The organism is Salibacterium halotolerans (assembly GCF_900115625.1).
Classification (GTDB): Bacteria; Bacillota; Bacilli; order Bacillales; family Marinococcaceae; genus Salibacterium; species Salibacterium halotolerans.
Genome location: NZ_FOXD01000027.1, coordinates 1 through 44306 on the forward strand (window position 1 = coordinate 1; position 44306 = coordinate 44306).

Sequence of the window (44306 nt, forward strand, 5' to 3'; positions counted from 1 at the left end):
CAGCTGTATAAGCTGGCTTTAAAAATACGTAAAAAACCATGGTCACCATCTGAAGATGGCGTCCATGGCTTTTTAGTTAAGGGCTTTTGATACAGCCCCGGATGTTTTTTAATTGAATGTAAGTGTATAGGACTTATGTAATAATTTTCAATAAACTATCGAGTGGGACTTTGTTTTTTCTTATAATGAATGTGTGCTTGATGAGTTACATATTTTTTGTTTGTTTTGAAACCGCTGACAATAAAGGAGAAAAAGGAGGAAGTGTAAGATGCCGGCTATCGTGTTGGCTGTACTGGGGCTGCTCGTCTTCGCTTTGGGCTATCGTTATTATTCCAAATTCATCGCGGAGCGGATTTACCGTCTGGACCCTGATTTTCAGACTCCGGCTCATCGGTTTAGGGACGGGGTAGACTTTGTACCAACGAATAAATGGGTTGTCTGGGGTCACCACTTCACATCTGTTGCAGGAGCCGCTCCGATTGTAGGTCCTGCGGTGGCTGTATACTGGGGATGGCTTCCTGCGTTTTTGTGGGTGGTGCTTGGTACTGTATTCGCAGCTGGTGTGCATGATTTCGGGACGCTTGTATTGTCCGTCCGTAATAAGGGAAAATCCATAGGAACACTGGCTGAAAATATTATAGGACGCCGGGCGAAACTATTATTTCTGTTCATTATTTTAATTCTATTATTAATGGTGAATGCTGTCTTTGCCTGGGTGATTTCCAACTTGTTCATATCGTTTCCGGCAAGTGTGCCGGCTGTTTTCATCCAGATTCCACTTGCAATCTGGATTGGGTATACCATTAACAAAAAACGAAAAAAGATGCTCGTTCCGTCATTGATTGCACTAGCGGTGATGTATGTGACCGCAGTTGCGGCAAGCAACGTACCTGCCTTGCAGATTGATCTTGTTTCCTATTTCGGAGGGGAGGGTTCTGATGGACTGTTTGGTTTGGGAGCGGTTTCTACAGCCTTCCTGATCTGGATTGCCATTTTGATGGTGTATGTGTATATCGCATCTATTGTTCCTGTATGGAAACTTCTGCAGCCGCGGGACTATATAAATTCCCATCAATTAGTGGTGGGACTTGCGATTTTGTATCTCGGTCTGTTGTTCAGCTGGCCGCCGGCGGAAGTAACGGCGCCTGCTGTGCGGGAAACAGCGGATGTATCATGGTTCCCTCTGCTGTTTATCACCATTGCCTGCGGAGCTATTTCGGGATTTCACGGTCTTGTGGCTTCCGGCACTTCTTCGAAACAGTTGAACAAAGAGACGGACGCACGATTGGTCGGTTATTTTGGGGCAGTCGGAGAAGGCACCCTTGCTTTAATTACTATTTTGGCAGTGACGACATTCTTCGCGACTCAGGGCGATTTTCTGTCCAATTACGGAAGCTTTGATGCTGCTAACGCGGAAGGATTGAATTTCTTTGTAAGCGGCGCCGGCCAGCTCGGAACCGCTCTCGGTCTGCCGGAAGGAACGGCCCGAACGATTGTGGCAGTAATAGTGGTCAGCTTCGCGGCGACTACCCTGGATACATCGGTACGGCTGATGCGTTATATCATTTCCGAGCTGGGACAGGAGTACAAAGCGCGCCTTTTGACGAAAAAGCACGTCGCAACCAGTGCTGCCGTCGGAGGAAGTGCCCTTTTGGTACTGCTTCCAGGGGACCGGGGTTTTGGTTCCGGCGGTTATCTGCTGTGGCCGTTATTCGGCACAACCAACCAGCTTCTGGCTGCGATTAGTTTAATGCTTGTCTCTATCTGGCTGCGCTGGAAGGGGCGGAATTTCCTTTATACGTTAATTCCTATGATTTTCCTGCTGTTTATGACAATCTGGGCCATGGTCAGCCAGGTCGTATTCGAATGGTCCTGGCTCGGACAGGGTGATGCGCAGCTCGTACTGTTTGGTTTTGGAGCATTGATACTGGGATTTGCTGTCTGGATTCTATGTGAAGCAGTGACACTCTTTCAAAAAGACAGATCCCGCAGTGAATCGGACCAAAAATGATGCAGGAAGGAGTGTGGCGCATTGACAGATAAGAAAAAAGGACTGAAAGAATTGCTGTCGTTTTATGAAGAGGTGCTCAGTCTTCCGCACCGCTCGGAAATAAAGCGGGAAATCCGGGATGAAGATGACCTGTTTCTACTGCTTTGTTTTTCCGAACTGCTCGGCATTCCCAACCCCGTTTCCTATTATACGATGGAACTTTACCCGGAAATGATTGAACGGTTTCATGACTGGCATCTGCGGATGGGAATGGAAAAATCGCCGTTAAATGGAGTCCGCTGCTGTTAAGGAGGTGAAACAGGTGGATAAACTGTACCGGCATCATATTGTATTTTTCGGTGGAAAGGGAGGTGTAGGGAAATCAACGTCTGCCTCCGCTTTCGCCCTGTCAGCCGCGGAACAAGGGAAGAACACCCTGCTCGTATCGACAGATCCCGCTCATAACCTTGGTGATCTTTTTGATACATCCATCGGTGATGAAGCCCTGCGGCTCTCCCCGCGGCTCTGGGGACTGGAAATCAGCTCCGGGCAGGAAGCCAAACGGTATATTAATGAAGTGAAAGACAACCTGAAAGGCCTCGTGAAGTCCCACATGGCCGAAGAAGTGAACCGTCAGATTGACATGGCAGCGTTATCTCCCGGAGCGGAGGAAGCGGCGTTGTTTGACCGAATGGTAAAAATAGTACTGGAAGAAAGCAGAGAGTATGATCTAATTGTTTTTGACACTGCTCCTACCGGCCATACGGTCCGCCTTCTCACTCTTCCCGAACTGATGGAATCCTGGGTGGAGGGAATGCTTGAGCGGCGGCAGGCCGTAAACGAAAACTATTCCCAGTGGCTGCACGACGGCGAACCAGTGGATGATCCGATTTACCGTACATTGATGGAACGAAAAGACCGTTTCTCCCAAGCGAGACATACATTACTCGATCAAAAAAAGACCGGATACGTATATGTGCTGACTCCTGAAAAGCTGCCTATCGCAGAAACAGAAAGGGCGCTTGAACTTCTCGAGCATGCGAAACTGGAAGTCGGCACGCTCATCGTGAATAAATGTATTCCGGAAACAGAAGAAACGGGGTATTTTTTCACCAGTAGACAAAAGCAGGAAGAGGTATACAAAGAACAAATTGAAGAAAAATTTTCGCAAAAACGCCGTATATATCTGCCTCTTCTGGAAGAGGACATATCTTCAAGAAGAGCTTTGGAGGCTTTAAAGGAAAAACTTCAGAGAGCGCTGGGAAGAAATTGAATTTGTATAGAGTCTGTCGTAGTATATTTGGAATAAATTGGTAATTTTAGGCAGGGTGTGGAATTTACCATTTGGCTGGGAGTATTTTGAACGGGCAGGGATTGTCCATGAAGGACGGAAAAGAGATATTCGCATAGTACGAGGAGAGTATAGGTCCATTTATGAAATGAGTATGGAAACAGAATGGGAAGAAAAAAAGAAAGCCTTCTTACGTTGAAGGGCTTTCTTTTTTTGCGGCTTCGATCGATTTAATCTGCCGGCCTATCAGCTTTCTTGGGATAAAGGTCCAATCGCGGTGGGTGACGGTTTCGTCTTTTTGAATATCGGGTTTCACAGAAAGCAGCCATCCTCCAAGGGTGTCGACCGGCTTTTCTTCGATGTCGAGTTCCAGTTTCTTGTTCACTTCCTCAAGAAGCACTTTTCCATCCAGTAAATACCGGGACTTCTGCTCGTTTATCGGCTGAATCAGTGCCTCTTCGTGAATATCCAGTTCGTCCCGCATCTCGCCGACGATTTCCTCCAGAATATCCTCCACCGTAATAATACCGGCGGTTCCCCCGTACTCATCGAGAAGCACGGCCATATGGGTTTCTTCTTTGCGCATCGTAACGAGCAGTTCCGTGAGGGGGGTGGATTGAATGACCTGGACCATTGGACGCACGCAGGCAGAAAGGGTGAGCGGTTCACTCGGGGACGAAGCGCGTGCACCAAGAACTTCTTTGGCATGAATCAAACCGATCACGTCGTCCTTATCTTCCCGGATAACAGGGTAGCGGGTAAAAGGTTTTTCTGACAGCAGCCGGACCGTCTCCTCGATGGAATCCTCCAGAGATACGGTTATCATCTCGGTACGTGGAATCATGATTTCCCCGGCAGAGCGGTTGTCAAAGGCGAAAATCCGGTTGACGAAGTCGTATTCAGCTTTGTTGATTTCACCCTTTTCAAGGCTTTGCGACAGAATGATACGGAGTTCCTCTTCTGTGTGCGCGGTCTGATGTTCAGATGCCGGGCGGATGCCAAAGAGCCGGGTGAGCATGCGGGCGGATCCGTTCAGAAGCCAGATAAACGGGTACATGATTTTGTAAAACCAGATAATCGGTTTGGCAAACGTTAAGGCGAGTGCTTCTGCCTTTTGAATCGCGAAGGTTTTCGGAGCCAGTTCCCCGATAACAACGTGCAGGTAAGTGACAAGGATAAAGGCCAGAACGAAGCTGATAATGGACGCGGCTGCTTCCGGAAGAGGGAGGAAGGCGAGAACTGGATGGAGGATCCGCTCCACGGTCGGTTCCCCGAGCCAGCCAAGTCCCAAAGCGGTGATGGTGATCCCGAGCTGACAGGCGGAAAGGTATTCATCGAGGCCGTCCATCACTTTGATAGCCGCGTCCGCTTTCGTGTTTCCATCATCCTTCAGCTGCTCGATTTTTGAACTGCGTGCTTTGACGATGGCGAATTCGGTTGCGACAAAAAATGCGGTTAAAAGAATGAGAAAAATGAGTAGTATGATATTAACGTAAAGCATGAGCCACCCTCCGTTGTCTATGTTTTTATTCCTGCAGGCACTTACAGGAAAGCTTTTTTATAGTGTGGCTCAATTTCTTGATTTTACCCACAAAAAAGAGAGCCGCTTAAAGATTAAGCAGCTCTCGTACGTCTTCTTCGGATAAAGAGGACAAGTTTGTTTCGCCGGACTGAATGACCTGATCAAACAATGCCTTTTTTCTGTCCTGCAGCTGTTGTATTTTTTCTTCAATGGTACCCTGGGAAATCAACTTGATGACCTGAACGGCCTTCTCCTGCCCGATACGGTGCGCGCGGTCGGCAGCCTGTGTTTCCACCGCCGGGTTCCACCATAGATCAAACAGAATGACGGTGTCTGCGCCGGTAAGATTCAGCCCGGTACCGCCTGCTTTGAGGGAAATAAGAAATGCCTCTTTCCCGCCATTGTTAAACTCATCAGTCATCTGCACCCGCTGTTTCCCAGGTGTGCTGCCATCCAGGTAAAAATAGGAGTAGCCCTTTTCATCAAACGCGCTTTTAATAAAGGTGAGCATCGACGTGAACTGTGAAAATATGAGCACACGGTTTCCGTTTTCCCGCGCGTTCTCCATGACACTCATCAATTCTTCGAGTTTACCGGAGCCGCCGTGGTACTCCTCGAGAAACATGCCGGGATGACAGCAGAGCTGGCGCAGTCTCGTCAGGTTGGCGAGAATATTCATCCGGTTCTGCTGAAAATTCCCCTGCCTCAGCTGGCCGGCTGTTTCTTCCTTGATCCGGTTCAGGTAGGCGACATACGTTTCACGCTGTGTTTTGGTGAGTTCACAGTGCATGGTGGTTTCTATTTTGTCCGGAAGTTCGGTGAGCACATCGGATTTCGTTCGTCTCAGGATGAAAGGAGAAACCCGGTGCCGCACGTTTTCCACTTCCATGTTTTTAAACGACTGAATTTCCGGAAAGAGGCCGGGCATCAGAATCGCGAACAACGACCATAATTCATCGATTTTATTTTCAATCGGCGTGCCGCTCAGTGCAAATGTCTTTTCCGTCCGTAGCTGCCGGACGGATCGGAATGTCTTGGATGTGTTGTTTTTCAGAGCCTGCGCTTCATCGAGAATCAATCCGTGCCACGTCTTTTCTTCATACAGGTCAACGTCACGTCGCAGCAGTGGATAGGACGTAATAAGGATGTCAGCCTGGTCCGCTGTTTCAAGCTGCTTCCGCCGTGCGGTTTTACTCCCTTCCACGAGACGGACGGTCAGCTCCGGCGTGAACGTATCCGCTTCGTTTTTCCAGTTGTAGACAAGAGAAGACGGCGCAGCCACGAGAAACGGCGGCGCATCCGGACGTTCGCGGCGTTCCGACAGAATATAGCTGAGCGTCTGCAGCGTTTTTCCGAGTCCCATATCATCGGCCAGGATACCGCCGAATCCGTAAGTCGATAAGGCTTTCAGCCACTGAAACCCGTTCTCCTGGTACTCGCGGATCTCAGCCGGGATACCTTCCGGAAATGGATATTTAAACTGTTCCGGTGTCTGAATGTCCTGAAGCAGTTTTTCCACACTGCTGCTTTTCTGCCAGTGCATGCCGGTGTTGAAGTGTTTTTCCGCCTGAAAGGCCCGGTAGGCGGGGAGGCGGAGCGTACCTTCTTTCAAATCTTCCGCGGAAGAACCGGTGTCGTCGAGAAACTCCTGCATGCCCTGCAGCATGTCATTGTCCAGCGGCACGAACCGACCGTCGGAGGTTTTATGATACGTGCGTTTTTCTTTCAGACTCTGCATCAGTTCATACAGTTGTTCATCGTTTAGATCGTCGGTCTGAAACGAGATATCGAGCCATCCGAACGATTCATCGAGCTCCGAATCCACCGAAAAACGTTCCGGGGAAATAAGCATGCCCTCGATGTCCCGGCTCATGAAAATAGCTGCTTTTTCTTTAAGAGACGGCAGAAAGCTGGTCAAAAAATGATAAATGGACGTGTCACCGCTGAGGGATAATGTCCGGCCGTTCCAGTGGAATCCCGCGGATTCAATGTCCTGCAGAATCTCTTCTTCTTTTTGGGAATCCCGGATTAAAAGGGATGATTCCGCCGCGGCGTCGCGTTTCTCGGTGACTGCGTGCAGCGAATGCGGACCGTAGCAGAACAACGGATCCGCTTGTATGGCACTGACGTCTCCGTCCAGGTAGATTTTCGCCTCGAGCGGATGGGATTCCACTGTATCTTTGACCTCCGGCTCCACTGTTAACCGGTTCTCTTCCTGAAGCGACGAAGCGACAGCCGCATACACCTGCTCCAGATCATGGTGATCCAATGGAAGCCTTCCATTGGGGGTGTCCATCAGCATGTGAAACAGCAGTTCCGTGTGGCGGTCGTTCTCGTCATTCATTTCATACAGCCGGTCGTTCCAGATATAGTAGGAAGTCTGGCTCACTTTTCCGGGTGGATGGTCGAAGGACGAATACGACAAATAATACTGCCCGTTTTCCTGATGCAGCTGAAAGGTTCCGGGCCACTGCTCTTTCACGGTGAGCGGAACCATAGAACCAATGGACGGGCGGATGAGTACATTACTGCATGCAAGCAGCGCTTGGAGAACATCCGCAGCGGCAACGGGCGGGATGGTGATTTCGGAACGTCCTGAACGTTCGCCGAACATCAAACTCGTCTGACGATCGGTCCATTTCTGGTTATGGATAATCTGTTCCAGTTTTTGAATGACGTGAAAATCAGTTTCTTCAAAATAATGATACGTCGGGTCAAACGTAAACTTTTTCGTAAATGGCAGCAGGGAACGCTCCCGCATAGCGGACAGCAGGGATTCTATATCTTTGACGACGTACAGTTTGTCGGTACCAATCTTCATCTGAACGGAGAAATACTGTTCCTGCGTGTGCATTCTATCTTTATGAAAGGAAAGAGTGAACTCGGTATGCAGCGCTTCGCCGACGGATTCGACCGAATGCATACGCCCTGCAAAATAATCAACAAAAAGTTTTTTCAATGAGGCAGTTGCTTCCTGTTCCGTTTCTTTCGGACGGACATTCGTCCGAGGAGACATTTTCTGCTTTGCCAAAGGACCGGATTCTTCCGGGACGGCTTTAGTGAGAAGCGCCGCGGCTATATGTTTACAGATGTCCATGCCCCCTTCAAATGCCGGACAGCTGCAGGCCGCTTCCTGCACTTCTCCGTCTTCATGAAATAGTATATCCACCGTATAATCCTCGGTGCCGGAAACGACCACTTTCATTTTTGTGAAAGATCCTGCGGTATTTTCGCTGACAGGGGTAACCTGGTTCTTCTTCCAATAGGTCAGCCCTCTGTTATATATGGTTGAACCGGCAAGTTCCCGGATGTATGATTTGGTCAAATGGCGCACCCAGAGCCCTCCTTTTCGTAAAAAAACCGTACCAGTCATTATAACATAATCTCTACATAGACGGGGCAGGGGAAGAAGAAGGAAAATGAATGCTTTACAAGGCGGTGCCATCTGGTGAAAAATAGAAGAAAACAGCGGAGGTGGTGCCATGAATACATCGTGGATACTCGAAGAGGCACAGAAAGAAGCTGCATCCTTTTTTGAACAGGCGGGTCCTTCCCATGATTACTGGCACACAGAGCGTGTAGTGTCCCGGTCGGTGTATCTGGCGGGAGAAGAAAACGCTGATGCTTTTATTTGTGAACTCGCAGCCTGGCTGCATGACGTGGCCGATAAGAAATTGAACGAATCGGAGGAAGAAGGCCGAAGACACGTGCAGGAGTGGCTTCAGAAACATGTGGATGACAGGGAAACAGAGAATCGAGTGATGGATATCATAAGCACAATCTCCTTTCGAAACGGGGGAGATGCTGTGATGCATACGCTGGAAGGACAGGTGGTGCAGGATGCGGACCGTTTGGACGCGGTTGGAGCTATCGGTATTGCAAGAACCTTTGCCTACGCCGGAGAAATCGGGGAAACGCTGCACCGCCCGGATCTTCCGGGTGCGGAAAAACAAAACACCGCCATCGGCCATTTCTACAATAAACTGCTCCGGCTGAAGTCTCTGATGAACACCCGCACCGCAGCGGATATTGCGGCCGAACGGCAGAAATTTATGATCGGCTACCTGGAACAGTTTTACAGTGAATGGGAGAATAAAGCCTGAGTCCCTCTCTTTCATCTTTAAGCGGAACAAACGTTAATGAATTATGCGAAAAAAGAAGTATGAAGGCGGAAATAGAATTTCTGATTGAGAAAACGGCCGATGTCAAACGCTTACATGAAGATTGGTTTCTGTCTTGTTATATGGTAGACTCTGTTCGTTTACAACGGTTGCTTTTGTACGGGACAAAAGCTCAGCAAAGGGTACTGCCCAATATAATAAAAAAGGAGACAGGAACTATTGAATCTAACAAAAATGAAACAGGAGTGGCTCGGGAATGTCCGCGGTGACATTCTTTCCGGTATGGTCGTCGCCCTGGCCCTGATTCCGGAAGCCATCGCATTTTCGCTCGTGGCAGGTCTTGACCCCATGGTCGGGCTGTATGCCTCGTTTTGCATCGCGGTTGTCATTGCAATCGTTGGCGGCCGCCCCGGTATGATTTCCGCTGCAACGGGAGCAATGGCGCTTATTATGGTAGGTCTCGTTGCTGACTATGGATTGGAGTACCTGCTAGCCGCCACGATTCTGACAGGCATCCTCCAGATTATTTTCGGATGGAGCGGACTTTCCCGCCTGATGAAGTTTGTGCCCAGGTCGGTCATGGTCGGATTTGTAAACGCACTGGCCATTCTCATTTTCTTATCCCAGGTCGAACATTTTCAGGGAGCTGGCTGGTTCATGTACGCTATGGTTGCTGTGACGCTCTTTATTATTTATTTATTTCCGAAAGTATCCAAATCAGTGCCATCTCCGCTTATCGCCATCATTGCGGTAACGGTACTGGTTGTATCCATCGGAGCAGACGTGAAGACAGTGGGAGACATGGGGGCACTGCCGGACACCCTGCCGGTATTTCTGATCCCGGATATTCCGTTTACGTTTGAAACCCTCCAGATTATCTTTCCCTATGCGCTTGCACTGTCGGCTGTCGGTCTGCTGGAATCGATGCTGACAGCGTCGATTGTGGATGACATGACTGATACTGAAAGCGATAAGGACAAGGAATCGCGCGGTCAGGGATATGCCAACGTCGTGACCGGATTTTTCGGCGGTATGGCCGGATGTGCCATGATCGGACAGTCCATGATTAACATGAAATCCGGTGGGAGAGGGCGATTATCCTCCTTAACGGCAGGTGTGTTTTTGATGTTTTTGATTTTGGTTCTTGGTGATCTTGTGGTACAGATACCGATTGCCGCGTTGGCAGGAGTGATGATCATGGTCTCTATCAGCACGTTCGACTGGAATTCGCTGAAATTGATTCCCAAAATGCCAAAAAGCGATTCGACCGTTATGGTTGTAACAGTTGCGACTGTCGTCGTTACCCACGATTTATCCAAAGGAGTCCTTGCCGGTGTCGTGTTGAGTGCCATTTTCTTTGCTGCAAAGATTTCGCGGATCAACGTAACTGAAGCGATGGAAAGCTCAGCTTCCTATAAAATTTTTCACGTGGATGGTCAATTATTCTTTGCCTCTGTCACGGATTTTACGAAGAGCTTCCATTATGACGAGCAGGCTGATACGGTGGAAATCGATTTATCCAAGGCACATATATGGGATGATTCCGCGGTCGAAGCCCTCGAGAAGGTGAAAGCGAAATTCCGGCAGAAAGGAACCGAAGTGGTGCTGAGCGGGATAAACCAGGAAAGCTCCAGACTGTTAAAACAGCTCGACGGTCTGTCCTCAGGACATTAAGAAAGGTGCGCTTTTACAGCGCACTTTTTTTCACTTATGGAAAAAGGTATGATAGAAAAAAGACAAAAAAAGGGGAAGATCTGGATGTATCAAACTATTTTGCTGGCTGCGGATGGGTCTGATCATTCACTCCGCGCAGTCCGGCACGCGATCGGTCTTGTCAAAGGGGAAGAAAAGCCGCACATTGATGTTGTCTACGTAGTGGACGGTGAGAAATCAAAGACGGACGTGCTCCATTACGGAAATACAGATGTCATTCAGACGAAGCGCAAAGAACAGCTGATGCCGGTGGAAGACGTGTTAAAGGAAAAAAACATTCCTTATGAGATTCATCTGAAACACGGGGAGCCCGGCCCCTCTATCGTGAAATTTGCCAATGAAGGAACGTATGACTGCGTCGTCCTTGGAAGCAGGGGACTGAACCAGCTGCAGACGATGGTGCTTGGCAGTGTCAGCCATAAAGTCGCAAAACGGGTGGAATGCCCCGTCCTGATTATCAAATAAACAAGAGAGAGCTTCCTCTAACGGGTTGCTCTCTCCTTCGTCACGTTTTATCCTCTTGTTCGGGGTCGATCGGAATCAAATCAAAAATTTCACCGGTTTCGATTTTTTCTACCAATTTATTCAGCCATTTGTAGTACGTTTTGGAGTTCTCCATGATATGATATGCTTCCTGTGCTTCTTCTTTCAGTTCCGGGGAGACGTTATCATCCTGTATAATACTTGAGAGTATATGCTGCGCTTCTTTAATGGAGTGGAGGTTGACTTTCGCCTCTCTTTCCCATTTCTGAGTGAAAAAGTTGGAGAAAAACTGGAAAAAGTCATGCTCCGCAACATAGGTCTGCTTTCTTTTTCCTTTGCGGAATGTTTTCTTAACGACATTGAATTCCTGCAGTTTTTTGACCCCGGTGCTCATACTCGGTTTGCTCATTCCAAGTTTTTCGCGCATCTCATCCAGTGTCATATCACCTTCAAGATACATCGTTCCATACAGTGTTCCGGCACTCCGGGTAACGCCGTACAAATCCATCGTTTCAGCAATGGAATCCACAACGATTTCCTTGGCATGATCGAGGGATTCCCGGGCTTTTTCATCTGATGAGTAACCCAATCCCATCCTCCTTCATCTTCCTGTTTAATTTGTTAAATATATTATTTGCTTTCATATCATAACGCAAAACGAGTGAATATCAAAGAAAAAATCCATTAAAAGATATCCTCCCCTCCGTTTGACAATAAAAATACAGGGTGATAAATTAAATACATTCCAAACGTTAAAAAGTTTCTTAACATATTAAATGTTTCGGTTACAGATGAGGAGGGGACGATTCGATGCTGAAAAAAATGTACATTGACGGTGCCTGGGTAGAGGCGGCGTCGGGAGAAACTAGAACGATTATCAACCCGTACAACCGGGAAAAGGCGGCTGAGGCCGCGGAAGGAAACCGTGAAGACGCAAAAGCGGCCATTCAGGCCGCGCGTAAGGCATTTGACCAGGGAGACTGGCCGGCGCTTCCTGCAGGAGAACGGGGAGATATCGTACAAAAAATCGCGGATTTTATCCGCCGGGACAAAGAAGAGCTGGCAGAACTGGAAACCCTTGATACAGGAAAAACATTGGATGAAAGCCGCGAGGATATGGATGATATTGCCGGCGTATTTCAATATTTCGCAGCTCTTGCAGACAAAGATGGCGGCGAAGTGATTCCTTCACCGATTCCGGATTCCGACAGTAAAGTTGTACATGAACCGGTCGGTGTCTGTGGTCAGATTACACCGTGGAACTACCCGCTGCTGCAGGCTGCCTGGAAGATTGCGCCGGCTCTTGCGGCAGGAAACACGATTGTCGTGAAGCCGAGTGAAATCACGCCGCTTACGACAGTGAAAGTATTTGAACTGATAGAAGAAGCCGGCACACCAAAAGGTGCCGCCAACCTGATCCTTGGTAAAGGTGCTGACGCGGGAGCTGAATTATCCGAAAACACTGATGTCGATTTGATCTCCTTTACAGGAGGAATCGAAACGGGGAAGAAAATCATGCAGTCCGCCAGCGTCAATGTGAAAAAGATTGCGCTGGAGCTCGGCGGCAAGAACCCTAATATTGTGTTCGCCGACGCCGATTTTGAACTGGCTGTCGATCAGGCACTGAATGCCGCCTTTTTCCACGCCGGACAGGTATGTTCTGCCGGCGCACGTCTTCTTGTAGAAGACAGCATTCATGATGAATTTGTCGAAGAACTCGTAAAGCGCGCCGGGAATATCAAGCTCGGCAGTGGATTTAACGAAAATACCCAGTCTGGTCCCGTGATTTCGGCCGAACACCGGGATAAAGTGGAAAAGTATGTCGAAATCGCAAAGAAAGAAGGCGCCAAACTGGAAGTCGGCGGCAGCCGTCCGGAAGACCCGGAACTGCAGGATGGTTTTTTCTATCTGCCGACGGTCTTCAGCAACTGCACGTCTGATATGAACATTGTTCAGGAAGAAGTATTTGGTCCGGTACTGACCGTGGAAACATTCACAGGCCGGGAAGAAGCCGCAGCTAAAGCTAATGACACCATTTACGGTCTGGCCGGCGCAGTATTTACGACTGATATTGCCAAAGCGGAGGAGATGGCCGCTGCACTGCGTCTTGGGACCGTCTGGATCAATGATTTCCACCCTTATTTTGCACAGGCTCCGTGGGGCGGATTCAAGCAGTCCGGCATCGGCCGTGAACTTGGCAAACCGGGATTGGAAGAATATACGGAAACAAAACACATTTTCCGCAACAAGAAACCGGAACCTCTCCATTGGTTTAAATAATGGCACGACCCGGGAATAATGTCACCATGTTTGCTGCACCGCGGGAGGTATAAGAATGAGTCTTAATATGAAAGTGGAGCACATGCTTGGATACCACTCTTTTGAGATGCCTACAGCTATCAAACATGGTATCGGTGCTGCCCGGCACATTGGGAAGGAAATGCAGAACCTCGGTGCGGGCAGGGTGCTTCTCGTAACAGGACCCGGTCTTTATCAAGCAGGGGTGGCGGATCCGGTGATAGATAACCTGGAGAAAGCCGGCGTACATGTTGTAGTTTTCAGTGATATAGAGCCGAATCCTCCGGTCCGTTTGATCGAAAAGGGGACTGGTGTGTATGAGCGGGAAGGATGTGACGGTCTGGTAGCAGTCGGTGGCGGAAGCCCGATGGACACAGCGAAAGCCATCGGAGTGGAAGCAGCGCATGAAGGCAGTGTGCCGGACTATGAAGATGCGGAAGGAAAAAAGCCGCTGGAGACACGGATTCCGCCGCTTGTCACGGTGCCTACAACGGCTGGTACCGGCTCGGAAGTAACACAGTGGGCGGTTATCACTGATGAAGACCGCCGGATTAAGTTTAACACTGGGGGTCCGTTGATTGCGCCGCACTTGACAATCATTGATCCGGAGCTCCACGTCTCCATGCCTCCGCACGTGACGGCGATGACAGGAATTGATGCTATCGCCCACGCGGTGGAGTGTTATACGATGAAATATGCCCAGCCGGTAACGGATGCGGTCGCTCTTCTTGCGATGGAGTACGCTGCCGTGTATATCCGTCGTGCCTACGCTGATGGCACGGACCTTGAAGCCCGCTACGGCATGGCCCAGAGTGCGATGCTTGCCGGTCTCGCCTATGGCAGTGAGTCCGCCGGCGCCGCTCACGCGATGAGCCAGACACTCGGCGGTCTGCTGCCGGTCGCTCACGGTCAATGTGTTGCGGCTATGATGGGCCCGGTTATGGAATACAACTGGAAAGCTGTGCCGGAACGTTTCGCCCGCATGGCTCAGGCGTTTGGCATCGATACGGCTTGCCTGTCCACGGAAGAAGCAGCCAAAGCCGCTGTGAACTGGATGTATGAGCTCGCCGAAGATCTCGGCATCCCAAGCCTGGAAGAACAGGGTGTGGATCCGGAGATGAATGAGCGTCTTAGTAAAGCGGCAATGGAAGACCCACAGACCGAAGGCAATCCACGCGACCTCAGCATCCCGGATTATGAATGGATCTACAAGCGCTGTTTCCACCAGGTGCCGAAAACGGTATAAACACGTATTGCCGCCCGCCTCAACTCAAAGAGGGCGGGCGTTTTTTTAGATAAACGAAAAGCTTCCGCTTGTCCATTTCATTCGGATAAGCGGAAGCCTTTTTTCATTGTTTGCCTGTTTCTTTTACGGATCTAATATTTCTGTGTGCTGCGGAGCTGAAAATCAACGAAACTGCCTGCAATCATACCGAGAAACAGATGCTGGATGTTCATCTGCCCTTCAGCCAGTCCGTACAGCAGACCAATTCCTCCGAAAATAATCGTGTAGCGGATCCGCATCAACGAATTAAAATAGGGGAATGACGCCTGCAGGTTTTCCAGAAAAAACGGAGAGAAGTAGACGGCTGCGATGATAATGGCGATAATAACAATCAATACTTCCATACGAACACCCTTCCCTTTTTCCATAACGAACGTCTTATACTATTCTTTTTTCCTTTTCTGTTCCTCTTTAAACAAGATTTCTCTATGGGAAGGGTTATTCTTCACGTTTATTCCGGTTTGGATACGACTTCTTTTCCGTCGTGAAGCGTTTCAATTGTGTTCTTCAAATAAAGGGCTGTCAGTAGAAGCAGCACAAGCGATACAGCCAGGCCGGCTGTCGTACTTCCGGTAACGCCAAGCACGATAAATCCGACGAAGGAGACAGCCGCGGCGATGATGGCATAGGGCAGCTGTGTGATCACATGGTCGATGTGATGGCTTCCGGCTCCAGTGGAAGACAGGATCGTCGTATCCGAAATTGGAGAAATATGATCGCCCAAAATGGCGCCTGCAATGACCGCAGCCAGAAATGGCAGCAGCATTGTGATATCAATAACAGAAGCTGTATCTGCCGCGATGGGAAGCAGAATCGTGAAGGTTCCCCAGGACGTTCCGGTCGAAAAGGCAATAAGACCGGCTGTGATAAACAGGATAGCCGGAAGTAACGAAGCTGATACGTTTCCATCTATTAACCAGGCAATGTATTCTCCTGTCTGCAGCTCTTCGATAAACGATACGATCATCCAGGCAAGGATTAAAATATAGATCGCCGGCAGCATGGATCGGGCACCGTTCCATACAGCCTGCAGAAAAGCTCCGGCTGCCGGACGTTTGCCAAATGTGAATAGCACCGAAACGATAAGTCCGGTACAACCACCGAGCACGAGGGATAAGGCGACATCCGTCTCTGCAAAGATAGTGATCGGAGTGACGGTTTCAGCGGCACGGACACCGGTATACACCATAAATATCACCGTGCTGACGATAAGAGCAGCAATAGGAATAACAAGATCGCGCACGCGCCCGTTATGCTCGTCCAGGTTCGAAACCTGCTCCCCCGGAATATGGGAGCGGTTCGGATCAAGCAGTTGGTGATGGAGCAGGGCCCGTTCTTCATGCCTGCGCATCGGGCCGATATCAATATTCCACAGGATTACAAAGAACAACAGCGTAATCGCCGACAGCGCGTAGAAATTCATCGGGAGCACTGCAAGAAATGTCTGGAATCCGCTCATGGATACGTCACTGTATTCACTCGTAATGTCATCGAGCAGTGTAATAATATAAGCTCCCCAGCTCGACAGCGGTGCAAGTACGCAGATTGGCGCGGCGGCTGAGTCGACAATATAGGCCAGTTTGGCTCTGGAAATCCGGTGCCGGTCGGTAACCGGGCGGCTTACCTGTCCAACGGTTAAGCTGTTAAAATAATCATCAATAAAGATAAGAATGCCGAAAACAAACGTGGCAATCTGGGCGCCCGTTCTGGTTTTGATCCGGTGGAGGGCCCAGTTCCCAAACGCCCGGCTTCCTCCAGAAAAGCTGATCAAAGACGCCGTGATACCGAGAAGCAGCAGAAATAAAATAATAAACAATTCCCAGTCATTTAATGCGCCGTCCGTAACGAAAAGGACGGCAAAAGAGTCCCATATATCGGACAGTGCAGAAAGAACGCCCCAGTCATTCAAAATAAGAGCCCCTGTCAGAATGCCCGCCCCAAGTGATGGCAGCACCCGTCGGGTCACAATAATCATAGCGAGCGCGAGTGCCGGTGGCAGCAATGATAACGCAGTTACACCTTCCATGATGTATACTCCTTTCCAAGATGTCAGTGCATAGAAAAAACCTGGCCGGCAGAACACCAGTCAGGTCGTTTTCAAGTCAATGATGGTATTGCAGCAAACATAGAAATTATACCAGTGTCAAGATTGGCAGGCAATATGGGAGTCACTGCGGGGAAGCGGAAGAATCAAGAATATGGGAGTCAACAGCCAGTGCTACGCCGTCGTCATCGTGCGGAGCAGTTGTGACATCCGCTTTTTGTTTCACGCCGTCTTCTGCATTGCCCATCGCAATCGCGGTGGAGGCGGTGGCAAACATCGAAAGATCATTGAAGTTGTCGCCGATCGCAAACGTTTCGATGTCTTCAAGACCCGCATAAGAGAGAAGGTGATTCAACCCTTTTCCTTTCTCCGTGTCCGGGTGGAGCATTTCGAGGTTATCACGGCTCGAAGACGTGATGGAAATCCCCGGGCTGCCGTTCCAGTGATCGGCACAGCGCTGGAGTTTTGGCTCCAGCATGGAAAGAATGAGAAATTTGTAAACAGTCAATCCACGCTCTTTCACCATAGAAGGAGAAGGAAGTTCCTTGATGTTATAAAGGCCGTGGTGCTCGTCGGCACGCCGGCGGATGGCTTCCTTGATTTCCTCCCCTTTTTCCTTATCCTCAGCATACACGTCCAGATCGTGCAGAAAAAAATCGCGGGAGCGGGGAGGGCTGTATATGCCGTCATCGGTGTTGATGTGATAATAAAACTGATGCTCATCCAGCCACTCCGCCAGTTCGATGACGTCATCCGGATTCATGTAAGACGTGTGAACGTGTTGGTCATGCCAGGTGACCAGTCCGCCGTTCAGAGACACAATGCCGTCCGGAACGACATTTACTTCGCCGAGAAGGCGTTTGACATCGGATATATCCCGTCCGGTGGAGATAACGACTTTGTGGCCTTCCTGCTGCAGGCGTTGGAGGGCATCGGCATTTCCCGCCGTGACATACCCGCTACTGTGGAGAAGCGTACCGTCCATATCGATTGCGGTTAGTTTCATGATTTGTCACCTATTTCTTTCAGCGTATTGTCGATTCTCATTTTATCATATATCTGCGGATTCAGCCCGTAATTTCTATCACTGTCCGTCGTTTTTCGTTATTGACGAAGGAGGGGGAATCGGCTATAATCTTCTATGGAAAACAGAATGATTACTCGTATATCCCGGTCGACAGGGGGCCGGGGTTTCTACAGGAAACCGATAAATTTCCGGCTACGAGTCTCTTACGCGCAGGAGACTTGTAGCTTTTTTTTATGGCATGGGACAAAGGAGAGAAGATAGATATGTTTTCGCTGAACGCTGAGAATACAACTTGGAAGCAGGAAATAACGGCCGGTCTGACGTCGTTTTTTACGATTGCCTATATTCTTGTCGTGAATCCGGCCATTTTGTCGGATGCCGGTATGCCTTATTCATACGCCCTGCTTGGTACCGTTTTTGTTACGGTGATTGGATGTATGCTGATTGGATTCTGGGCGGATGCTCCGATTGTGTTGACTCCGGGCATGGGTATTAATGCCTTTTTTACGTATACAATCGTACAGGGACTCGGTTTGACCTGGCAGCAGGGATTGGCCGCTGCGGTGATGGCCGGTTGTCTATTTGTGATTGCAGCGGTCACGCCGCTTGCAGGAAAATTGACCACCGCCGTTCCACAGTCTTTAAAACTCGGCATAACGGTCGGAATCGGCATCTTTTTGTCGTTCATCGGTTTGCAGAAAGGTGGGTTGATAGCAGCGGATGAGGACCGGTTTGTTACGCTTGGTTCGCTTTCTTCGCCTGCGGCGTTAGTGACCATTTTTGGTCTTCTGCTGACGCTCGGACTGCTCGTCCGCGGGGTGAAAGGAAGTTTTCTGATTGGCATGGCTGTTACGAGTGCGGCAGGGTGGTTTGCCGGATTACAAGGCGAGCGGGCTGGAACATCGCTTTCGTTTTCCGGGTATGAATCAATGTGGCGCTCTCTTGATTTCAGCGCGGTGCTGGAGCTTCCTTTTCTGCTGTCGGTCTTTTCGTTAACGATTATTATCATGTTTGAAAGCATGGGGCTCCTGCAGGGGATGCTGCCCAATAAAGAGAAATTCTCCAGATCCTATCAGGCTTCTGCTGTTTCGGCACTGTCCTCGGGTTTTCTGGGAACATCGCCGACGATTCCGACGGTGGAGAGCGCATCGGGTATTTCCGAAGGTGGAAGGACCGGTGTGACAGCGATTGTGACGGCGGTGTTGTTTGCCTTGTCCCTGTTTTTCACGCCGCTGTTCACGAGCATTCCCGAAGCTGCCATTGCCCCGGTTCTCGTTATTGTCGGAGGGTTGATGGTGCAGGAGATCCGCCACATCTCGTTTGATGACATGTCGGAATGGTTTCCGGCCTATCTGATTATCGGCTTGATTCCACTGACATCATCCATCGCCGACGGTATCGCATTCGGCTTTATCGCCTATCCGCTGCTTAAGCTTGCGCTCGGAAGTCCGAAGGCCGTATCGCCGATTATGTATGTCATTTCCGGGCTGTTTCTCCTGAACTACGTCCTGCTCGCCGGGTTGTAAAAATAAAGAGGCTGGAACAGAATCTTTATAAGATAGAAGAATGGTTAGGGTGGAGGCTATAGGCTTCTGCCCTTTTATCCTACTTGGATGGCTTAAGTGGTAAAAGTCGTCCATCGTATTCAAAAACCCACGGCTAATAAGCAACAAAGCTATATCCACCGTGGGTTAGTTGGGAATTAATGCTTGTGATATAGTGTTTCATGACCTATTTGTAAAGAGCAGTAAGCTGCCATTTCTTCTAGGTGACAAGTATTATGGGTAATGCAATGAAATAAAGCTCTTATATCTCAATCACTGAGAATGAAATTAATGTAAGCTTGAGGATTCGTTTTTCTTAAGTGTTTATCATTGGAATTAGGGCCATAGATTAATATTATAGTGTTGACGATGATAATTATTGAGTTGAGGGGAGGTTGGAATGGGAAAAAATGTTTCACTTTTAGTTTTGGTATCTATAATAAGTTTATTTGGGTGTAAAGCCGAAGGATTGCCAGTTGATCAAGATATAAAACGTGTCAATATAGCAGAATCTTCTGGCTTTGGAGGTTTAAATGAAAATTTTATTATGAATATTGAGGATAGTAATAAATTAGAGGATTTCCAAGCGTTGATGGAGAGTGCTGAAAAAGAGGATATTAAAGTTAATAGGCCAATTTATGATATGCAGATTAAATATGAAGATGACACGAACAGAGGTTTACATTTATCTCAGAAAAAAAACGGAGAATTAACACTAATGTTTATTGGCCATGAAGAAGATGTATATGTTCCAAGTCCTGAATCCTCGAAAAAAGTCAAAGAAATTTTAAATAACTTGGATTAACTTCTTAAAATTTGGACAAATGCTCTCCCTATTTTGGGGAGACAGCCTTTTCATTCTTTTCCGGGCTGTTTCTCCTGAACTACGTCCTGCTCGCCGGGTTGTAAAAATAAAAGCCGAACGATTCTTACATGAATCGTTCGGCTTTTTGCTTTGTGCCGGGTCTCTGTCTTTAATCGGTAAATGAGTTTTCGTGGAAGACGAGGTTTGGGTATTTGTCCTTGGCCATGTTCATCTGAAATTCGTTTTCGAACAGGGCAACGAGTTTATTGTCCCGGTCTACGGCGAGGTTACGCTGTTTATTCCGGAACGTTTCGAGTTCTTTTTCATCTCCGCTCACCCAGCGCGCGATCGAAAGCGGAAGGTGTTCGAGACGGATATCGGAGTTGTATTCGTTTTTCAGGCGGTGTTCGAGCACTTCAAACTGAAGGCCGCCGACGACACCGATAATCTGCTGTTCCGGATAGCGGTTGTACGTCTGGAACAGCTGAATCAGTCCTTCTTCGGTCAGCTGCTGAGTCCCCTTTTCAAACGACTTATGCTTCATGGCATCCTTTACGCTGATGGCAGCAAACTGTTCCGGGGAGAAATGCGGCATCTCCGCAAACTGAAAGTTTCCTTTGCCTGCGAGCGTATCCCCGATTCGGAATGTACCGGGATCGAACAGCCCGATGATATCCCCGGCATAAGCCTCCTCGACAATACTGCGGTCGCGTGCCAGAAACTGCGTCGGCTGGGCGAGACGCATCGATTTGTTCAGACGTGGGTGATTGACCGTCATACCCTGGGTGTATTTTCCGGAAGTAATACGCATAAAGGCGATCCTGTCCCGGTGTTTTGGGTTCATGTTCGCCTGAATTTTAAAGATGAAGCCTGAAAACAGATCCTGCACCGGCTCCACAAATCCCTGATCACTCTGCCGGCCGACCGGGGACGGGGCGAAGTAAAGAAAGTGTTCAAGAAAGTTCTGCACCCCGAAGTTGGAGATGGCGCTGCCGAAAAACACCGGTGTCAGTTCGCCGCGGAAGATCTTATCTTCATCATACGGATCTCCTGCCACATCAAGCAGTTCCATCTCTTCCCGGAACTGGGACAAAAAGGACGGATCAACCAGTTCATCCAGTACCGGGTCTTGTGGGCCTGATACTTCCTTTACTTCTACATCAGAAGGATTATCAGGATTGAAGAGTTCCACTTTTTTGGAGTGGCGGTCATAGATACCGTAAAAATTCTGACCCATGCCGATCGGCCAGTTCATCGGGTAGGAACGGATGCCGAGCACGTCCTCCATTTCCTCCATCAGTTCGAACGGGTCCCGGACTTCGCGGTCCATTTTGTTGATAAACGTGAAAATGGGAATGCCGCGCATGCTGCATACTTTGAACAGCTTTTCCGTCTGGTCCTCGACCCCTTTGGCGGCATCAATCAGCATCGTTGCCGAGTCGGCTGCTGTGAGCGTGCGGTATGTATCTTCACTGAAATCTTCGTGCCCGGGTGTATCAAGGATATTAATGTGATGACCGTTATAGTGAAACTCCAAGACAGAGCTTGTAACGGAAATTCCGCGCTGTCTTTCGATTTCCATCCAGTCGCTTGTGGCCTGTTTTGTATTTTTCTTCCCTTTTACAGTGCCGGCTTCGCGGATAGCGCCCCCGAAGTACAACAGTTTTTCGGTCAGGGTCGTCTTTCCGGCATCCGGATGGGAAATAATCGCAAACGTTTTGCGGGAGGTGATTTCCTCATGTAATGTACTCATAATGAATCCTTTCTGCGTATATCATTCAACCCTTTCATCATAAAGGATTTCCTGTGCCGAAACAATAGATGCAGCGAATGAAAAAAGAAGCAGGTGCCCCGGCGGACGCCTGCTGCCAAACCCATTACTTGATTTTACAGACTGAAATAGGCCGTATGCTGCTGCAGGGCCTGTTCAAGTGTTAAATACTTGGCGACATGTTTGAAGTTGATGCCAAGATGGACGATGGTTTGGGAAAGCTCCGGACGCATGCCTGAAATACTGGTATCGATCCCGAGAAGCTGAAGGGCTTCAATCATCTGATTCAGGTGCTGGGCAAACCACGTGTTAATCGTATTGATGCCGGACAGGTCAATAATCAGATAGGAAAGCTCCAGTTCTGTGGCACGCTCCAGCGTACGTTCCTGTAGAAATTCAGAACGCTCATCATCCATGTCACCGATAAGGGGAAGGACAGCTGTACCCTGGGTAATTGGAACAACAGGAACGGAAATTTCCTGCATTTCCTGTTTCGCACGTTCGAGGGCTTCAATGTGATGATTGACAAACGTATGGCTGAAAGCATGTGCGGCATTATCAAGCAGCGATTCAAACGTACTGTAAATGACAAATGAGTCATGCAGTGATAATTCAAACTCCAGACATTCCCGTTCGATCGTATTTGTCAGCACTTCCCGGATCTGCGGAATAATCGTTAAGGCGGTGCCCAGGGAAATTTCTTTTTTCAGGCAGTAATCAGCGGCCTTTTCCCCCCATGAACGGATATTTTCTTTCAGTTCGGGGGATTCGGGGTGGTCGTCTGTGATTCCCCGCCCCATTGTCTGGAACAGTTCATCAATCAACGTCAGGAAATACTCGTCATTGCGGGAAAAATGAAACCTGTCATCTGCATGCTGGATTTCCTGTACCTGATTTTTCAAATCGCGGGCATGTTCTGCGATATCCAAACCGATTTTTTTAAATGTTTCGTGCCGGTGCTCCATGTTATCCAGCTCCTGTTCTAAAGAGTTATGTATATAAAACGATACCAAAGCTCTTACCCTTTTTCATGTAGTATAAAACATCTATTTGTCATTCTGTGTCGATTTCATCTTCATTACATTTCTTTACGATTTTATTAGGAATGGTGAGTACGAAGTTGGTCGATTCCGTTCAATTAAATAAGTCTTTTGTTTCAAATAAAGTGTAAAAGAGTCGGAAGATGTACTTATTTAACCATTTTATAGAAGGAAATAAGGAGTGAAGGGTGATGGAAATGAAGCGTGATGTTTTCCATAAAATCCCTAACCCCCTTTCATAGATCAAGAGATTCGCTCATAATAACAGCTGGAGGTGTTCAGCATGAAAAAAATCATCATTGCTTCGGCTGTACTACTTATGTTTCCAGCAGCCGCACAGGCACAAAACTGTATAACAGTGGAAAAAGGCGATATATCCGCAAAAGAATCCGGCAGTCTGGATATATCCCTGAAAGAATTCTTTGAGGAAAATGCCGGTCAGTACACCATGGAACAGCCGCAGCAACAACAGGAGAACGCTCAACAAGAAGAGCAGAAACCTGAAGCGGATCAAAAAGAAAATGAATCTGATGCTGCAGAGAACCGTGATGCTCAGAAAGAAACGACAACGGATGCGCCTGCCGCAGAAGCAGCCCCGCAGGAAAATGCTTCAGAGGAACAGACAGCACAGCAGAATACATCGGATGTCGAGAGCGAAAGTGAATTTGAACAGCAGGTTATTGCATTGACGAACGAGGAAAGAGAAAAAGCCGGCCTGGCCCCTCTCAAGCCATACAGCGAACTATCGGATGTCGCTCGTGATAAATCGAAGGATATGCGCGATGCCGGGTATTTCTCCCATAACAGCCCGAATTACGGCAGTCCGTTTGACATGATGGACTCCTACGGGATTGATTACCAAGGTGCCGGCGAAAACATCGCTGCCGGACAGCGCTCCCCTGAACAGGTGGTGGAAGGCTGGATGAATTCCAAAGGCCACCGCGAAAACATTCTAAATGAAGATTTCACCCACATCGGTGTCGGTCATGCCGAAGGGGGAAGCTACGGCCATTACTGGACGCAGATGTTCGTAACAAAATAAAGAAAAACGTCAGGAACCATAATAATATGTGATAAATGAAGGGGGTTGTATCTTTGGATACAACCCCCTTCATTTGGCGGGTGGCGGGAGCGGAAGACGTGCGCCTGCAGTCATCCCGTGCGTCATCCAGCCGGACATATGGACACTGTTATCGCAAAATAAGGATGCAGTGTCCATGGGTCACTGTTTTGTGTGCACTACGTTGCTGAAATCAGGGATTCGGCGGAAATCAATGGACACTAACGAGCGGTGCAGCGAGTCGTAGTGTCCACTGACTCCACTTCCGTGGACGCTGCGTATGCTGCCGGGAGATTTAGTGTTCACGGAACCAATCCGGCCCCGAACAACCGCAGCCCGGCACCGGAGGACAAACCTTTTTTCCGGAGTTGTTATGACGAAAGAGGAAGCACATAGAGGAACACGGCAAAAAAATGCAGCACCGTACCTCCCAGCACAAAGACGTGCCAGACGGCGTGGTGATAGGGAAAGTGACGCCAGACATAAAAAATGGTTCCGACGGTATACAAGAGTCCTCCTCCGACGAGAAAAGCTGTTCCGCCGGGCGCGAGAGAATCGGTCAGCGGCTGCCATGCGACAACGATAATCCAGCCCATCAATACATAAAACAGGGTGGACAGCACAACAAATTTTTTCACGAAAAATGCTTTAAATCCAACGCCGAAAAGAGCGATTCCCCACACAATACCAAACAACGTCCAGCTCAGAGCGCCATCGAGCGCATGAAAGAGAAACGGAGTATAGGTGCCCGCAATAAACAGGTAAATAGAAGCATGATCAAATATTTCGAAGATGTCTTTCGTTTTGCCATGCCGGAAGCTGTGAAGAAGAGTGGAAGAGACGTAGAGCAAAAGCATGGTGCCCCCGTAAATGGATACACTGACAATGTGAAAAGCGGTGGCATGCATGGCGGCAAAGACGACAAGAAGTGTAGTGGCGGCCAGACTTAAAGCGATTCCGACGGCGTGGGTGGCGGCATTGGCGATTTCTTCTTTACGAGAAAAGGTGTAAGCATCCGTCATTGTCGTGTATCTGCCCCTTTCATCTTCGTTACGTGGTTTCTTTAGTTTATCACATTCTGAGTATTTCTTCTAATGGAGTGGTACATACCGTTTAACATATAGAAAATCCCGCCGGAGTTCCGGCGGGATAATGTGTAGATAGAAAGGAGTTATTCAACCGGGCTGTATTCATCGCCGTTCTCAGCTGAAAAGGCCTGCGTGGCGTCCATGTGGCCGAACAGGGAGGATTGTTCTTCACCGTCAACCAGAATTTTCGCCTGGTCATACCCGAACTGCTGCATGATAAGGGCGATTTGTTCGGTCATCGCCTGTTCCGCGCTGGAACCGGCATTAACATCCAGAAAGGCACTGTTGAACGATACTTCTGCTGTGCCATCCACCCCTTCTACGGATTGAACTTCCACGCTGCTGTCTTCCGGAAAGTGGGATGTGAGCTGCTCAGAGTCAGGGCCGTCAATCCAGGCCTGAAGTGCCGCAGCCGGCAGTGCTTCTTCAGAAGAAGCTTCTACTTCCTGTTCTTCTGTATATTTCTCAAGAAGCTGATTATCAGAAAAGTAAAGGGTCACGGTTTCTGTAACCGTTTCTCCCGATTCACCGGCGTTCACTGAATCTTCCTGTTCTACATCGGTATTGGATCCGGTGTCTTCTTCATTTTGACTCTGGTTATCATTCTGATCCCCGCTGTTTTCGGTTTCTTCCTGGTCAGAAGTGTTTCCTTCGGAGTCGGACCCTTCCTGCATGTTTTCTTCATTCTGTGTCGTATCTTCAGAAGTACCTTCTGTACCGTCTTGTCCGCTTTGTCCTCCCTGACCGCAGGCAGCAAGCACACCCAGTGCCAGCACAGTGGTAACAAACAATAACAACAATCGTTTCATGTTTATACCATTCCTTTCTCTTTGTATGTCTGTCTACTTCATAGTCGTTATGTACAAAGAAACAGTTACAGAAAGTGTAGAAAAAGTAAAAAGGAATGTCAAAGGCCTTTTCTCCTGTTGTACATCCCATATTTTTTCACTCTTTTGGAATCTACCATGGAGCAAAAAAATGATATAATAGATTTCGATACGTTATAACAGCAGGTGGTAATGTGCGTAAAAAATCGAACAAACAGGTGGCAGGAGTGCTTCTTGTTTTTATTGTGTTATATGCAGCGATTTACTGGATATCCGTCCTTATGTAACGAAAAAGGGCGGCTGTATTGTCTTTTTTTTGTAACTTTGAGGATATAGGAACGACTAAAGATACGGGAGTGTTACTCGTGAAAGAGGAATTTGAACGGTTATACGAAACCTATCACCACGCTCTCTTTCAATATTTATTCTATATGGTACGGGATAAGGAAACGGCGGAAGAACTGGTGCAGGAGGTATATATCAAAGTATTTCATTCCTTTGATTCGTTTGAAGGGAAAAGCACGGAAAAAACGTGGCTGTATTCCATTGCCCGTCATGTGGGAATCGACTGGATACGAAAGCAGAACCGCAAAAAACGAAAGTGGCTCGGTATGCTCGGTCCTCTTACCAAAGAAGAGGTGCGCGATCCGGCTCCTCTCCCGGAGGAGGTAGTATCAGCCCGTGAAGACGCGCGGGAAGTGTTTGAAGGGATGGAACACTGTACGCCGGATCAGCGCCAGGTGCTGGTGCTCCGTTACATTGATTCGCTGTCCATCAAGGAGACGGCGGACGTGCTCGGATGGTCGGAAAGTAAGGTGAAAACCACCCAGCACCGGGCGGTAAAAAAACTCCAGGATGTGCTCGGCCGCACAGAAAGGATGTCAGAAAGGAGGGCGGGACAGTGAAACAAAACGATCATTTCTCAGAAGAGAGAATTAAGCAGTCGCTCGAACAGCTGCCACGCGTGAAGGACAAGCGGCCGAAAGAAGAAATTTATCAAAATATTGTACAGCGTTCGCGGACGTCAAAACAGAAACCAGGGAAAAAATGGGTGATGCCTGCTTTTTCCGCCGTCGCAGCCCTTGTGCTTCTTCTCGTATTGATTCCCAATATGATGACGCTGAACAACCAATCCGGATCTTCGACAGACAACAGCTCCTCTTCTGAAGAAAATGCAGAAATGAATATTCAGGAAGGGTCAGAGGCTGACAGCGATGCTCCGCCTGCTTCCGATTCCGGCTCAGACAGCAGCCCGGACAACGGGGCAGGAAGAGAGGAAAGAGCGGCGGAGTCAAACGAGCAGCCGCAGCAGCAGACGGAAATAGAGGAAGAACCTGCGGTGAATACCGGAGAAACCAACCTGTCATACGATCAGTATACGAACGCACTGACCGAAAATCAGCTGGATGATTCAGAGACAGCTGCCACGATAGCGGTGCCTGATCCCGAGGCCAAACTTGTTGTGCCGGTGACGTTTACCGCCTCCACAGGCAGTAAAGCCACGCTGATGGATGAAAAAAGCGAAAACTGGAATCCGGTACAGGTCGGTCTGGCCGCCCCGTCTTTTGAAGGCGCGGATTGGATAAATGGTGGTAACAACAGCTTATTGGAAGCTGACTTTTCAGAAGCTGCAACTCCGTACAGCAGCGCTCAAAGTGAAATGATTGTGAAGAGTTTGGATGAAATGCTGCGGTATACAGAGGAAAACCAGGTTCTCCTGACCGATGACGGGGAAGCCGGAGTGGATCTGGGCGCCTATGGCATTGTCCAAAATTACCGGCAGAAGGAAAATAACCGCGGGTACTATATTTACACGAGTGAAACAAATGATCAGTTTCTCGTCAGCCAACAGGCAGCCGGCATGACGAACAGCCGTGAAAACGGGGAACTGTTCACCCTGAAAGAGACGCTCGAGCAGATGAAAAGCGTGCCGGACAACAGTCCTGTTGGTCCTTCTATTCCAAAAGAGGCGTCGATTGAATCGGCCGGGGGAGAAAACACGACAGCGGAAGTCGTCTTTTCCGAAGAGAGCAGTTTCGGGGAGAACACCAATCTCCGCTGGATGATCGAATCGATCCTGTTTACAGCCGCGGATTTTGGGTACGAACAGGTCATGTTTGAAGGTCTTTCACCGGAAAACGCCGGCGGCTACAACATCGGACAGCCGGTTGATATTCCACAGGCACCGAACCTGGTGGAATAAACAAAATACAAAAAAACGGGCGCTCTCATGGATAGAGAAAACGCCCGTTTTTTCTTATTCAGCGGAAAAGGCTTGAAATGATGCCGATGATGACAAGGGCAACAAATGCCCAGCCTGCGATGCGTGACAGCCTGCGGCCGCTCAGAATGCGCCGCTTCTTCCAGCGATCGGGATTAAAGCCGATCTCATTATCACGAGGAACCCTGCGCCGCACCTGCATCACGTTAAACGGCCTTGCTTTTATTAAGAACGGCGGTGCAAGGGCGGCACCGGCAATCAAGCCGAATAGGTGGCCGAGAATATTAATGTTCGGGCTTAAAAAGGTCATCACAACGCCAAGTACGGTAATGACCATGATAATCCGGGCGTTCATGGCATCAATTAAATCTTTGCGGTATAATACCATATAGAGGTAAATACCAAACAGCCCGAAAATCGCCCCTGATGCTCCGATGTGGGAATACGAGATACCGGTAAGGAGTGTAGTGGCGATATTGGCGATGACGCCGGCAGCAAGATAGACAACGATGAACTTCACTTTGCCGAGCATCCGTTCGAGCGCCGGCCCGAACAGAATCAGGGAAATGGAATTAAACAGAACGTGTTCTATACCCTGGTGCAGGAAAATAGGAGTGAAGAGCCGCCAGTATTCGCCGTTGAATGTAATGGCGCCGGTAACACCCGCGCCGTTCTGCAGTATCCAGCCGCCCAGCGGAATCAGGCCGCCAGTTATGATGGAAAGATTGATCCATAGAAACAAAATGAGATGTACGGCTGTCAGCCACGTGATGACAGGATAATTTTTACGGAAGGAATAAAAGGTTTCATTCCGGATGAACATACGGCCACTCCTTTTCAGCTAAAATGGCGGTGCGTTTTCTTTATTTTAGCACAGGAGGCAGGGGCGGGGCGAATGAAGGACAGCGGCGATGGAGGATCAACAATGATAAAAGGAATCGGTATGGACATCGTGGAGATGGAGCGGATTAAACGTCTTATGGCCAAATCAGAACGTTTTGAAGCGCGTATTCTGACACCCGCCGAACGGGAGCGGATGAAAAGATACGAAAGCCGGCGCAGAGTCGAATTTGCAGCCGGACGTTTCGCTGCCAAAGAGGCATTTGTTAAAGCGGCAGGCACCGGCATTTCAGGATGTTTTGGTTTTCAGGATATAGAGGTTCTTCCGGACGAACGGGGGAAACCTTCTATCCTTGCGGGAATCGAAGACTATGCTCATGTGTCTATCACCCACAGCAGAGATTATGCTGCCGCCCAGGTGGTTCTCGAAGGAAGAGACGGCTTGTTTGCATAACCTGAGAGGTTGTCTCATAGAAATAAAGTGCGGTTGGGAGGGACCTGACATGCAGGTGGTTACAGGTGAAGAAATGAGAGCGATGGATCGTTATGCCATGGACGATGCAGGCATGAAGGAAGAACTGTTAATGGAAAATGCCGGACGGGCCGCGGCGCATGCTCTTATGAAGAAAGCCGGGCCTGCCTCCGGCCAGAAGACAGCCGTTCTGATCGGCAAAGGCAATAACGGTGGAGACGGATTTGTCGTGTCACGGGTACTCCAGGAACAGGGTTGGAATGTAAAAACCTTCCTTTTATCGGATGCGGATGCCTTTCAGGGGGCGGCGTCGTATCACAAGGGGCTTTATGAACGCTCTGGTTTCACATGGAAGTACTGGTCAGGGAGTGAATCCGGCCGGCTCCGGACCGAATACGTTCTGATTGTCGATGCGATGCTCGGCACCGGCGTGAAGGGTGGACTTCGGGAGCCGTTCAGGCAGGCGGCTGATGTACTGAATGAAGCGGAGGGAACCGTTGCGGCGGTGGATATCCCGAGCGGTGTGCCTTCCGGCGAAGACCCTGTACCGGAGACAGTCGTACAGGCTGATTTTACCATCACCCTGCAGTGCCCGAAGATCAGTGCTTATCTGCAGCCGGCTGCGCATTTTTTCGGAGAAGTGGAAGTCGTTGATATCGGACTGCCGGGGGCAGCTCTAAAGAAACAGAAAGAGAGAAAGCAGCTTTGGCTGCGTCAGGATGCAGCCGGCACGCTTTCAAAGCGGTCGACGGCCGCTCATAAAGGGGATCACGGAAGAGGGCTGCTCATCGGTGGATCCGCGGTGATGCCTGGAGCAATCCGCATGGCAGCCGAGGCTTGCCTTTACAGTGGTGCCGGACTTCTTACAGCGGCTTACCCTTCTTCGGCTGTCGCTGCAGTGGCAGCAGCACCGCCGGAGGTCATGATGATGCCGCTTCAGGATGAAAATGGATATATCTCTCCTGAAGTCCGGGTGGATGACTTATCGATTCATGCGTATGATGCGGTGGCAGCCGGACCCGGCATGGGCCGTGGCAAAGGCGCAAAAGTGCTGGTAAAACAATTGATAGACCAGGTAGACGGTCCGCTGCTCTTCGATGCGGATGCACTCTATTTTCTGCCGGAAAACATCAAGGCCCTGCAGCAGCGCCGCCAGCCGGTAGTATTAACCCCGCACCCCGGGGAAATGGCACGGCTTGCCGGCGTGTCCACAAAAGAAGTGATTCAAAAGCGCTTCAGTCTATCCAGAGAGACGGCGGCGCGTTATAACTGCTGTATTGTCCTGAAAGGTCCGAACACGCTCGTCACCATGCCGGACGGCAGCCAAGTGGTGAATACGACGGGCAATGAAGCGCTGGCAAGAGGAGGTACCGGAGATATTCTGACGGGAATCATGCTTGGAATGCTCCTCGCCAAACAGAAAATACAGCCGGCAGTCAGCAATGCCGTGTATCTGCACGGCCTGGCAGCGGATCTTGCTGTCGAACACGATTTTACTTCCTATGCCATGGCATCAACCGATATCATTTCTTACCTGCCGCCTGCATTTCGTTCTATTATTTCCTCTAGGTAAGGTTCCCTCCTTTGTCGTTATTTTACAGACAAAGGAGAAATGCTATTGTGCGAAGATTAATGTATGTATGCTTTTTCCTGCTGCTGCTGATGATGCTTGCAGCCTGCGGGGAAAAATCACAGGACGAAGTGATGCAGGATCTGGATCAGAAGCTGCAGGACATGAATGGGTATAAGACATCAGCGTCCATGACACTTGAGACCGGTGACGAGCCGAGAACGTATGACGTCGGCGTTTCTTACATGCAGAATGAGCAGAACAAATATTATAAAGTGGATCTTAAGAACGAAAACGAAGAACAGAATCAGATGATTATCCGCAACGATGATGGGGTTTTTGTGCTCACACCTTCGCTGAATAAAAGTTTCCGTTTCCAAAGTGACTGGCCGAATAACAACAGCCAGGTTTATTTGTACGAGTCTTTGATTTCCGATATTCTAATGGACGCAGAGCGCACATTCTCCATCCACGAAGACACGTACGTGTTTGAAACGAAGACCAATTACCAGAATAAAAACCTGCACCATCAGGAGATCGTGCTGGATACGAAGACGCTGGCCCCGCGTTCGGTGAAAATCTATGATGCGGATTACAAAGAACTGGTTTCGGTGGAATTCTCCGACTTCGAAGAAAACGCCGAGTTTGAACAGAGTGATTTTGATACAGAGCGGAATATGACCGCTGCCAATATGGAAGTTTCAGCTTCAGCCGGCAATGAAAAAAATAACGAAGAACAACAGAGCCGCAAAGATTCGTTTGAAGTGGTGTACCCGACTTTTGAGCCACAGGGAGCCGTACTGGAAGATACGAATGAAACAAACACCGCCGCCGGCAGAAAAGTGGTGCTGACGTACGGAGGCGACAAGCCGTTTACGATTGTGGAGACACCAGCGGCAGCAGAAGCGGTGACAGCAGATATTAATATGGGAAAAGGAGGACCGGTGAACCTGCATACGGCCATCGGGGCGCGCACCGAAAATTCGCTGACCTGGAGCAGCGGCGGAGTGGAGTTTCTGCTCGCTTCGAAACATTTGAATGCCGAAGAGATGGCAGCTGTGGCCCGGTCTATGACAGAGCCTGCCCAGGCTGTGAAATAAAGAGGATAAGCAGGGGTGTTCATGCAGCCCGGAAGAAAGGACTGTCGATATAAAAGGCAGTCCTTTGGCATGATAGCGGCCGTGGAATTGACAGATTCAGTGTCCGCTATAATAATCAAAGCAGGGTATCTTGTAAAACATATAACAGGGGACGATAACAGCATGGCATTTAAACAAACTTCCTACCGGGATACGTGGGCGGAAATTAATCTTGAGAATATAAAATACAACGTAAACGAAGTGACGAAATTGTTCGAGCAGCCGGTGGATGTCATGGCTGTTGTGAAAGCAGACGGCTACGGACACGGAGCGGTGGAAAGCGCGAAAGCGGCACTTGAGGCGGGGGCGCAGTTTTTGGGAACGGCTCTTTTAGAAGAAGCGCTGGAGCTGCGGGAAGCAGGAATTGATGCTCCGATTCTGGTGCTTGGTCGTATTAATCCCGAGGATGTGGTAAAAGCCCAGCAGCACCATATCCGTTTAACCGTATTTCAAAACGAGTGGCTGCTGACGGCAGAGGCCTATGTATCAGAGGATCTGCCTCCTCTTTTCATTCATATAAAAGTAGACACAGGAATGGGGCGCATCGGCATGAAAGACGACGAAGAAATTCTGTCTTTTATCACCGTTCTGGAGGGTATCCCTTCGATTCAGGCAGAGGGGGTATACACGCACTTCGCGACAGCTGATGAACTCGATACAACATACTGGAACGCGCAGTACAGGCGTTTTCTCCAGATTCTCGGACTGTTGAATGCAGGTATAGGTCCGCTTCCTTATGTGCACTGCGGAAACAGTGCCACGGCCCTTCGTTTTCCAGGTCATTGTTTTAACATGGTGCGTTTTGGCATATCCATGTACGGTCTGACTCCTTCTTCGGAAATTGTGGAGGAACTTCCTTTTCCATTGAAAGAGGCCTTTTCCCTGCACAGCCGCATTGTTCATATTAAGCAGACAGAACCCGGAGAAAGTATCAGTTACGGTGCTGTATATACAACAAAAGCCAGAGAGTGGATTGCGACAGTACCGATTGGGTATGCGGACGGCTGGTACCGGTATCACTCTTCCGGGGGCGGGGAAGTTCTTGTGAATGGAGAGCGGGTGCCTATTGTCGGGCGGATCTGCATGGATCAGATGATGATCCGGGTTCCGGCACATGTGCCGGTTGGAACGAAAGTGACATTGATAGGAACCCAGCAGTCCGAATACATCAGCGTGCTGGAGGCAGCTGAGCGGATAGGGACCATCACCTATGAAATCCCATGCATGATCAGCAGCCGGGTTCCCCGCACGTATGCAAAGGATGAATACAACGCCTGAGGGTTAAATGCCTGAAGCCCAAAAGACCTTTGCAAACTACAGGGTGAAATGCTATTATAAATTTAGCTGAAAAGAGAAGTAAGGCGTAAGCTGGAGGTGTATGTGGCGTGCATCAAAGTAGCACCAAGCAAATCAAAGTCAGTCTCCCTGAGTATCTGCTGAACGAATTGGATCAAATGGTGGAAGAGGACAATACAGACCGCCATGATTTTATCTATCAGGCCGCGGAATTTTACCTCAGAGAGCGCCGGAAACGCAGAAATCGGGAATCGATGCAGCAGGGGTATCTGGAAATGGCCAACATCAATCTGCATATCGCCTCGGAATCCTTTCTTGCTGAAGAAGAAGCGGAGAATTCTGTAGACAACAGGCTTGTGAGCGGAGTATAAACGGATGCTTGCGTGCGGCAGGACATCTGTCTGCCCCGGCATTATTTCTTTCTTCTACATTAATAAAGGGACGAACAAAAACTGCTGTGCCTCGTTACGGGCGCACAGTTTTTTTTGTTTCCATCTGTTATGCAAAATATTTCGTCGAAAATAAGAAGGATTTGTTTGCGCCCGGCAGAAAGTCATGAAATAATAGAGTCACAAGTATGCAACGAAAAGGAAAGCGATGTCCCATGTTTTAAGCGCAGTGCAAGTAGGATTGTGGAGGAGTTTATTTATGCAGTCATCTGTCATTGAAATGGTCTATACCCACCGACACGAAGTGATAGAACAGTGGAAAGAAGAAATGATTAACATTCAGGAGGGTGAATTTACAAACGGAGCTGCACAGGCAGCAGTCACACGTACAAATGACGAATTTGCCGCACTGATCATCGATACCCTTGAAATGGATAAAGAAGAAGCACGGCTGCGGCTGCGCTCTTTTTCGGAACGCCTGATGTATTCCGGATGGCCGCTCAGTTATTTCACAAAAGGACTGCAGTTATTCCGGCGTGTCCTTCTCCGTTTCATGACTACTAATGATACGATACCTTCCAGCAAGGTTTTTGAAACGTTTCAGGAAGTGGAAAACTGGATGGACGGTATAGTGAATCAACTGGTGGATGAATACACAGGTTCCTGGGAACATACACTTGAGCTTCAGAAGCTGGCACTGAAAGAATTATCCGCGCCTCTTATACCGGTCTTTGAAAATATCAGTGTCATGCCTCTGATTGGAACCATCGATACAGAGCGCGCGAAACTGGTTATGGAAAATCTGCTGGAGGGCATTATTGAACACCGGTCGCAGGTGGTGTTGATCGATATAACCGGGGTTCCGGTAGTGGATACGATGGTCGCCCATCATATCATACAGGCGGCAGAGGCTGTCCGGCTGGTTGGGGCGGAGTGCATTCTTGTAGGAATCCGCCCGGAAATCGCCCAGACTATTGTCAATCTAGGCATTGATCTGGGGAAATTCCCGACAAAAAGCACGCTCCGCAAAGGGATTGAGTCAGGCCTGGAGCGGACGAACCGGCAGATTGTCAACCTATAACACACACGAATTGCAAAAGAGGAAGATCGGAGGGGTGAAGTCGTGCGCATTCCTATTTTAAAACTGAAACGATATTTACTGATTTCCGTACAAGTGGACCTGGATGACCAAACCGCTCTTCAATTCCAGGAAGATCTATTAAATAAAATCCATCAGGAAGGATCGGCGGGTGTAGTCATTGACCTGACGTCGGTTGATATGATTGATTCTTTCATCGCCAAAGTACTTGGTGATGTGGTGGAAATGTCCAATCTAATGGGGGCCAAAGTCGTACTTACCGGTATCCAGCCCGGAGTTGCCATTACGTTGATAGACATGGGGATTATGCTTGAAGAGGTTCCGACAGCTCTTGACCTCGAACAGGGTCTGGACAAACTTCAACAGGAATTGGAGGCATGACAATGAGTGTTCAATCCAACGTTGAAGTACACAGTGAATGGGGCATCGTTTCGGCTAGGCAGGCGGGACGGAATTTAGCAAAAGAACTGGGATTTGCAGGAGTGGATCAGGCAAGAATTACAACGGCTATCTCAGAACTTGCCCGGAACATATACCTGTACGCGGAAAAAGGTGAAATTGTGCTCGAAGGTATTGAAGGAAAAGAAGCCGGAGGCGTTAAGCGGGGGCTTAAAATCGTCGCAAAAGACCAGGGTCCCGGTATTAAAAGTATCCGGGAAGTGATGGAAGACGGATACACCACGTCAGGTGGACTGGGTGCCGGACTTCCGGGTGTGAAGCGGCTTATGGATGAATTTGATATTGACTCGATTACCGGGGAAGGAACAGAAATAACAACGATAAAATGGCTCCGTTAATGTTGGGGGGAATTAGGTTTTGGCTGATGCTTACCGTTTAATGCAGGAACAGTATGTAAAGATATTAGAGACCTATCTGCAGGAAAAAAATGAAACAGGATTATACCAGGCGCAGCAGTTCAGTAAAAAAGTTCTGGAAAACCAGATTTCCCCGGAAGAAGTAGTCAGTCTCCACATTGAAGCCCTTGAGCAGTTTTATCCGAATCTTCCACAGGGAGCCCGTGATTCTTTCGATTTTTTAATTGAAATTATGATGGGGTATGGTATGGCGTACCGTGAACATCAGATACTGAGAGACAAACAGAAAGAACTGGAATCTGAAATCAACGTAGCGGCGAACATGCAGCAGACGTTTCTGCCTGATGAGATACCGGAGATGGACGAACTGGACATCGGTGTCATCAGTGTTCCCGCCTCGAAGATGAGCGGCGATTACTACCACTTTATTAAAGATGATAACGACTCTCTCGGCGTCGCTATTGCCGATATTATCGGAAAAGGAGTTCCGGCGGCGCTCTGCATGTCTATGATTAAGTATGGAATGGACAGTCTTCCCGAACAGAGACTCCAGCCGGGTGCTCTTTTGGAAAATCTCAACAGAGTGGTGGAACAGAACGTCGCTTCCAATATGTTTATTACAATGATGTATGGGTCCTATGATCCGCGTGTACATCATTTTTATTATTCAGGTGCCGGGCATGAACCAGGACTGTTTTACAACTACGCAGAGGACCGGTTTGAAGATCTCTATGCTAAAGGACTTGTACTTGGTCTGGACAGGGACACTAAATTCCGGGAATATCATAAGAAAGTGGAAGCCGGTGACTTTATTGTTCTGCTTTCTGACGGTGTCACGGAATGCCGTACCGATGAAGGCTTCATTGAAAGGGAAGAATTGACACGGATGATCCGGGAATACAGCCATCTTTCCGCACAGGAAATTGTCAACAACGTGTTCTACCAGCTTGAAAGACTGCAGGGATTCCGCCTGCGTGATGATTTTTCCCTGATCATTTTAAGAAGAAAGGTTTAAACATAAAAACACAGGGGAAAGACATGAGCTAGAGTGCCGCAGATTCGCTTGTCTAACCTTTTTAACCTGCTTCAAGACGTTTAAATAAACGAATATCATCATGTCGTTTGATTATAGGAGGTACCTTTATGAACCTTGATATCCGAACAGAAGAGCTGGATGGAGAGACCGTGCTGTTTGTCGGCGGAGAAATAGACGCCTACACAGCTTCGCAGCTCCGTGAATCCCTTCTGCCGCTTACAGAAAAGGAAGGAGCCGTCATCGTAGTGGATTTAACAGATGTGAATTACATCGACAGCACCGGCCTCGGCATTTTTATCGGTGCGCTGAAATCAGCCAACAGCAATGGCAGTTCGCTGCGCTTGACGGGACTGAATGACCGGGTAAAACGACTGTTTTCTATTACTGGTTTAGATGAAGTGATGGACATCGAAGAAGAGGAGGAAGCCCAGTGATGGATAAGAACGTATTGGACCACATTGAAATGAAAATTCCGGCCCGTGCGGAATATGTAGGTGTGGCCAGACTGACAGTTTCCGGAGTCGCCAGCCGCGCCGGCTATTCCTATGATGACATTGAAGATTTGAAAGTGGCAGTGGCCGAAGCCTGCACGAACGTGGTCGACCACGCTTATGAGGAAGACGGTTTTATCCGCATGATCTGTGACATATACCGGGACAAAATCGAGATTGTCATTGCAGACCGCGGACAGAGCTTTGATCTGGAAGATATGAAAAAAGGACTTGGTCCGGTTGACGCAGCCAAACCGATTGAAGACATGAGGGAAGGGGGTCTCGGACTCTTTCTGATAGACTCCTTGATGGACGAAGTAGAAATCAACGGGGACAAGGGAGTCGCCATTGTGATGACGAAGTTCCTGCAAAGAGATGGGAGGGAACAGAATGTCAACGGAATCCCAGAAACAAATGCACAAAAGCAGCAGTGAGCAGGATAATGAAAAAGTATACGAATGGATACGCCAGTTTCAGGAAGACCCCACTGAAGAAATTCAGACCAGGCTGGTAGAGCACTTTGAACAGCTGGTTCAGTCGCTGGCGCGCAAATTCTCCCGCGGTCAGGATCATGATGATGATTTGTACCAGGTGGGGATGATCGGACTGCTGGCAGCACTTCGTCGTTTTGATGACTCCTACAACCGCAGCTTTGAATCCTTTGCTGTCCCCACGATCGTCGGGGAAATTAAACGATTTATCCGAGACAAGACGTGGAGTGTCCATGTTCCAAGAAGAATTAAGGAGCTCGGCCCGCGGATCAAGAAGGCTGTGGAAGATCTGACCAGTGACCTGCAGCGCTCCCCTCAGGTCGAGGAGATTGCTTCTTATCTTGATGTAAGCGAAGAAGAAGTGCTGGAAACAATGGAGATGGGCAAAAGTTATCAAGCACTTTCTGTGGACCGTTCCATTGAAGCAGATCAGGAAGGCAGTGCCGTCACGCTGCTTGATCTTGTCGGTTCGACCGAAGAAGGGTACGAAAAGACGGATCAGCACCTGCTTCTCGAAAAAGCTTTTACCGTACTTACCGACCGGGAAAAAGAGATACTTCAATGCACCTATTTTGACAATCTCAGCCAGAAAGAAACAGGAGAGCAGCTGGGTATCTCGCAGATGCACGTATCGCGGCTGCAGCGCAGAGCCCTGCAGAAATTGAGAGATTCCATCAGAGTGGAACCATCGGAGTGTCTATGATGATTGAAAATCAAACCCATGCAAAAGTAGAAATCGCAGCCTTCCAGCAGGAAAAAGAAGGTGCCAACTGCTGCGGGGACGACTATGTGACGGTTGAAACCGACTCCTATTTTCTCTGCGCTCTCGCGGACGGACTTGGCAGCGGGGAACCGGCATACCGGTCTTCGTCTGTTGCGATGGATATGGTCCGCAAATATCATGATCAGAGTATTGAAACCATGCTGCACCAATGCAACCGGGCTCTTTTTCATGAGCGTGGTGTCGTAATTACGATACTGAAAGTTGATTTTGCGTTCAATGAGATCATTTACGGAAACATTGGGAATGTGGAAACGTATCTGTTTAACCAGGACGGGGTAATGAACCGGCCGATGCCGATGTCGGGTTATTTGTCGGGACGGCCGTTTAAATACCGGATGCAGCAGTACCCGATAGAGCAGGGAACTCATTTTGTCATGCACTCCGACGGCATCAAATTTTCAAAGTCCGACCGGGAGAAAATGAAACATGCCGGCTCTCCGCGTACGCCTATTCAGTACTTTGCGGAAAAAGCACAGGAACAAAATGATGATATTACCGTTGTTGTAGGACATATTACATGAGGAGAGCCCGCCTGGAGCGGCTCTTTTTTTATGAGGACGAATGGTTTTACGTTCATGTTATGATAATCAGGAAGGAACACGATTGCAGGGAAGGAAAGGAGCAGCACATATATGACAATGTCGGACGAGACGCAGAAGGTTTTACTTGAACATATTACAAAGGAGGTGAAGCTTCCGAAAGTCGCGGTGCATAACATTATCGAACTTCTTGAAGAAGGCAATACCGTACCGTTTATCGCGCGTTACCGGAAAGAACAGAGCGGCGGTGCCGATGAAATACAGATTCGTGATGCACAGGAAGCATGGCAGTACGGCAGACAGTTGGATGACCGGAAGCAGGAAGTGCTCCGTTTGATTGATGAACAGGGAAAATTGACAGAAGATCTGCGCGGTTCGATTGAGGCATCGGCGAAACTGCAGGAGGTGGAAGATCTTTACCGCCCGTACCGCCAAAAGCGGAGAACAAGAGCGGTGAAAGCCAGAGAAAAAGGACTCGAACCGTTTGCTGAATACATATATTCACAGCCGCGGGAAGGGGATATCGAGGCAGAAGCGGCATCGTTTATCTCACTGGAGCAGGAAGTCCACTCCGCCGAAGAAGCACTGCAGGGAGCCCGCGACATCATTGCGGAATGGGTGTCCGATAATGCGGAAGTCCGGAAGAAAATACGGGAACTTACTTCCCGGCAGGGCCGTATCGCCGCAGGGAAAAAAGCCAAAGCCGAAGATGAGCAGGGCATTTATGAAATGTATTATGAGTATGAAGAACCGATCCGGAAAGTTCCTTCCCACCGAGTGCTTGCAATGAACCGCGGAGAGAAGGAAGATGTTCTGAAGGTATCTCTTCAGATGACCGAAGATCCGGTTTTTTCATTCCTTGAAAAGCATGTGATTCAGCGTTTCGGCTCACCTGCTGTGCCTTATCTGAAAGAAGCCTATGAAGATGCGTATAAACGTCTTATTGCTCCTGCCATCGAACGTGAGCTCCGCAAGGAATTAACAGAAAAAGCAGAAGAACAGGCGATTCACATTTTTTCGGAAAACCTGAAAAATCTGCTTCTCCAGCCGCCTTTGAAAGGAAAAGTCGTTCTTGGTGTCGATCCGGCTTACCGGACCGGCAGTAAATTGGCTGTTGTCAATGAAACAGGCAAAATGATGGAAGTGGGTGTTATTTATCCGGTTCCGCCAAAAAATGAAGTACAGAAAGCGAAGGCGAAAGTACAGGAGCTCGTGAAACGTTATGGGATTGAAATCATTGTAGTAGGGAATGGCACGGCTTCGCGCGAAACAGAACAGTTTATCGCTGATGTCATTCCGGAGCTTGAAACAGATGTCTCCTACATGATTGTAAACGAAGCGGGAGCCAGTGTTTATTCCGCATCGACGCTTGCGCGGGAAGAGTTTCCGGAACTTGAAGTGGAAGAACGCAGTGCGGTGTCGATTGCAAGGCGGGTGCAGGATCCCCTGGCTGAGCTGGTGAAGATTGATCCGCAGTCTGTCGGAGTCGGACAGTACCAGCATGATGTTTCCCAAAGCAGGCTGCAGGAATCTTTGAAATTTGTAGTGGAAACAGCGGTTAACCAAGTCGGAGTCGATGTAAACAGTGCGTCCTCCAGCCTTTTGCAGTATGTATCCGGCTTGTCCAAAGCGGTGGCTGATAATATTATCCTGGCAAGGGATGAAAAAGGTTCGTTTTCAAACCGGAAAGAGCTGCAGAAGGTGCCGCGGCTGGGTGCGAAAACATTTGAACAGGCGGCCGGTTTTCTGCGTATTCAAGGCGGAACCGAACCACTCGACCGGACGGCTATCCATCCGGAAAGTTACAGCACAGCCTGGAAGCTGCTCGATGAGATAGATGCAGAAACAAAAGAAGCCGGTTCAGCCGAAATGAAGGAAAAGCTGGACTATTTGAATGTGAGGGAAGCAGCGGAAAAGCTGCATGCAGGAGTGCCGACTCTCCGGGATATTATAGAAGACCTGAAACGCCCGAACCGTGACCCTCGTGACCAATTAGCAGCACCTATCTTGAAGAAAAGCGTCATGACCATGGATGACCTTGCGAAGGGAATGGAGCTGCAGGGAACGGTTCGGAATGTCGTGGACTTCGGTGCATTTGTGGATATAGGGGTGAAACAGGACGGCCTTGTCCACATTTCAAAACTTGCCTCCCGCTTCATCAAACATCCGATGGAAGAAGTCTCTGTTGGAGATGTTGTTACCGTTTGGGTGGAAGAGGTTGACCAGAAAAAGGGCCGGATTGCGCTTACGATGATTAAGCCGGCCCGGCAGACCGAAACGTAAAAGGAAGCACAGCGGGAACATTCAATAATTTGAATGGTCTCCCGCTGTGTTTTTCTGTTTCCATTGATAATGGAACCAGCACTGATTCAGGATGCGAACTTCGTGCCTGTTTTTTTCGAGAAACGCTTTTTTCATCTGTTTCATAAACCAGGCAGGCATTGCGGATTTCCCCTTTCGGCACGTAAAATAAAAACAGTACGACTGGTCTTTTCATTATATGAGAGAGGGTTTGTCAACATTTACAGGAAAGAGGTACAGAACATGAATCCATCCAGGCTGCAGCGGTTGACAGAAGACATATCGATGACTTTCTTTCAGCGTCCATTCAAGCATCGCGTTGTATTTAACAACAGACTGCGCACGACTGGTGGACGCTATATGCTCGGAACCCATCATATTGAATTAAACCCGAAACACTATGAACGATTTGGAGAAGAAGAGCTTAAAGCCATTATTAAGCATGAACTTTGTCATTACCATCTTCATATAGAAGGAAAGGGATACCGGCATAAGGACAAAGATTTTAAACAACTGCTCGAAAAGGTGGGAGGAGCCAGGTACTGCACGGCGATGCCTGATCAGAAAAACCAGACCCGTACCCGTCACTATTATGAATGCTCGTCCTGCGGTGCGGCGTTTGAAAGAAAACGGAGGGTGAATACCGAAAAGTTTGTTTGCGGCCGCTGCGGCGGAACATTAAAAAAAATAGAAGAATCCCTTGACCGGGTTTGAGACCCCGTGTTACATTATAAAAGTCGCTTCACACAGGAGCGTACACATCAATGAATTATTGAAGACAATCGATAAAAAAACGATTAAAAATAACTCATTGACATTACATAATGGATTCGATACAATGAGTTTTGTCGCTGAAAGACAGCACTTTATTAAACATTCCACAGTAGCTCAGTGGTAGAGCTATCGGCTGTTAACCGATCGGTCGCAGGTTCGAATCCTGCCTGTGGAGCCATGGAGAAGTACCCAAGTGGCTGAAGGGACACCCCTGCTAAGGGTGCAGGTCGCGAAAGCGGCGCGAGGGTTCAAATCCCTCCTTCTCCGCCATCTACAACGGCCCGTTGGTCAAGTGGTTAAGACACCGCCCTTTCACGGCGGTAACACGGGTTCGAATCCCGTACGGGTCACCATCCGGAGGGTTAGCTCAGCTGGGAGAGCATCTGCCTTACAAGCAGGAGGTCGGCGGTTCGATCCCGTCACCCTCCACCATTTAAAACAAATGGAACGGAAAATAAAGAATTAACAAAGCGGATCGTCACTCTGTTCTTTGAACCAGCGGGAAGGGCGAGAAGGGATATACGTCTCTACATGACCTGACAACATGAACGCATCTGACGCAGAGGTTCGCCTGATCGCTTTTGAAAGAAGAAGCAAAAAGGTTGAAGAAGCAAGAGAGTGAAGGAGGGAACGTACTCCAGTACGTGACCTGACGACACGAACGCAGTTGACGAAGAGATTCGCCTCCTTGCTTTTGGAAAGAAGAAGCAAGAAGGTCGAGGAAACAAGAGAGTGAAGGAGGGAACGTACTCCAGTACGTGACCTGACGACACGAACGCAGTTGACGAAGAGATTCGCAGCTTATTCTTTTCAAAAGGGGCCTGTGGTGTAGCGGTTAACATGCCTGCCTGTCACGCAGGAGATCGCGGGTTCGATTCCCGTCAGGCCCGCCATTTAAATTTCTATAACAGATTGGGCTATAGCCAAGCGGTAAGGCATCGGATTTTGATTCCGTGATGCGCTGGTTCGAATCCAGCTAGCCCAGCCATCTATGCGGGTGTGGCGGAATCGGCAGACGCGCTAGATTTAGGATCTAGTGTCTTTGACGTGAGGGTTCAAGTCCCTCCGCCCGCACCATTTTTTCACCATATTTCGCGGTCGTGGCGGAATCGGCAGACGCGCTAGGTTGAGGGCCTAGTGGGAGTAATCCCGTGGAGGTTCAAGTCCTCTCGACCGCACCATAAGCGCCCGTAGCTCAATTGGACAGAGCGTCTGACTACGGATCAGAAGGTTAGGGGTTCGACTCCTCTCGGGCGCACCATTTTGACTGAACATAACACTAAAAATCCATTTCTCTTTGTAATTAACAATACGATACGTCAGGCGTAAAGATCCGCAGTTTATACCGACCGGCTTTTGAAAGAAGAAGCAAAAAGGCCGGGGAAACAAACGCGTGGAGGAGGAAACGTACTTCCGTACGTGACCTGGCGGCACGAATGCAGTTTACGAAGAGATTTGCAGCTTATTCTTTCAAAGAACGGGAAGTAGCTCAGCTTGGCAGAGCACTTGGTTTGGGACCAAGGGGTCGCAGGTTCGAATCCTGTCTTCCCGACCATCTTTTTGCGGGTGTAGTTTAGTGGTAAAACCTCAGCCTTCCAAGCTGATGTCGTGGGTTCGATTCCCATCACCCGCTCCATATTATTCTTCAACTGAATAAATACGGGATTGTCTTTTTTTATGCCCGGCATTAAAAACCGGGGCCTGTAGCTCAGTCGGTCAGAGCGCACGCCTGATAAGCGTGAGGTCGGTGGTTCAAGTCCACTCAGGCCCACCATTCAAAAAGATATAAAAAAAGTATTGACTCTGCTTAAATGAGTTGGTATTATTGTGATTGTCGCTTTGAAAGGCGGCATACAAACTGCCCTTTGAAAATTGAATGAAAGTCAAGCGTCTGTCAATTCAAATGACCGTTTTTCGGTCATACAGATAAGAAACACAGCGCAGCATCAAACTTTTTTATTGGAGAGTTTGATCCTGGCTCAGGACGAACGCTGGCGGCGTGCCTAATACATGCAAGTCGAGCGCGGGAAGCAGGCAGATCCCTCCGGGGTGAAACCTGTGGAACGAGCGGCGGACGGGTGAGTAACACGTGGGCAACCTGCCTGAAAGTCCGGGATAACCCCGGGAAACCGGAGCTAAT

General features: G+C 48.9%; 40 protein-coding genes, 12 tRNA genes, 1 rRNA gene and 1 riboswitch. Of the genes, 41 read left to right on the plus strand and 12 right to left on the minus strand.

All coding sequences use genetic code 11. The features are described 5' to 3' along the window. Positions 1-268 precede the first annotated feature (268 nt). Genes BM124_RS16180 through BM124_RS16190 form a run of 3 tightly spaced genes read left to right on the plus strand, consistent with a single transcriptional unit; the run spans position 269 to position 3263 of the window. Positions 269-2011, plus strand: a complete 1743-nt coding sequence (locus tag BM124_RS16180; RefSeq protein WP_093339085.1) for a carbon starvation CstA family protein — start codon at positions 269-271, stop codon at positions 2009-2011. A 21-nt stretch (positions 2012-2032) separates the two neighbouring features. After that, positions 2033-2299, plus strand: a complete 267-nt coding sequence (locus BM124_RS16185) for a cory-CC-star protein (protein ID WP_170841186.1) — start codon at positions 2033-2035, stop codon at positions 2297-2299. Between the two features lie 13 nt (positions 2300-2312). After that, positions 2313-3263 carry an ArsA family ATPase gene (locus tag BM124_RS16190; RefSeq protein ID WP_093339087.1) on the plus strand — a complete coding sequence of 317 codons (951 nt, stop codon included), beginning with the start codon at positions 2313-2315 and terminating at the stop codon, positions 3261-3263. Between the two features lie 208 nt (positions 3264-3471). Here BM124_RS16190 and BM124_RS16195 read toward each other — a convergent pair whose 3' ends face one another. Both BM124_RS16195 and BM124_RS16200 read right to left on the minus strand, forming a co-directional pair. Beyond that, a complete protein-coding gene (locus BM124_RS16195) occupies positions 3472-4782 on the minus strand; it encodes a hemolysin family protein (RefSeq protein ID WP_093339089.1) in 1311 nt (436 codons plus the stop codon). Between the two features lie 106 nt (positions 4783-4888). Next, the gene (locus BM124_RS16200) at positions 4889-8137 is read right to left on the minus strand and encodes a DEAD/DEAH box helicase (RefSeq protein ID WP_170841187.1); all 3249 of its coding nucleotides are present in this window, start codon (positions 8135-8137) and stop codon (positions 4889-4891) included. Between the two features lie 148 nt (positions 8138-8285). Here BM124_RS16200 and BM124_RS16205 point away from each other — a divergent pair, with 148 nt between their 5' ends. From BM124_RS16205 to BM124_RS16215, 3 genes are all read left to right on the plus strand, one after another. After that, positions 8286-8906, plus strand: a complete 621-nt coding sequence (locus BM124_RS16205) for an HD domain-containing protein (RefSeq protein WP_093339092.1) — start codon at positions 8286-8288, stop codon at positions 8904-8906. Between the two features lie 237 nt (positions 8907-9143). Beyond that, positions 9144-10598, plus strand: coding sequence for a SulP family inorganic anion transporter (locus BM124_RS16210; protein ID WP_093339094.1), 1455 nt, complete (start codon positions 9144-9146; stop codon positions 10596-10598). An 84-nt stretch (positions 10599-10682) separates the two neighbouring features. Further along, positions 10683-11102, plus strand: a complete 420-nt coding sequence (locus tag BM124_RS16215) for a universal stress protein (RefSeq protein WP_093339134.1) — start codon at positions 10683-10685, stop codon at positions 11100-11102. A 40-nt stretch (positions 11103-11142) separates the two neighbouring features. On the opposite strand, the gene cudC is transcribed toward BM124_RS16215, so the two are convergent. Further along, entirely contained in the window at positions 11143-11709 is a 567-nt protein-coding gene (cudC, locus tag BM124_RS16220; RefSeq protein ID WP_244504377.1) for a choline uptake/conversion transcriptional regulator CudC, read from the minus strand. Between the two features lie 221 nt (positions 11710-11930). On the opposite strand from cudC, the gene betB reads away from it, so the two are divergent. After that, a complete protein-coding gene (gene betB / locus BM124_RS16225; RefSeq protein WP_093339097.1) occupies positions 11931-13400 on the plus strand; it encodes a betaine-aldehyde dehydrogenase in 1470 nt (489 codons plus the stop codon). A 55-nt stretch (positions 13401-13455) separates the two neighbouring features. Further along, entirely contained in the window at positions 13456-14664 is a 1209-nt protein-coding gene (locus BM124_RS16230; protein ID WP_093339098.1) for a choline dehydrogenase, read from the plus strand. 131 nt (positions 14665-14795) lie between these two features. Here the strand turns inward: BM124_RS16230 and BM124_RS16235 are convergent, their stop codons facing one another. The 3 genes from BM124_RS16235 to BM124_RS16245 all read right to left on the minus strand — a co-directional run bounded on the left by BM124_RS16235 (position 14796) and on the right by BM124_RS16245 (position 17753). Continuing rightward, positions 14796-15047 carry a hypothetical protein gene (locus BM124_RS16235; RefSeq protein WP_093339100.1) on the minus strand — a complete coding sequence of 84 codons (252 nt, stop codon included), beginning with the start codon at positions 15045-15047 and terminating at the stop codon, positions 14796-14798. Positions 15048-15154: 107 nt separating this feature from the next. Further along, the gene (locus BM124_RS16240) at positions 15155-16729 is read right to left on the minus strand and encodes a Na+/H+ antiporter NhaC family protein (RefSeq protein ID WP_093339101.1); all 1575 of its coding nucleotides are present in this window, start codon (positions 16727-16729) and stop codon (positions 15155-15157) included. A 142-nt stretch (positions 16730-16871) separates the two neighbouring features. Next, positions 16872-17753, minus strand: a complete 882-nt coding sequence (locus BM124_RS16245) for an HAD family hydrolase (protein ID WP_093339103.1) — start codon at positions 17751-17753, stop codon at positions 16872-16874. A 135-nt stretch (positions 17754-17888) separates the two neighbouring features. After that, a riboswitch (purine riboswitch) is annotated at positions 17889-17989 on the plus strand. An 18-nt stretch (positions 17990-18007) separates the two neighbouring features. Between BM124_RS16245 and BM124_RS16250 the strand changes: the two genes are divergently transcribed. Next, positions 18008-19300, plus strand: coding sequence for an NCS2 family permease (locus BM124_RS16250; protein ID WP_139217145.1), 1293 nt, complete (start codon positions 18008-18010; stop codon positions 19298-19300). A gap of 418 nt (positions 19301-19718) precedes the next feature. Further along, positions 19719-20123, plus strand: a complete 405-nt coding sequence (locus BM124_RS16255) for a YhfM domain-containing protein (RefSeq protein ID WP_093339104.1) — start codon at positions 19719-19721, stop codon at positions 20121-20123. 169 nt (positions 20124-20292) lie between these two features. Here the strand turns inward: BM124_RS16255 and BM124_RS16260 are convergent, their stop codons facing one another. Continuing rightward, entirely contained in the window at positions 20293-21876 is a 1584-nt protein-coding gene (locus BM124_RS16260; protein WP_093339106.1) for a peptide chain release factor 3, read from the minus strand. A gap of 134 nt (positions 21877-22010) precedes the next feature. After that, positions 22011-22859, minus strand: coding sequence for an STAS domain-containing protein (locus tag BM124_RS16265; protein WP_093339107.1), 849 nt, complete (start codon positions 22857-22859; stop codon positions 22011-22013). A 358-nt stretch (positions 22860-23217) separates the two neighbouring features. Between BM124_RS16265 and BM124_RS16270 the strand changes: the two genes are divergently transcribed. Next, a complete protein-coding gene (locus BM124_RS16270) occupies positions 23218-23976 on the plus strand; it encodes a CAP domain-containing protein (RefSeq protein ID WP_244504378.1) in 759 nt (252 codons plus the stop codon). Positions 23977-24365: 389 nt separating this feature from the next. Here BM124_RS16270 and trhA read toward each other — a convergent pair whose 3' ends face one another. Then, the gene (gene trhA / locus BM124_RS16275; RefSeq protein ID WP_093339109.1) at positions 24366-25016 is read right to left on the minus strand and encodes a PAQR family membrane homeostasis protein TrhA; all 651 of its coding nucleotides are present in this window, start codon (positions 25014-25016) and stop codon (positions 24366-24368) included. Positions 25017-25165: 149 nt separating this feature from the next. Next, complete coding sequence (locus tag BM124_RS16280) at positions 25166-25891, minus strand: GerMN domain-containing protein (protein ID WP_093339110.1); 726 nt, start codon at positions 25889-25891, stop codon at positions 25166-25168. A gap of 383 nt (positions 25892-26274) precedes the next feature. Between BM124_RS16280 and BM124_RS16285 the strand changes: the two genes are divergently transcribed. Both BM124_RS16285 and BM124_RS16290 read left to right on the plus strand, forming a co-directional pair. Continuing rightward, positions 26275-26814 (plus strand): RNA polymerase sigma factor SigX, encoded by a 540-nt coding sequence (locus BM124_RS16285; RefSeq protein WP_093339112.1) that lies wholly within the window; start codon positions 26275-26277, stop codon positions 26812-26814. Next, positions 26811-28112 carry a GerMN domain-containing protein gene (locus tag BM124_RS16290; protein WP_093339113.1) on the plus strand — a complete coding sequence of 434 codons (1302 nt, stop codon included), beginning with the start codon at positions 26811-26813 and terminating at the stop codon, positions 28110-28112. The genes BM124_RS16285 and BM124_RS16290 overlap by 4 nt, the downstream gene beginning before the upstream one ends. Before the next feature lie 58 nt (positions 28113-28170). Here BM124_RS16290 and BM124_RS16295 read toward each other — a convergent pair whose 3' ends face one another. Further along, positions 28171-28953: a rhomboid family intramembrane serine protease gene (locus tag BM124_RS16295; RefSeq protein WP_093339115.1), complete on the minus strand. Its 783-nt coding sequence runs from the start codon at positions 28951-28953 to the stop codon at positions 28171-28173. A 102-nt stretch (positions 28954-29055) separates the two neighbouring features. Here BM124_RS16295 and acpS point away from each other — a divergent pair, with 102 nt between their 5' ends. From acpS to BM124_RS16365, 14 genes are all read left to right on the plus strand, one after another. Further along, complete coding sequence (gene acpS / locus BM124_RS16300; RefSeq protein ID WP_093339139.1) at positions 29056-29424, plus strand: holo-ACP synthase; 369 nt, start codon at positions 29056-29058, stop codon at positions 29422-29424. A 49-nt stretch (positions 29425-29473) separates the two neighbouring features. Next, a complete protein-coding gene (locus BM124_RS16305) occupies positions 29474-31015 on the plus strand; it encodes an NAD(P)H-hydrate dehydratase (RefSeq protein ID WP_170841189.1) in 1542 nt (513 codons plus the stop codon). A 47-nt stretch (positions 31016-31062) separates the two neighbouring features. Continuing rightward, entirely contained in the window at positions 31063-32112 is a 1050-nt protein-coding gene (locus BM124_RS16310; RefSeq protein WP_244504379.1) for a LolA family protein, read from the plus strand. A 162-nt stretch (positions 32113-32274) separates the two neighbouring features. Continuing rightward, entirely contained in the window at positions 32275-33429 is a 1155-nt protein-coding gene (gene alr / locus BM124_RS16315; RefSeq protein ID WP_093339141.1) for an alanine racemase, read from the plus strand. 107 nt (positions 33430-33536) lie between these two features. Beyond that, on the plus strand, positions 33537-33818 hold the full coding sequence (locus BM124_RS16320; RefSeq protein WP_093339119.1) for a ribbon-helix-helix protein, CopG family: 282 nt from the start codon (positions 33537-33539) through the stop codon (positions 33816-33818). Between the two features lie 277 nt (positions 33819-34095). Continuing rightward, positions 34096-34917 carry an STAS domain-containing protein gene (locus tag BM124_RS16325; RefSeq protein WP_093339120.1) on the plus strand — a complete coding sequence of 274 codons (822 nt, stop codon included), beginning with the start codon at positions 34096-34098 and terminating at the stop codon, positions 34915-34917. A 42-nt stretch (positions 34918-34959) separates the two neighbouring features. Next, positions 34960-35316 (plus strand): STAS domain-containing protein, encoded by a 357-nt coding sequence (locus BM124_RS16330; protein ID WP_090925253.1) that lies wholly within the window; start codon positions 34960-34962, stop codon positions 35314-35316. Positions 35317-35318: 2 nt separating this feature from the next. Continuing rightward, complete coding sequence (locus tag BM124_RS16335) at positions 35319-35732, plus strand: anti-sigma regulatory factor (RefSeq protein WP_093339122.1); 414 nt, start codon at positions 35319-35321, stop codon at positions 35730-35732. Between the two features lie 19 nt (positions 35733-35751). Beyond that, on the plus strand, positions 35752-36765 hold the full coding sequence (locus BM124_RS16340) for a PP2C family protein-serine/threonine phosphatase (protein ID WP_280139759.1): 1014 nt from the start codon (positions 35752-35754) through the stop codon (positions 36763-36765). Between the two features lie 128 nt (positions 36766-36893). Beyond that, positions 36894-37220: an STAS domain-containing protein gene (locus BM124_RS16345; protein WP_093339123.1), complete on the plus strand. Its 327-nt coding sequence runs from the start codon at positions 36894-36896 to the stop codon at positions 37218-37220. After that, complete coding sequence (gene rsbW / locus BM124_RS16350) at positions 37220-37711, plus strand: anti-sigma B factor RsbW (RefSeq protein WP_425288597.1); 492 nt, start codon at positions 37220-37222, stop codon at positions 37709-37711. The genes BM124_RS16345 and rsbW overlap by 1 nt, the downstream gene beginning before the upstream one ends. After that, entirely contained in the window at positions 37668-38471 is an 804-nt protein-coding gene (gene sigB / locus BM124_RS16355; protein WP_093339126.1) for an RNA polymerase sigma factor SigB, read from the plus strand. Before rsbW ends, sigB begins: the two co-directional genes overlap by 44 nt. Next, positions 38471-39073 carry a PP2C family serine/threonine-protein phosphatase gene (locus BM124_RS16360; RefSeq protein ID WP_170841190.1) on the plus strand — a complete coding sequence of 201 codons (603 nt, stop codon included), beginning with the start codon at positions 38471-38473 and terminating at the stop codon, positions 39071-39073. The genes sigB and BM124_RS16360 overlap by 1 nt, the downstream gene beginning before the upstream one ends. Before the next feature lie 111 nt (positions 39074-39184). After that, positions 39185-41374 (plus strand): Tex family protein, encoded by a 2190-nt coding sequence (locus tag BM124_RS16365; protein ID WP_093339129.1) that lies wholly within the window; start codon positions 39185-39187, stop codon positions 41372-41374. A gap of 21 nt (positions 41375-41395) precedes the next feature. Here BM124_RS16365 and cmpA read toward each other — a convergent pair whose 3' ends face one another. Continuing rightward, positions 41396-41533, minus strand: a complete 138-nt coding sequence (gene cmpA / locus BM124_RS16370; protein WP_093339131.1) for a cortex morphogenetic protein CmpA — start codon at positions 41531-41533, stop codon at positions 41396-41398. Positions 41534-41635: 102 nt separating this feature from the next. On the opposite strand from cmpA, the gene BM124_RS16375 reads away from it, so the two are divergent. From BM124_RS16375 to BM124_RS16440, 14 genes are all read left to right on the plus strand, one after another. Continuing rightward, complete coding sequence (locus BM124_RS16375) at positions 41636-42106, plus strand: SprT family protein (protein ID WP_093339132.1); 471 nt, start codon at positions 41636-41638, stop codon at positions 42104-42106. A gap of 163 nt (positions 42107-42269) precedes the next feature. Beyond that, positions 42270-42344 (plus strand) — tRNA-Asn (locus BM124_RS16380). Between the two features lies 1 nt (position 42345). Further along, positions 42346-42436 (plus strand) — tRNA-Ser (locus tag BM124_RS16385). Between the two features lie 8 nt (positions 42437-42444). Continuing rightward, a tRNA-Glu gene (locus tag BM124_RS16390) sits at positions 42445-42519 on the plus strand. Between the two features lie 3 nt (positions 42520-42522). After that, positions 42523-42598 (plus strand) — tRNA-Val (locus BM124_RS16395). 385 nt (positions 42599-42983) lie between these two features. Beyond that, positions 42984-43059, plus strand: a tRNA-Asp gene (locus BM124_RS16400). 20 nt (positions 43060-43079) lie between these two features. Beyond that, positions 43080-43154, plus strand: a tRNA-Gln gene (locus BM124_RS16405). Between the two features lie 5 nt (positions 43155-43159). Next, positions 43160-43243: transfer RNA gene (locus tag BM124_RS16410), tRNA-Leu, on the plus strand. A 17-nt stretch (positions 43244-43260) separates the two neighbouring features. Next, positions 43261-43347: transfer RNA gene (locus tag BM124_RS16415), tRNA-Leu, on the plus strand. A 3-nt stretch (positions 43348-43350) separates the two neighbouring features. Then, positions 43351-43427: transfer RNA gene (locus tag BM124_RS16420), tRNA-Arg, on the plus strand. A gap of 217 nt (positions 43428-43644) precedes the next feature. Then, positions 43645-43721: transfer RNA gene (locus tag BM124_RS16425), tRNA-Pro, on the plus strand. A gap of 7 nt (positions 43722-43728) precedes the next feature. Continuing rightward, positions 43729-43802 (plus strand) — tRNA-Gly (locus tag BM124_RS16430). 61 nt (positions 43803-43863) lie between these two features. Next, a tRNA-Ile gene (locus tag BM124_RS16435) sits at positions 43864-43940 on the plus strand. A gap of 182 nt (positions 43941-44122) precedes the next feature. Further along, positions 44123-44306: ribosomal RNA gene (locus BM124_RS16440) — 16S ribosomal RNA — on the plus strand; the annotation flags it as partial.

What these genes read in the sequence shown, in the direction of transcription:
- BM124_RS16180 (WP_093339085.1), top strand. Translation starts at nt 269, where the DNA reads ATGCCGGCTATCGTGTTGGCTGTACTGGGGCTGCTCGTCTTCGCTTTG.
- BM124_RS16195 (WP_093339089.1), bottom strand. Translation starts at nt 4,782, where the DNA reads ATGCTTTACGTTAATATCATACTACTCATTTTTCTCATTCTTTTAACC.
- BM124_RS16205 (WP_093339092.1), top strand. Translation starts at nt 8,286, where the DNA reads ATGAATACATCGTGGATACTCGAAGAGGCACAGAAAGAAGCTGCATCC.
- BM124_RS16215 (WP_093339134.1), top strand. Translation starts at nt 10,683, where the DNA reads ATGTATCAAACTATTTTGCTGGCTGCGGATGGGTCTGATCATTCACTC.
- betB (WP_093339097.1), top strand. Translation starts at nt 11,931, where the DNA reads ATGCTGAAAAAAATGTACATTGACGGTGCCTGGGTAGAGGCGGCGTCG.
- BM124_RS16230 (WP_093339098.1), top strand. Translation starts at nt 13,456, where the DNA reads ATGAGTCTTAATATGAAAGTGGAGCACATGCTTGGATACCACTCTTTT.
- BM124_RS16235 (WP_093339100.1), bottom strand. Translation starts at nt 15,047, where the DNA reads ATGGAAGTATTGATTGTTATTATCGCCATTATCATCGCAGCCGTCTAC.
- BM124_RS16240 (WP_093339101.1), bottom strand. Translation starts at nt 16,729, where the DNA reads ATGGAAGGTGTAACTGCGTTATCATTGCTGCCACCGGCACTCGCGCTC.
- BM124_RS16245 (WP_093339103.1), bottom strand. Translation starts at nt 17,753, where the DNA reads ATGAAACTAACCGCAATCGATATGGACGGTACGCTTCTCCACAGTAGC.
- BM124_RS16250 (WP_139217145.1), top strand. Translation starts at nt 18,008, where the DNA reads ATGGCATGGGACAAAGGAGAGAAGATAGATATGTTTTCGCTGAACGCT.
- BM124_RS16255 (WP_093339104.1), top strand. Translation starts at nt 19,719, where the DNA reads ATGGGAAAAAATGTTTCACTTTTAGTTTTGGTATCTATAATAAGTTTA.
- BM124_RS16260 (WP_093339106.1), bottom strand. Translation starts at nt 21,876, where the DNA reads ATGAGTACATTACATGAGGAAATCACCTCCCGCAAAACGTTTGCGATT.
- BM124_RS16265 (WP_093339107.1), bottom strand. Translation starts at nt 22,859, where the DNA reads ATGGAGCACCGGCACGAAACATTTAAAAAAATCGGTTTGGATATCGCA.
- BM124_RS16270 (WP_244504378.1), top strand. Translation starts at nt 23,218, where the DNA reads ATGAAAAAAATCATCATTGCTTCGGCTGTACTACTTATGTTTCCAGCA.
- trhA (WP_093339109.1), bottom strand. Translation starts at nt 25,016, where the DNA reads ATGACGGATGCTTACACCTTTTCTCGTAAAGAAGAAATCGCCAATGCC.
- BM124_RS16280 (WP_093339110.1), bottom strand. Translation starts at nt 25,891, where the DNA reads ATGAAACGATTGTTGTTATTGTTTGTTACCACTGTGCTGGCACTGGGT.
- BM124_RS16295 (WP_093339115.1), bottom strand. Translation starts at nt 28,953, where the DNA reads ATGTTCATCCGGAATGAAACCTTTTATTCCTTCCGTAAAAATTATCCT.
- acpS (WP_093339139.1), top strand. Translation starts at nt 29,056, where the DNA reads ATGATAAAAGGAATCGGTATGGACATCGTGGAGATGGAGCGGATTAAA.
- BM124_RS16305 (WP_170841189.1), top strand. Translation starts at nt 29,474, where the DNA reads ATGCAGGTGGTTACAGGTGAAGAAATGAGAGCGATGGATCGTTATGCC.
- alr (WP_093339141.1), top strand. Translation starts at nt 32,275, where the DNA reads ATGGCATTTAAACAAACTTCCTACCGGGATACGTGGGCGGAAATTAAT.
- BM124_RS16325 (WP_093339120.1), top strand. Translation starts at nt 34,096, where the DNA reads ATGCAGTCATCTGTCATTGAAATGGTCTATACCCACCGACACGAAGTG.
- BM124_RS16335 (WP_093339122.1), top strand. Translation starts at nt 35,319, where the DNA reads ATGAGTGTTCAATCCAACGTTGAAGTACACAGTGAATGGGGCATCGTT.
- BM124_RS16345 (WP_093339123.1), top strand. Translation starts at nt 36,894, where the DNA reads ATGAACCTTGATATCCGAACAGAAGAGCTGGATGGAGAGACCGTGCTG.
- rsbW (WP_425288597.1), top strand. Translation starts at nt 37,220, where the DNA reads ATGGATAAGAACGTATTGGACCACATTGAAATGAAAATTCCGGCCCGT.
- sigB (WP_093339126.1), top strand. Translation starts at nt 37,668, where the DNA reads ATGTCAACGGAATCCCAGAAACAAATGCACAAAAGCAGCAGTGAGCAG.
- BM124_RS16360 (WP_170841190.1), top strand. Translation starts at nt 38,471, where the DNA reads ATGATTGAAAATCAAACCCATGCAAAAGTAGAAATCGCAGCCTTCCAG.
- BM124_RS16365 (WP_093339129.1), top strand. Translation starts at nt 39,185, where the DNA reads ATGACAATGTCGGACGAGACGCAGAAGGTTTTACTTGAACATATTACA.
- cmpA (WP_093339131.1), bottom strand. Translation starts at nt 41,533, where the DNA reads ATGCCTGCCTGGTTTATGAAACAGATGAAAAAAGCGTTTCTCGAAAAA.
- BM124_RS16375 (WP_093339132.1), top strand. Translation starts at nt 41,636, where the DNA reads ATGAATCCATCCAGGCTGCAGCGGTTGACAGAAGACATATCGATGACT.